This window comes from Kineococcus sp. NBC_00420 (assembly GCF_036021035.1).
Classification (GTDB): domain Bacteria; phylum Actinomycetota; class Actinomycetes; order Actinomycetales; family Kineococcaceae; genus Kineococcus.
This window is the reverse complement of the sequence record NZ_CP107930.1, coordinates 2,701,211-2,758,881: the sequence shown is the minus strand read 5'-3', so window position 1 is coordinate 2,758,881 and position 57,671 is coordinate 2,701,211. Positions and strand designations below refer to the sequence as shown.

Genomic DNA, 57,671 nt, shown 5'->3' with positions numbered 1-57,671 from the left:
GGTCGACGACCGTCGAGACCGGCGCGCCACCGAACGTGCGGTCGAGGAGGGGACGCAGGGGGACGCACGCGCAGGAGGCCGCGAAGGCCACTGCCATCACCACCACCGCGACCCGGGTCGCGGTGGCCCGCAGGGACGGACCGCGCACTCGACCACCTCCCGGACTCGGCGACCCGCGCCGGGCCCCTGTCTCACGTCGGCTGGTGCGGGCGGGGCCTTGACCGTCTCGCGGGGACGTCCGGCGTCGAACGGCCACGGTGTGCGTGCACCGCTTCGGAAGGGCCTCCTGGGTGCCGATGGTGGGGAGGGTCGTGCGACGGGTGCGACGGCGGGTGCAGCATCGACGGATCGGGGACGCGCGGGCCGTGCGGGGGAGATGGTGGTGAGACCGCGGGGCCCCGGGGCGGAACGCGGGCTCGACGACGCGGCGACGTCCCTGCGGGCCAGTCAGGTGTTCATCGCCCTGTGCGCGCCCGCCCTGCTGCTGCTGGCGGTCGCGGTCGTGACCCTCGTCCCCGAGATCCTGCGTCCGGGCACGGTGCCCGTGGTCCTGGGGGCGGGCGTCCTCGCCCAGCCGGTGGCCGCCCTGGCCGTCCTGCAGCACCGACGCACCCGGAGACCCCAGAGCTGGTGGTCGGTGTGGGCCACCCTGCTGATCGCCGTCCTCACCCTGTGCGTCCGCGATCCCGCGTTCCGGCAGGAGGCGGTGATGGCCCTGGTGGTCGGCCCGCTCTACGCCGCGATGTTCACGAGCATCCGCTCGATGCTCCTCCACCTGGCCCTGGCCGGCGGGACCGCCTCCAGCCTGGTCCTCGCGATCGCCGGGGACCCCCTGGTCCGGATGGCGCGGGTGCTGGCCGTCGACATGGTGCTCGTCATCACCGTCAGCGGGTTCTTCATCCTGCGCCGACGTCTCGACGCCGCGCTGCACCGGGCGGTCACCGCGCTCGAACGGGCCGACCACCTCGCCGCGCACGACCCGTTGACGGGCCTGCTGAACCGGCGGGGACTGAGCGCGGCCCTCGAGGTCGCGCCGTGCGGCGCACCGGGCCCCGACCCGGCGACGACGGGCGCGGTGCTGCTCGACATCGACCACTTCAAACGCATCAACGACACCCTGGGGCACCAGACCGGCGACGAGGTGCTCTGCCGGGTCGCCGCCGTGCTGACGAGGACGGTGCGACCGGGTGACCTGGTCGCGCGCGTCGGCGGCGAGGAGTTCTTCGTCGTCGTGCCCGGCGCCGACCTCGCCGACGTGGCGGCGCTGGCGGAACGGCTGCGCACCGCCGTCAGCGCGGACGTGGACGGCCCGGCGGTGACCGTCAGCGCGGGCGTCGCGGCCACGGCGGCGCACGCGTCCGGCTCGTTGGACGACCTGTACGGCCGCGCCGACCGCCTGCTCTACCGGGCCAAGGTCGAGGGTCGCGACCGGGTCTGCGTCGACGCCGCCTGACCCGCCGGCCCCCCGCGTCGATGCGCACGCGGTGCACCGTGCCACGGAGGTCGAGGGTCAGGGGGTGGACGACGAAGGCCGGCCACGCTCTCGCGCGACCAGCCTCGACGGGTTCCGGTGGAGGCAAGGGGACTCGAACCCCTAACCCCCTGCTTGCAAAGCAGGTGCGCTACCAATTGCGCCATGCCCCCGGAGGGTGGACCTCAGCGGACCGAGTCGGTCGCCTCGGCCCAGAGGTCGCGCTCGGCCTTCTCCGACGCCTTGCGGCGCCACACGACGGCGGCACCCGCGAGCACCGCCACCAACAGCAGCTTCTTCACCGGGGAACCTCCAGGACGTGGTCGAGACGACAGCAAAAAGCTAGCACGCGCGACCCCGGGTGATCGCCCGGGACTCAGGTCTGCGGGCCGGGTGCCGACCGGTGGGTGTCATGCCGACGCCCCCGAGGTCCCGCAGCCACCCGCGCACCGCGCTGGTGCACGAGTGGATCGCGGCGCGCGCCGGGGCGGAACAGGTCTTCGAGGTCCTCGCGGGACAGTTCCCCGACGCCGACCTGCACGCCCTCAGCGCCGAACCGGGCGTCGTCCTCGACCTCGGCGGGCGACGCGTGCGGACGACGGCCCTCGACGCCCTCCGGGGGCACCGCGCGCTGGCCCTGCCGCTGATGGCCCCGGCCTGGTGGGCGCACGCGCGCGACGTCCAGGGCGGCTACGACCTCGTCCTCACCTCCCACCACGCCTTCGCGACCTCGAACCGGCTCGTCGCCCCGGACGGGGTGCACCTCGCCTACGTCCACACCCCCGCCCGCTACGTGTGGAGCCCCGAACTCGACGGTCGCGGCACGTCACCGCTGCTGGCCCCGGCCCGTCGGGCGTTGTCCGTGCTGGACCGCCGGGCCGCCGCCGGGCTGACCGCGATCGCCGCGAACAGCGCCGAGGTCGCCGCCCGCGTCGAACGGTTCTGGCACCGCGAGGCCGTCGTCATCCACCCACCCGTCGACGTGGGTTCCTTCGCCGACGAGGCGCCGGACACCCTCGACCTGCCGGCGGGGTTCCTCCTCGCCCTCGGCCGGTTCGTGCCCTACAAGAACCACCTCGCGGCGATCGACGTCGGTGAACGCCTCGGGCGGGCCGTCGTCGTCGCCGGCCGGGGACCGCTGCTCGCGCAGCTGCGCGAGCGCGCGGCGACGAGCCGGGTCCCCGTGCTCGTGCTCGACTCCCCCACCCGGCCGCAGGTCCGCGAACTGCTCCGCCGGGCGAGCGTGCTGCTGTTCCCGACGGTGGAGGACTTCGGCATCGTGCCCGTCGAGGCGATGGCCTCGGGGACCCCCGTCGTCGCGCCCGCCCGCGGAGGTTCCGGCGAGACCGTGCTCGACGGGGTGAGCGGGGCGCTCGTGGAGGACCTGCACGTCGAGACGCTCGCGGCCGCCGTGGCGCGGGCCGAGCACTGCCTGCCCTCGGCCTGCCGCGACCGCGCGAAGGTCTTCGACGTCACCCGCTTCCGCGACGAGGTCACGGCCTTCGTCGAGCGGTACGCCGGGGGGCGCGGGTGATCCTGGAACTCGGGCTCGCGGCCGCCGGGGCCTTCACCGGTCTGCTGTTCTGCGTCACCGCCTCCGACCGGACCCGGTTGTCGGTGGCGGCGTTCCTCGCCGTGCCGCAGTTGTTCGTCGGGCCGCTGGGCAAGCTGTCGCTGCCGCTGAGCCAGTGCTGGGTCATCCTGATCGCCGTCTGCTGGCTGCTGGAGCGCAAGGAACTCCCCGTCCGCGACCCGGTGTTCCGCGTGGTGCTGCTGCTGGCGCTGGCCGAGGGCCTCGCCATCGCCTGGTCGCCCGTGCCCATGTACGGGATCCTCGAGGTCGCCCGGATCGTGTCGTTCCTCTTCCTGATCCTCTACGCGACGCGGGTCGAGCGGTCGAGACCCGGGGCGCTGACCGGGCCGTTCACGATCGTGCTGCTCTGGGCCCTGCTCAACGCCGTCCTGGTCTGGACGTTCCGGCTGCTGCCGGCGGTCGAGTCGACGTTCCTGCACTCCCCGCTCGCGACGCTCATCGTGGGTCCCGACGCGATCACCGCGTTCTTCAACGGCTCCGCCAACAACGTCACCGACCCCGACAAGGCCGGCGGATTCTTCATCAACGCCAACGTGTCGTCGATGTTCCTCGGCGTCGCGACGTTCTCCTTCCTGGCCCTCGGGGTCGGTCAGCGCGGGCTCCGCCGCCGGTTCTACGCCGCGGGGGCCCTCGTCTGCTGGTCGGCCACGTTCGCCACCGGTTCCAAGACCGCGGCCGCGCTGGCGCTCCTGCTGCCCGTCGCCGTCCGCGGCGTCCAGGTCCTCGGCCGGCCCAACGCGAAGTGGTTCCTCCCGCAGGCCGCCGGAGCGATCGGTCTCGGTGCGTGGGTCCTCCCGGGCATCCTCGAGAAGTTCGTGCCCGGCTACGCCGAGGCGTCCACGGAGAGCCTCGAGAGCCGGCAACCCATGTGGGACTTCGCGTTGCAGATGTTCCGCGAACACCTCGTCCTCGGCCTCGGCCACGGTGGCTGGGACCTGACGATCGCGCAGTTCGCGTCCCTGGGGATCACGACCCTGCCCCCGCACAACCTCTTCATCGCCGCCTGGTCCGCCGCCGGACTACCCGGCGTCGCCGCCCTGCTGGCGATGGCGGTCACGATCCTCGTCGTCCTCACCCGCACCGTCGTCACCACCGTGGGAACCCCCGTCGCCCGCACGGCGGCGTTCGCCCTCGGGGCGTGGTGGTGGGTGCTCATCCACGGCATGGGCGACAACACCGCGATCTACGGCGAGTCGAAGTCGATGATCCTGCTGGCCATGCTGCTGGCCCTCGTCGCCACCCGGGTCCAGGCCGCCCGGGCCGTCGAACCCCAGGAGGCGGCGTGCCCCGCGTAGCCGTCCTGCGGCACACGTTCGGGATCGCCTCCGAGACGTTCGTGCTGGAACAGGCCCGGGCGTTCACGCGCTGGGAACCCGTCCTGCTCTCCCGCGACGCCCTTCCCGCCGGGGTGTCCGGTGCTGTGCTCGGCCGCGGCGCCGCAGCGCACACCGCCGGCCTCGGGTCCGCCCCGATGACCCGGCTGCTGCGGGACCTGCGGGTCGACGCCGTCCTGGCCCACTTCGGGGTCGAGGGTTCCTGCGTCCTGCCCGCGACCCGCCGGGCCGGTGTCCCCCTCGCGACGGTCTTCCACGGTTTCGACGCGACGACCACCACGGCCGCACTGCTGCGCGCCCGGACGCCGTCCTGGGTGACGTACGCCCGCCGCCGGGCGCGGCTGGCCCGCCAGGGTGAGCTGTTCCTGCCCGTCTCAGAACACCTGCGCACCCGGTTGCTGGACCGGGGTTTCCCCGCGGACCGCACCGTGACCCACCACCTCGGACTCGACCTGCGGAAGCTCCCCGCCGCCAGGGAACCCGAACCCCGCACGATCGTCCACGTCGGGCGACTCGTCCCGAAGAAGGGCCACGTCCACCTGCTGCGGGCGCTCGCGGAACTCCCCGGCGTCCGGTTGACGTGCGTGGGCGACGGACCGCTGCTCGGGGAACTCAAGCACCTGGTCGGCGAACTGGGTCTGGGTGACCGGGTGCGGTTCGTGGGTCGCCTCGACAACACCGCCACGCTGGAACTCGTCGCGCGTTCCGCGGTGCTGTGCCTGCCCTCGACGACCGCTCCGAGCGGTGACCAGGAAGGACTGGGCCAGGTGCTGCTGGAAGCGGGAGCGCTGGGTCGTCCCGTCGTGGCGAGCCGGCACGGCGGGATCCCGTCGGCCGTCGTCGACGGCGTCACGGGGTTGCTGGTCCCCGAGGCCGATCCGGTGGCGTTGGCCGCCGCGCTGCGCCGCGTCCTCGACGACCCGGAGCTCGCCGCCCGGCTGGGTTCGGCGGCACGCGAGCACGTCACCGGGGAGTTCGACGTGAACAGTCGGACCGCGCGGCTCGAGGAACTCCTCGACGGGCTGGTGCGGCGGTGAAGCGCGTCGTCGTCGTGACCCGCAGCCTGCCCGTGCACCACGTGGGCGGGATGGAGTCGGTGGCCTGGGACCTGTGCCGGGAACTCGCCCGGACCACGGCGGTCACGGTGCTGACCACCTCCGTTCCCGGCCGTCCCGACGACTCCGTGCTGGACGGGGTGCGGCTGCGGGCGTTGCCGAGAACCCCGAGCGGACGCTACTCCGCGGCGTGGTGGCGGGCCTCCCGCGCGGGGCTGGCGGAGGAACTCTCCGACGGTGACGTGGGCGGGGTCCTCTCGATCAGCGCAGGGGCGTTCTCCGGCGTGGACCTGGTCGCCGGTTCCGGCGCCCGCGCGGTCATGCAGGCGCACGGCACTTCCGTCATGGAACTCGCCTCGAAGCTCGGCAGCCACCGGTTGCGGCCCACGGTGTCCTCGGTCCGCAACGTCCGGGGACTCCTGCGCGACGTCGCGACGTACCGGAGGTTCGACGACGTCGTGGCCATCGGCCCCAGCGTCGAACGATCGCTCTCCCGGGCACCGCTGGGCAGCCTCGTCGGGATGCCACCGATCCACCTGCTGCCCAACGGGGTCGACGGTGCGGTGTTCCGTCCCGACCCCGTCGCGGCTGCGGCACTGCGGGCGGAGTTGTCGATCCCCGCCGGTCCTCCCCTGCTGCTGGTGGCCGGCCGGTTGCACCCGCAGAAGCGCGCCGACCGCTCGGTGCGGTTGCTCTCCGGGCTCGACGGTTTCCTCGTCCTCGCCGGTGACGGTCCCGACCGCGCCGCGCTGGAACACCTCGCCCGGGAACTCGGGGTCTCCGCACGGATCCGGTTCCTGGGTTCCGTGGCCCGGGAACGCGTCCCGGCCCTCTACGCGGCCGCCGACGTCTCGCTGCTCACCTCGCAGTGGCGGGAGGGCTTGCCGATGGCCGTCCTGGAGTCCCTGGCCTGCGGGACCCCGGCCGTGACGGCCCTGACCACGGCGGAGGTCACCGGCGCCGGCGATGCCGTGACCCGGGTCGACGCGAGCGACCCGACGGCGCTGCTGGAGGCGGTCCGCACCGTCCTCGCGCGGGGGCGGTCGAGCAGTTCGCTGTTGCCCGCGGGGTACGACCTCGCCGGGGTCGCCGCGCGCTACGCGGACCTGCTGGGCGTCGGCTGATGCGGGCCGCCGTCCAGCGTCTCGTGCTCGGCGGTCTGGCGGGGAAACTGCTGGGGATGCTGCGCGAGGTCCTGCTCGCCGCGGCCTACGGCACGGGGATCCCGGCGACGGCGACCCGCGTCGCGCAGACCGGAACCCTCATGCCGGTCGACTTCTTCACCGCCGACGTGCTGACCGCGGGGTTCCTGCCGCTGCACAAGGAACTCCTGAGCACCGATCCGGCCCGGGCGGCGACGCTGTTCCACGGACTGCGCACGGCCCTCTGGGTGCTGTCCGGGATCCTCACCGTCGGGTTGCTCGTGTTCGCCCGGCCGGCGGTGGACCTGCTCGCGCCGGGCCTCGACGCCGAGGCGGCGACGGCGTCCGCGGAGTTCCTGCGGGTGATGGCCGTCGGGATCCCCAGCTACCTGCAGTTCTCGCTGCTGAGCTACCTGGAGATCTCCCACGACGGGTTCCGGCTGTCCAGCGCGCGGGCGACGGCGCAGAACCTCGGCATGCTCGCGTCGCTGGGACTGGCCTGGCTGCTGCACCGACCCGTCGTCCTGGCCGGGGGTTTCGCCGCGGCCTACCTCGTCCTGCACGCCTGGGGGTACGCGTCGGTACGCCGCCGCGGGTTCCTGCCCCCGGTCTCGGGGGTGGGCGGTCGGGAACTGCGCGGGCGGTTGTGGCGACGGTTGCGACCGTTGCTGCTGCTGCCCCTCGTGCTGCAGGGTTCCGTCGTCACCGAGCGGATCGTCGCCTCGCTGCTCGGGGACCAGGTCGTCGCCGCCGTCGACTACGCCCGGTTCGTGGCGAGCACGGGAGTGAACCTGCTGGCCGTCCCGCTGGGCCTGGCCGGGCTGGCGGCGTTGTCCGGTCTGGACACCGCCGTCGCCCGCGAGCGCCTGGCCGGGATCCTGCCGGGGTTGCTGCTCGTCGTCGCGCCGGTCTCGGTGGTGCTGGCGGTGGGGAGTTCGCAGGTGGTGGAGGTCCTCTACGCCCGCGGTGCGTTCGACGTGGGCGCGGTGGCGACGTCGGCGTCGGTGCTGACGGGTTTCGGTCTGGGTTTCTGGGCGCAGTCGTGCGCGTACGTGTTGGTGAAGGCGCTGAACGCGGCGAACGAGAACACGGTGGCGGCGGGGTCGCTGCTGGCGGGACTGGTCGTGACGTTGGCGGTGAACGTGTCGCTGCACGCGCTGCTGGGCCCGGTGACCCTGGGGCTGGCCGCGTCGGCCGGGGCCGTGGTGACGGCCGCCGTCGCCGCGCACGTGCTCGGGGTCTCGCGGACGTTGTGGCGCTGGGTCGGGGCGTGCGTGCCGGTGGCGCTGGTGGCGTGGGGTGCGTGCGCGTGGGCCCCCGCCCGGGGGTGGCCGGGGCTCGTCGCCGTCGGCGGGTGCGTGCTGGCGGTGTTCGCGGTCGCGGTGCTGGTGCTGGCGCCGTGGCGCCGGGTCGTCCTCGCGCTGGTGCGCTGAGTCAGAGCGGCCAGCGCAGTGCGGCGGCGCGGTTGGGGTCCTGGGCCTCGGCGGGGTCGGGCGTCGGGGGGAACGGGTCGTGGGTCTCGACGGTGTCCTCGAGTCGCACGGGGTCGGGCAGGGTCCGGAACCGGGCCCGCGGGTCCTTCGCGTCGGTCATGGGACCAGCATGCGCCTCGGCGCGCTCCTGGGGCCAGGATCGCCGCGAGTCCGGGGTGGTCGCCCACCTGGACCTGCGGTGCGGCACGCCTCAGCGCTGGTCCGCGAGCTCCGTCTCGCGCCACGGGCCGGGCAGGCCCGCGCGGTGCCGCACGACCTGCACGACCTGGTTCTCCTGTCCGCTCTCGAGTCGCAGGTGCAGCGCGCTCCCGTCGGCGAAGGTCAGTGCGAGGACGACCCGCCGGCTCTCCGAACCGTCCTGCCCCTTCGACGTGTCCAGCAACTCCGCCCCGGCGATCTCGCCGTGGGCCACCCGCCAGTCGGGTTCGCAGAGCGCCGGGACGGGCCGGGACGCGAGGACGTCGGTGGAGCGCCACCGGTAGCGACCCCGGGAACGGCGCTGGACGAAGAGTTCGACGTGCTCCTCCCCGGCCCTGAGCACGAGGCGCTCGCGCGGGAGGATCCCGCTCTTGTCGCTGCGCTTCACGTCGATGGTCTGCGGGAGCCCCGTCAGCACCCCGCCCTCGACGAACCGCAGCGCCGGAGCGTGCACCCACTCCACCTCACGACGTTCGGTCCAGCGCCCCCACGACTCCGGCTGGACGAACTCGTCCTGGCCGGAGCCCCCCGAGGACCACCCGGTGGCCGCCCCGGCGGCGTCGCCGACCACCATCAACGCCACCAGCCCGAGGAGTCCGACCCCGGCGACGACCACGCCACCGATCTCGAGCGCGGTGGTCAGGGCACTCGACCGGTCCTGCTCGGGAGGATCCAGCGGTGCGTCGTCCGCGGGGACGCGAGCCCAGCCCAGCACCCGGGGGTCGAGCCGGTCACCGGCGGCGTCGACGAGCCACGCAGGACGGAGCGAGGCGTCGAGGGTGACGCTCGCCACCGGCCGGGCGGTCGACAGCCACTGCTCGAACGAGGGGAGATCACGGGCCACGACTCCAGGGTGGAACAGCTCACCGCCGTCCCGGGGCCCGACCGGGCACGCGGCGCCCGAGCGGGCGAAGGCCCTGGTGTCACGGGGCGGGTGCGAATCGTGAGCGGTCCCCGACGGGTGGGTGAGGTCCGTTGCGCCATCGGGCGGACCACGAGGGGATCGAGCCCCACGATCCGCAGCCCACGGGTGACCGTGGTGGCCCAGCCCCCCGTCCCGAGAGGTTCCCGTATCCGACCTGCGCCTGACCGACGCCGCCGTGACGTCCCTGCGAGGTGACCTGCGCTGCGTCGCCGACGACCTCAGCACCGCCCGCCGCCGCCTCGGCGGCCACGACACCGCTGCGCTCGGGGCCCCGAAGCTGATCCGGCGCCTGGAGGACTTCTCCGATGACTGGAACCACGGCCTCGGCAGGCTCGCCGACCAGGTCGGGACGGCGAGCGCCGACCTCGACGTCATCGAGAGAACGTTCGCCGACGTCGACACCAGGCTCTCGGAGTCGTGCCGGTGACCGTGCGCAGCTTCCCCCACCTCGGCGCCGACCCCACCCCGGGCGACGTGCACGGCACCGGCTCCCTCGCCGGCTCCCTGCGCGACCTGGCGGGCGGCCTCGGTGACACAGCCGGCCGGTTGCGCCGCATCGAGGCCGGCGAGTGGCGCGGCCAGGCGGCCCAGGCCTTCGTCGACCAGACCCACCAGGACCTGCTGCCGCTGGTCGAGCGGGCCCGCGACGCCTTCGACACCGGGCGTGACGCCCTGCTGCGGTGGCAGACCCAGCTCGCCGCGTTCCAGGCCGAGGCCGAGCGGCTCGAACGCGAGGCGGCCACCGCGGCGGCCGGGGTCAGCGCCGCGCAGGCCGCCCGGAACCAGCCCCGCGTCACCGCTCCCGAGGACACCGCGCGGGTCGTCGGGGAGCTCGCCGACGCCGTCGACTCCGCCCAGGCGGGGCTCACGGCCGTCCGCAAGCGCTCGCTGGACCTGCACCAGCGCTACCTCGACGCCGCCGACGAGGTCGGCGCCGCGCTCGAGAAGGCCGCCGACCAGGCGCTCCAGCACCACCTCTGGCAGCAGATCGGCGACACCGTCGCCGACGGATGGGAGAAGACCTGGGACTGGGTCCAGGAGCACGCCGACGACTTCGCTGCCGTCGGGGACGCGCTCTCGACGCTGTCGTCGGTGTTCGCGACCCTCGCGATCCTGACGTCCTGGCTCGAACCGGCCGGGGCGGTCTTCGCCGCCGGCGCACTGCTCACCAGTGCGGGTGCACTCGCCGCCCACGGGATCGCCAAGGCCGCCGGGGCGGACGTGGGGGTCGTGACGCTCGCCGGGGACGCCCTCGGGCTGATCCCGTTGGGCGCTGCGTTCACCGGGGTCAAGGCGGCCGGCGAGGGCGCCGAGGCGATCGCGAAGGGTGCCGCGTCGACCTACAGGCTCACCGGTGAGGCGGTCCAGGGCACCGCGGCCAAGGTGCCGTGGGCGGCCAAGGCCTTCGACATCACCAAGGCCTCGAAACTGCCGGGCAAGGCGGGGACGTTCCTGACCGGAGTCGAGAAGTCCGTGAAGACGCAGGTCCCCACGTGGACGGTGAAGCCCGGTTCGCTCGCCGAGCGTGCGAGGACGGCCGTCGCCGGCGCGGAGATCAAGTTCGGGTCCGGTCAGCTGGTGGGCACGAAGGCCGTCAACGCCGCAGCGGGGGTCATCGGCACGAAGGTCCCCGCCGCGGCGAAGCTCGTCATCGCGGACACCTCGAGCGTCGCGGCCAGGGTCGTCGACGCCCACGTCAAGATGGCGACCACGGTCGCCGGAAAGGCCTGGGCCGCAGCGAACCCGCGCGAGCCCCACCCCAGCGACCCGTTCGTCGCCGCCGTCCAGGGAGCCTCCCGGTGAACCCCGTCGAAGACCTCGGCCTGGAACTGGTCGTCCCGGCGGGTTTCCACGCCCTCCCCCTCGACCTCGACGCCGAGGGGATGCCCGACCCCGACGCGTTCGAGGACCTCGTGACCGGGCTGCTGCCGCACGGCGGCGACGAGCACCGCCTCGTCGTCGCGACCCGGATCCTGGTGCTGCTGCGCGCCCAGGCCGCGGCCGCGATCGAGGTCGGGTTCGCCGCCCTGGGGCTGCTCGGCGACGAGCAGGGCGGGATCGCCCCGGTGACGCTGTCGGTGTCGCGCTCGCCGTCGGCGCACGACGACCCCGAGGTCGCCGCCCGCGGCATCCTGGAACTGCTGCAGCGCAGGCACTCTCCGGCGGACGGCCCCGCGGACGTCCGCTGGCTGGACCTGCCCTGCGGGCCGGCCGTCGTCGACACCCGGTTCGAGCGGCGCAGTTTCGCGGCGGACCCCGCGCCCGCCGAGGACGGACCGTTCCTCGACCACGGGCGCTTCGACGTCCACATCCCGCACCCCGCAGGGAGCTCCGTCGTCGTCGTGACGATCGACTCCCCCGCCCTGCACGTCTGGGGCTCGGTGAGCAACCTCGCGGCCGCCGTCGTCAGCTCCGTCCGCTTCCTCGTCGCCGAGGTCGCGGCGGCCTGAGCTCTCAGCCGGCGGCCTCGGCGGGTCGCGGCTCGCTCCAGGGCCCCGGCAGACCCGCCCGCCGGCGGACGAGCTGCCTCGCGGAGTCTCCGCGTCCGGTCTCGAGGTCCAGGTGCAGCGAACTCCCGTCGGCGAAGGTCAGCGCGAAGACGTAGCGCTCGACCTCGCTCCAGTGCTCACCCTTCGCCGACCGGAGGAGTTCCGCTCCGACGACCTCCGTGTGCGGCACCCGCCAGCTCGGTGCACAGCCGTCGGGGACGGGCCGGGAGACGGGGACGTCGGTGGACTCCCAGCGGAAGCGGCCCCGCGAGCGGCGCACCGTGAACAACTCCAGGTGGTCACGCCCGACCCGCAGCTTCAGCTCGTGACCTCGACGGGACCGGGCTGCGTCGATGATCTGCGGCAGACCGGTCAGCACCCCGCCCTCGACGAAGCGCAGCGCCGGCGCCTCGGTCCACGTCACCGACCGGGGCGCGGTCCAGCGTCCCCAGGACTCCGGCTGGCGGAACTCCTGCCGGCCCGAGCCCCCCGACCGCGCCAACCAGCCGAGGTCCCCGGCTCCGCCGCTCACCACCTGGAACGCCGCCATCCCGAGGAACCCGATCCCGAGCACCACCCCGACACCGATCGTCGCCGCGGTCTCCAGCACGCCGGAGTCGTCCTGCGGCGCGTCGACGACCGGCAGTCCGTCCTCGACGATCCGCGCCCAGCCCAGGACGGCGGGGTCGAGGCGCTCCCCGGCGGCGTCGACCAGCCACGCCGGACGCCGGGCGTGGTCCAGGCCGACGGACAGCACGGGCTGGGCCGTCGCCGACCACTCCTCGAACGTGGGAATCCTGCGGGCCATCTCTCCAGGATGGATCAGGGCCCGACCGCTCCGGGCGAGAACGGGAGGTCGCCACCCGACCGGCTCACGCCGCGAGCAGCGCCCCGGCGAGCGCCCGCAGTTCCCGTCCCCGCGAGGTCCAGTCCTGTCCCTGCGCCACCGCGGCGACGCGTTCGGGTCGCGACGGGTCGTCGACGGCGAGCACGTGCAGGACCTGGCGCACGAACGCCTCGCGGTCGGCGACGAACACCGCGCCCGGAACCGCGGTGACGGCCGGCAACGGTGTGCTCACGACGGGCAGTCCTGCGGCGAGGTACTCGAAGGTCTTCAGCGGACTGATGCCCACCGTGAGGGGCGAGACGAGGTAGGGCACGATCCCGACCGTGGCGGCGGCGAGTTCGTCGGCGAGCGCCGCCGCGGGGAGGGCGCCGACGATCTCGGCGCCGGCGGCGATCAGCCGCGACCACGCGGGATCCGTTGCGGCGGAATCGGTCACGGGTCCGATCAACCGCAGTCGCGCGGTCCCGAGGGAGGCGGCGAGGTCGGCCAGCAGCGCCAGGTCGACCTTGTGCGGGGCCAGCGTCCCGGCGAAGACGACCGTGGTTCCACGTGGAACACCGCGTCCGCGGGCCGCGGCGAAGAGGTCGACGTCGCACACGTTGGGCAGGCACGTCGTCCGGGTGAACCCCTGCGCGTCGAGGTGGGCCTGGACGAGGGGACTCGTCGCGACGGCCAGGTCGCTCCTGCGGGCGAGGAGACGCTCGGCCGCCAGGAGGCGTCCCCGGTGCACGCCGGGGTTCTCGTGCAGCAGGTCGACGAGGTGGTAGACGGCGGCGTCGGCGTGACGTTCCAGGCCGTAGGTGAACGGGGTGTAGGTCCAGAGCAGCCGCGGCCCGTCGTGCTCGATCCAGCGCCGGACCTGGCGGCGCAGCAGCCGGGCGTTGACCGCGCGGGTCGAGGGGGCGTGGTGCGGGACGAGCCGGGTGCTCACGACCTCGAGCCCCGCCGGGAGCACACGTCCTGCGACGGGGACGGAGGGACGCAGCCGGCGCAGGACGCGACGGGCGTCGGAGGGCCGCAGTCGTCGGGTGCCGGCTCCCTCGGTGAACAGGACCGGCCAGCGCTGCGCGAGGGCCGCACTGACGTGGTGCTGGTTCGTCGCGATGACGGCGTCCCAGTCGGCGGTGCCCAGCACCAGGACGAGGGGCTTCACCGACCGGCTGCCGTGACGACCTGGACGACGGTGCGCAGCAGGATCTTGACGTCGAGCCACAACGACCAGTTCTCGACGTAGTAGTTGTCGAAGCGGGCGCGCTCGGAGATCGAGGTGTCGCCGCGCAGGCCGTGGACCTGGGCCCACCCGGTGACGCCCACGGGCACGCGGTGGCGCCAGAGGTAGTCGTCGTAGTCGACGGTGAACTTCTCGACGAAGTGCGGACGTTCCGGACGCGGTCCGACGAGCGACATGTCGCCGCGCAGGACGTTCCACAGCTGGGGCAGTTCGTCGAAGGAGAGGCGACGCAGCCACCGGCCGAAGGGCCCCACCCGACTGTCCTCGCCGACGCTCCAGCGGGTGTCGGACTCGGCGTCGTCCACCCGCAGGGTGCGCAGCTTCAGCAGCGGGAAGTGCCGGCCGTCCATGCCCACGCGCTCCTGGCGGAACAGGACACCGGGGCCGACCTCGAGGCGCACGGCGAGCGCGCACGCGGCGATGACCGGGCTGAGGACGAGCAGCCCGATCGCGGAGGCGGTCACGTCCATGACCCGCTTCAGCCGCCAGCTCGAGGCGCGGAACGCGGGGCGGCGCAGCCGGACGAGCGGGACGCCGCGCACGGACTGCACGGAACGTTGGGTGTTGGTGACCTGCCAGAACCGGGGGACGGTGAAGATCTCAACGTCGAGTCCCTGGCACCCGCGGAGCACGTCGACGACGACCATCTCGGGGGCGTTGGAGTAGGCGATGACGACGATGGCGACCTCGTGCTCCGCGACGAGCCGTTCGAGGTCGGCGATACCGCCCAGGACGGGCAGCGGTCGCGCCGCGGCGGGCAGTCGGGGGTCGTCGTCGATGAAGCCGACGGGCAGCAGTCCGTGCTCGCCGGAGCCGAGGATCTCGACGAGCTGGGCACCGAGGCCACCGCACCCGACGACGAGGGTGCGCAACGCGACGCGGCGGGACAGGCGGTGGCGGAGGCGGACGGAGTACACGACGGTGCGGACGACGGTGAACAGCGCGGTCTGGACGAGGACGGCCCGCAGCGCGGTCCCGTCGATCTGCCCGATCCCCAGCGCCCCCTGGGCGATGGAGGCGAGACCGATCGCGGCGATGGCCGCGCCGAGCAGGAGGGGCAGGTCGTCGAGGATGCTGAGGTCGAGACGAGGCTGGTGGAGACCCGCGAAGGCGTGGACGACCAGCACGGCGGGGGAGAAGACCAGGACGGCGGGCTCGTCGTGGCCGAGCAGCAGGACGACGGCCAGGACGCAGACGGCGTCGGTGGCCAGCAGCAGCAGCCCCAGCTGGGACCTGGGTCCGTGGGTGCGTCCGATCCCGGACGAGACCCAGCGATCGGCCGGGCGCACACCCGTGCTCGGATCACTGGCCATGGTCACGCGGTCCTCCACCTCGGACGCCCGATAGCACGAAGCCCGGGCCTGACCCCGTGAACGTCGTCCGCCCGGCGTGTCGACTTGAGGCCCGAAGCCGCCTCCGTCGCGCCCGGGCGTCCGGGTCCCGGCCCCGGGGGCCGGGGTCAGGTGCGGACGGGGACGGCCGATGGACGTCCGTGGAACTCGTCGACTACCTGCGCGCGCTGCGCAAGCACTGGATCCTGGTGATCCTCTCCGTGCTGCTCGGCGCCGGGGCGGGCGTCGGGGCCTTCAGCGCGAGCGCACCCGTCTACCGCGCGGACAGCCTGCTGTTCGTGTCGATGTACGACACCGGGAACGCGACGGCGCTCATGCAGGGCAGCATGTTCACCCAGCAGCGGGTGCAGTCCTACACGGGCGTGCTGACCAGCCCGAAGGTGCTGCAGCCCGTCATCGACGAGCTCGGTCTGAAGACGACGGCCCGTGCGCTGGCGAGCCACGTGAACTCCAGCGCGCCGCTGGGGACGGTCCTCATCGAGGTCACCGTCGACGAGTCCTCGCCGAGGTTGGCGGTGGACGTCGCGAACGCGATCTCCAAGCACTTCGGGACCGCCGTCAGCGAACTCGAGCAGGCCACCCCCGACACGATGAGCCCGGTCCGGGTCAGCGTGCTGCGGCCCGCGGTCGTCCGCGAGGACCCGATCGCGCCGAACCTGCCCCGGACGCTGGCCCTCGGCCTGCTCGCCGGTGTCGTCCTCGGAACCGGTCTCGCCGTGCTGCGCGAGGTGCTCGACACGACCGTGAAGTCGCTGACGACGATCACCGACCACGGCGCCCCCGCCCTCGGGTCCGTCCCCGACGGCCCGGGCGGTCCGCGCCCCGAACTCGTGCTGGAGGGGTCGCGCTCCCCGCAGTCGGAGGCGCTGCGCCAGATCCGGACGAACCTGCAGTTCGCCGACGTCGACCACCCGCCCCAGGTGCTCGTCGTGACCTCCGCGCTGCCCGGTGAGGGCAAGAGCACCACCGCGGTGAACCTCGCCCTGACGGCTGCGACGGCGGGGATGCGGGTCATCCTCGTCGAGGGTGACCTGCGGTTGCCGAAGGTCGCGGACTACCTCGGGGTCGAGGACAGCGCCGGCCTCACGACGGTGCTCGCCGGCCGCGCGGACCTCGACGACGTGCTGCAGCCCTACGGCGACACCGGGTTGTCCGTCCTGGCCAGCGGTCCCATCCCGCTCAACCCCGCGGCCCTGCTGGGGTCGCGGCACATGTCGGACCTGCTGACGCGGCTGCGCGAGCGCGCGGACCTCGTCATCATCGACTCCCCACCGCTGCTGCCCGTCGCGGACGCCGCCGTGCTGGCCCGCCAGACCGACGGGGCGATCATGGTCGTCAAGCACGGCAAGACGACCCGCGACCACCTGACCCGCGGCCTGGAACGGCTGCGTGCCGTCGACGCGCGGGTGCTGGGCGGGGTGCTGACGATGGTCCCGGCGAAGGCGTCGGAGTTCTCCTACGCCTACGAGTACGGCTACGGCTACAAACCGACCGTCCCCGAGGACGCCGAGGCCGTCGTGCTGGAACGCTGAGACGCGGCTAGCGTCGCGGCTCGTGCACTCCTACCGACCCCGCGAAGGCCACCGCCTCGCCCACGACCCCCTGAACTCGATCGTGGCGCCGCGCCCCATCGGCTGGGTCTCGACGCAGGCGAGCGACGGGACGCTGAACCTCGCGCCCTACAGCTTCTTCAACCTCTTCGCCTACCGCCCGCCGATCGTCGGGTTCTCCAGCATCGGGCGCAAGGACAGCGTCGCCAACGCCGAGGCGAGCGGCGAGTTCGTCTGGAACCTGGCCTCCGCCCACCTGGCCGAGCGGATGAACGCCACCTCCGCCGCGGTCGGTCCCGAGGTCGACGAGTTCGCCCTCGCCGGGCTGACGCCGGAGGCGTCGCTGGAGGTGGGGCCGCCGCGGGTCGCGGAGAGCCTGGTGTCCTTCGAGTGCCGGGTCAGCGGGGTGCAGGAACTCACCGACGCCGCAGGGGCGGGAGTGGACGCGTGGCTGGTGCTCGGTGAGGTCGTCGTCGTGCACGTCGACGAGAGCGTGCTCGTCGACGGGGTCTTCGACACCCTCGCCGCGGACCCGCTGCTGCGCGGCGGCGGCCCGAGCGACTACTTCACGATCAGCGCCGAACGGCGACTGCGGATGGACCGGCCCGCCTGAGTCGTGACGCCGTCAGTGCCACTGTCCCCGCCCGGACCCGACTGCCGGCTCACTCCCCTGGCCCGGGTCGACCGCTCACCCATCGAGGGGGTCGGTCTGTTCGCGACCGGCCCCCTGCGCGCCGGCACGGTCGTCAGCCGGTTCGGCGGACGCCTCGTCTCCGACGCCGAGCAGCACCGGCTCTTCGCCGACGCGGCCAGGTCCGGGACCTACGTGGACACGCTCTCCGTCGGGGCGGACCTCAACCTGGTCCTACCCCCGGACGCGCCCCAGCGCGCGGGCAACCACAGCTGCGACCCGAACACCTGGTGGGTCGACCCGTACACCGTCGTCGCGCGGCGGGACGTCACCGCCGGCGAGGAACTGACCCTCGACTACGCGACGATCACGGACGACCCCGACTTCGCGATGTCGTGCTCGTGCCGGGCGCTGTCCTGCCGCGGTCGGGTCACCGGCCGGGACTGGCGCCTGCCCACGCTGCAGGTGGGGTACGGGCCGCACTGGGTGCCGATCCTGCGCGAGCGCATCGCCGGTTCCCGGCGTCCGCGGCTGGACGGGGCCGCAGGTCCGGGGTGAGCGTGCCCCCGTGGAGGTCGAGGTCGGCGACTGGGAGCACGAGTGCTGTGGCGCGGCCACCGCCCGCGACGACGTCGTGGACCTACCTCGTCGAGACCCACCACGACCTCGGCGGTCGACCGCACGAACGGGTCCGCGGGCGGGTGGTCGCCCTGCACCTCGTGGAGGACGCCGTCGTCCTGCGGCCCTGCTCCCGGCCGTTCCTGCGCCTGGACGGCGGGGAGCACCCCCCTGGCCCACGGGGACGGGCCGCCTGCAGGTCGAGGCCGCGCCGGGGGCCGACCTCGACGTCCCTGACGTCACCGCGCGGGGACGACCTGCCGCGGCAGGTCGTCGCCGGCTGGGTACCCCCACGGAGGAACTCCTCGCCGATCAGCAGCGCTGCGACACTCCCCGCCACCGGCCAGGGCCGGTCCGAGGAGCACCACGGCGGACACTCCGCAGACCACCGCAGACCACCGCAGACCACCGCAGACCACCGCGCACCAGCGCGCGGGGCGTTCAGCGGCCCGGGTGGTGAGCCACACGACGAGCCCGACGATCACGAAGACGGGGAGCACCCCGGCGGCAGCAGCGAGCCCGTCCACGTCCTCACCCCAGAGTGGTCGACGACCTGCGCGGCTGCCGCGGCGGAGCGCGGGACCACGAACATCCGGGTACCGATTCCGTCTCGCCTCTCACGGACGATCGGCGGTGTTAGCGTGAACCAGTGCCCGAACCGCTGATCGCGTCCACCCCGCCGCTGCCGCCGGCGCCGGGGACCGCGGCCCACGTGGGGTTGGAGCTCGCGAACAGCACGCTGCGCGTCGCCGGTCGGGGTGGCGCCGGTCACGAGGTGGTCGAACTGCTGCCCACCCCCGCCGCGGCCACCGCCTGGCTCATCGCCCACGACCTGGCCCCCAGCGACGCGCAGTTGCAGCGTCACTGCGCCGACCGGCTCACCGCTCTGCGCGACGCGGTCCGGGACCTGCTGTCGGCGGCCGTCGCCGACGAGGCACCGTCCGCCGGTGCGGTGGAGGCGCTGAACGACGCCCTGACCCGCACGCCGGCGGTCCGGTTGCTGCGGTGGGGCTCTCCGGCCGGGTTCACCAGCGAGCTGACCCACCCGGCGACCCAGGTCGTGGAGCACGCCATGGCCGCGATCGCCGCCGACGTCGTGGACGTGCTCACCGGTGCCGACGCCACCCTGCTGGCGACCTGTGCGGCCGCACCCTGTGACCGCTTCATGCTGCGCACCCACGGCCGGCGGCAGTGGTGTTCCACGCGCTGCGGCGATCGCGTCCGGGCGGCCCGTTCCTACGCCCGCCGGACCGGCCAACCCGCCTGAGCAGGTACTGAATCTCACGGAGAAAGGCCATCTTTGACGTGATGTGCAGGTAGCGTGGGGACGTCCCCACCCGGGGAGCCCGGACCGATCACCACCCCGCCCCGCGACCACCTCACCAGGAGCGACCATGACCTCCCCCCGCCGCGCCCTCGTCGTCGTCGACGTCCAGCAGGAGTACTTCAGCGGTCCCCTGACGATCCAGCACCCCGCACCCGCGGACGCGCTGGCCAACGTCGTCCGCGCGGTCGAGACCGCCCGGGCGCACGACGTCCCGATCGTGCTCGTGCAGCACGCCATGCCCGCCGGAGCACCGATCTTCGCGGCCGGGTCCCCCGGCTTCGACCTGCACCCCGACCTCCTCACGGTCACGGACCCCCGGGACGAGCGGATCAGCAAGTCCTTCGGCAGCGTCTTCGCCGGCACCGGTCTCGCGGACCGGCTGCGCGAACGCGACGTCGACACCGTGACGATCGTCGGGTTCATGACCAACAACTGCGACCTGGCCAGCGCCGTGGAAGCGGAGGGCCTGGGGTTCTCCGCCGAGGTCCTCTCCGACGCCAGCGGGGCGATCGACCTGGACAACGCCGTCGGCCACGTCCCCGCGTCGGTGCTGCACGAGACCCTCATGGTCCTGCTGCACTCCAACTTCGCCGCGGTCGCCACCACGCAGCAGTGGGTCGAGGCGGTCGCCGGGGCGCAGCCCCTGCCCCTGGACAACCTCGTCGACTCCGCGGTCCGCGGCCGCGCGCGCGTCGGCGGGTGATCGCGGGCCGTCCGGAAAGCGCTCCAGGACGTGCGCAGCGTACTGGGGGTGCAGGCAGTCATCGCCGCCGACGGGTTCAGGCTCGTCGGCACGGCGAGCGGCGGACCAGGCCGCGCCGACGGCCGGTGGATCAGGCCGGAGGCGCGGGCAACGCGGCCACGAGCGCCGCGAACGCCTCGTCGAGGCGGCGCCCGGCCTTGAGCTGCTCCTCGAGCTTCTGCCCGTGCACGTCGGCGACGTCGTCGGAGGCCTGGTCCCGGGGGGCGGTCGGCCCGCGCCACGCGGGGGCCGCGGTCACCAGGGAGCGCAGACCGGCGGCAGGGGCGGCGCTCGCGGGCAGTCGGTGGTCCTCACCGAGGCGGCGGGAGATCCGGGCCAGTTCCAGCACCGTGAACACACGCCGCTGCACGGGCGGGACGGTCGTGATCACGTGCGCGCGCTGGTCCCGGGTCATGGTCAGGACGAGGTCGGCCGCGCCGACGAGCTGCGGGTCGACCTGGCGGGCCGGGGTCGGCTCGGGGACGGGACGCCGCAGCGCACGCAGCACCTCCGCCACGGCGCGGTCGGTCGGTTCGCCGACCAGCGCGATCGTCCCGGCGGAGGTCACCCGGATCGTCGCGGCGGCCTCGCCGAAGCGCGCACCGAGGTGGTGGCGCAACAGGGCAGCGGCCATCGGTGAACGGCTGATGTTGGCCGTGCAGACGACGAGGACCTCGAACCGGGTCCTCACGAGGGGCTCACGGAGCCATCTTGAGCATCTGTCGTCGTTCGCGCAGCGCCGCCAGCAGCGCGCCCGTCTCGACCTGCGGCGCGCCGTCGAGGATGCACTGCTTGGCGGCCAGCGCCGCCGCGGCCGCCACCTGCTCGTGGCTCAGTCCGCTGGCGGTCGAGGCGACCCGGGGCCACTCCACGGTGCTCAGGTCGAACCCGCGCAGCCGGCGCAGCACGATCTCCTGGACGACACCGGTGCTCGGCAGCGGGTAGTCGATGACGGTGTCGAAGCGGCGCAGCACCGGCCGGTCGAGCAGTTGCGGACGGTTCGTCGTGACGACGAGCACGCTGGCCGAGGCGTCGAGTTCCAGCATCCCGGTGAACGCGCGCAGCACGTCGCGCAGCCGGGAGCGGCTGCGCTCACCGCCGTCGGGGTCGATGAGGGCGTCGACGTCGTCGAAGAGGCAGACGCCGCGGCTCTGGGCCAGCAGGTCGAAGACCAGGGACAGCTTCGCGATGGCGTCCTCGGCGGCGAGGTCGGCGAAGACGTCGAGGCGGACCGCGAACACGGGCAGCGCGAGCTCCGCGGCCAGGACCTCGGCCGTCATGGACTTGCCCGTCCCGGACTGCCCGGTCAGGAGCAGCTTGCGCAGCGGGTCGAACCCTTTGGCCCGCAGCGTGTCCGCGTGTCGCTGTTCGGTGAGGACCCGGTGCAGGCGGGCCATGACGTCACTGCCGAGGGCGAGGTCGGCCAACCCGACGGTGGGCAGCGAGACGGTGAGGACCTGGGCGAGCTCACCGCGGGGCTGCGCGACCGAGGACGGCGCGGCCGGCTGCGGGGGCGCCTGCGGGCGGACGCTGGCCCGGCGGGTCTCGAGCAACCCGCGCAGCTCCTCGACCTCCTTGGAGCGCCCGGCCTTCTCGAGGACCTCGGCGACGGCAGCACGGAACCGCACGTCGTCGCCCGCGCTGTGACTCTCCACGAGTGCCCTGACGTGCGCCGCGGTCGCCAGCAGCCGTGCCTCCACCCCAGCAACTTACCGTGAGTCACCCCACGTCACACCAGTGTCGCGAGCACCGAGCCCCTCACCCCACGAACAGGCAGAACGGGTGACCCGCCGGATCGGCGAGCACGTACAGCGGTTCCTCGGGATCGTTGGTGCGGTCCACCAGCACCTGCGCGCCCAACGCCAGCGACCGGGCGTGGTGGTGCTCCAGGGCGGCCCGGTCGGGGACGGTGAAGTCGACGTGCACCTGCATCGGGACGTCACCCGCCGGCCACGTGCTGCGGGCGAGCTGCTCGACCTGCTGGAAGGCCAGGACCCGCGCGCCGTCACCGTCGAGGAGGACGAGCCACTGCGCCGGCCCGGTCCCCTCGTCGCCCGGGCGGTAGCGCAGCCCCAGCAGTTCCCGGTAGAACTCCGCGAGGCCGCGGGCGTCGGTCGTGTCCAGGACGGTGTGCAGCAGCCGGGGGAACGACGTCGTCATCGTCCCAGGGTGCACCGCACGCTCACCGCAGGCACGAGAGAACCCCCGGAGAACGATCTCCGGGGGTTCCAGGGTGGGCCTAGGAGGACTTGAACCTCCGACCTCTTCCTTATCAGGGAAGCGCTCTAACCAACTGAGCTATAGGCCCTCATGCCACCCGCTCTGCGCGCGCGGCATCGTCAACCTTACCCGACTCGGGGCCGTGCTCCGAACCGGAATTCAGTCGTCGGACAGGGTGACGTGCAACCCGCCGACCAGCGCGGACGAGACGTTGTAGAGGAAGGCGATGATCGTCGACAGCGCCGTGAGCAGCACGACGTCGACGACGGCGATGACCGTGGCGAGCGAGATGACCTTGCCGAACCCGACGTAGTCGAGCAGGTTGAACTTCACCTCGTTGCCGACGACGTCCTTGAGCAGGCCGTTGAGGTCGGTGAAGACACCCATCCCGTTCAGCACGCTCCAGATGACGGCGGTCGCCACCACCAGGGCGATCCCGACGGCCACCGACAGCAGGAACGACAGCTTCGTCACCGACCACGGGTCGACCCGCGCCAGCGTCAACCGCACACGACGGGGCACTGAGTCCACGCCGCTGCGGGGGCGGGCCTGAGCCTGCCCCGCGGTGGTCGCCTGTGCTGCTGAGGGCTGTCCTGCCGAGGACGTCGCGGACCTAGCGGCCTGACTGGCCGACTGGGCCGACGACGCGGTCGCGCGTTCGGCGGGGGTCACTCGTCACCTCCGGGTTCGTCCTCGCTGTCCGAGGCCTCCGGCGACGGTACGCCATCGACTGCCCCACCCACAGGGTCGTTCGCCGGTTCCTGCACAGGTGCTCCACCGTTCGGCAGCTCATCCACCCCTTCGGCGGCCGCGAGGTCGTCCCCGGAGCCCGCGATGTCCGGGTCCGGCTCGGTCGTGACGGGGTCGGTGCCGTCGTCCGCGCCGTCGGTGTCGTCGGTTCCCAGCTCCACGTCGATCACCCGCTCGACGTTGCGGGCGACGGCGAGGATCTTGTCGCCCTTCTCCGGCTTGGCGAACGTGACGCCCATGGTGTCGCGGCCCTTGGCCGGCACCTCGTCGACGCGGGAGCGGACGACGCGGCCGGCCTGCATGACGACGAGCACCTCGTCGTCCTCGGCGACGGTGAGCGCCCCGACCAGGTCACCGCGTTCGTCGGTCAGCTTGGCGACCTTGATGCCGAGGCCACCGCGTCCCTGCTTGCGGTACTCCGCGATCGCGGTGCGCTTCGCGTACCCGTGCTCGGTGACGACGAAGACGTAGAGGTCGTCGCGGGCGACGGCCATCGCGAGCAGCTCGTCGTCGCCGCGGAACTTCATCCCCGTGACCCCGGAGGTGGCCCGGCCCATGGGGCGCAGGTTCTCGTCGGTGGCCTCGAACCGGACGCTCATCCCCTTGCGCGACACGAGGAACAGGTCCTCGTTCTCGCTGACGAGGGTCGCACCGAACAGTTCGTCGTCGACCTCCTCCTCGCCCTCGGCCCCGGCGTGGGAGCGGAGGTTGATGGCGATGAGACCACCCGAGCGGTTGGAGTCGTACTCGGAGAGCTTCGTCTTCTTGACGATGCCGCCCCGGGTCGCGAGCACCAGGTACGGCGCCTGCTCGTAGTCCTCGATGTCGAGGACGGCGACGATCTTCTCGCCCGGCTGGAAGGCCAGCAGGTTCGCGACGTGCTGCCCGCGACCGTCCCGGCCACCCTCGGGCAGTTCGTAGCCCTTGGCCCGGTAGACCCGGCCCAGGTTGGTGAAGAAGAGCAACCAGTGGTGGGTCGTCGTCGTGAAGAAGTGCTCCACGACGTCGTCCTCGCGCAGGCTCGCACCGCGCACCCCGCGCCCACCCCGCCGCTGCGCGCGGTAGAGGTCGGTCTTGGTGCGCTTGGCGTACCCGCCGCGGGTGACGGTGACGACCACGTCCTCGACGGGGATGAGGTCCTCGGCCGTCATGTCGCCCTCGAAGGGCAGGATCTGCGTCTTGCGCTCGTCCCCGTAGCGCTCGACCAGTTCGACCAGTTCGTCGCGGACGATCTGTCGCTGCCGCTCCGGACGGGCGAGGATGTCGTTGTAGTCCGTGATCAGCCGCATGAGTTCGTCGTACTCGTCGGTGATGCGCTGACGTTCCAGCGCGGCGAGACGACGCAGCTGCATCTCGAGGATCGCGCGGGACTGGATCTCGTCGATGTCGAGGAGTTCCATCAGGCCGTCACGGGCGATCTCGACGGTGGCGCTGGCGCGGATGAGGGCGATGACCTCGTCCATGGCGTCGAGCGCCTTGAGCAGCGCACGCAGGATGTGCGCGCGCTCCTCGGCCTTGCGCAGCCGGAACCGCGTGCGGCGCTGGATGACTTCCAGCTGGTGGGTGATCCAGTGCTTGAGGAACGCAGTGATCGGCAGGGTGCGCGGCACGCCGTCGACCAGCGCCAGCATGTTCGCACCGAAGTTCGTCTGCAGCTGGGTGTGCTTGTAGAGGTTGTTCAGCACGACCTTCGCGACGGCGTCACGGCGCAGGATGATGACGAGGCGCTGTCCGGTCTTCCCGGAGGTGTGGTCCTGCACGTCGGCGATGCCGGTGAGCCGGCCGTCGCGGACGAGGTTCGCGATGTTCTCGGCGAGGTTGTCCGGGTTCACCTGGTACGGCAGTTCACTGACGACGAGGCAGGTCCGGCCCTGGATCTCCTCGACCTCCACGACGGCGCGCATCGTGATGGAGCCGCGCCCGGTGCGGTAGGCGTCCTGGATCCCCCGCTGGCCGAGGATCAACGCACCGGTGGGGAAGTCCGGGCCCTTGATGCGCTGCAGCAGCGCGGCGGTCTGCTCGTCCTCGGCGGCGTCCGGGTTGTCCAGCAGCCACTTCGCACCCTCGGCGACCTCGCGCAGGTTGTGCGGCGGGATGTTCGTCGCCATGCCGACGGCGATGCCGGCGGAACCGTTGACCAGCAGGTTCGGGAACCGGCTGGGCAGGACGTCGGGTTCCTGGGAACGACCGTCGTAGTTGGGGGAGAAGTCGACGGTCTCCTCGTCGATGTCGCGAACCATCTCCATGGCCAGCGGCGCCATCCGGCACTCGGTGTAGCGGTAGGCCGCGGCCGGGTCGTTGCCGGGCGAACCGAAGTTCCCCTGCCCGTCGACGAGCGGGTAGCGCAACGACCAGTCCTGGGCGAGGCGCACGAGGGCGTCGTAGATGGAACTGTCACCGTGCGGGTGGTAGTTCGACATGACGTCGCCGACGACGCGGGCGCACTTGTAGTACCCACGGTCGGGGCGGTAACCCCCGTCGTACATCGCGTACAGCACCCGGCGGTGGACGGGTTTCAGACCGTCCCGCACGTCGGGCAGGGCACGCGAGACGATGACGCTCATCGCGTAGTCGAGGTAGGACCGCTGCATCTGCGCCTGCAGGTCGACCTGCTGGACGCGGTCGTCGGTGGGGGGTTCGGTGGTGCTCTCGCTCACGGCGGGGGTTTGCCTCTCAGGTCACGGTCTCGGCGTCGGACGTTCCACGTGGAACATCGATCAGACGTCGAGGAACCTCACGTCGCGGGCGTTGCGCTGGATGAAGCTCCGGCGCGATTCGACGTCCTCACCCATGAGGACGGAGAACACGGCATCGGCGGCGGCCGCGTCCTCGAGGGTCACCTGGAGGAGCGTCCGGTGCGCCCGGTCCATCGTCGTCTCGGACAGCTCGTCCCAGTTCATCTCACCCAGACCCTTGTAGCGCTGGATGGCGCTCTCCTTGGGAAGCTTCTTCCCGGCGGCGCGACCGGCCTCGATCATCGCGTCGCGCTCCCGGTCGGAGTAGACGAACTCGTGGGCCGCACCACCCATCCACTTGAGCCGGTACAGCGGCGGCTGCGCCAGGTACACGTGACCGTTCTCGACGAGCGGGCTCATGTAGCGGAACAGCAGTGTCAGCAGCAGCGTCTGGATGTGCTGACCGTCGACGTCGGCATCCGCCATCAGGATGATCTTGTGGTAGCGGAGCTTCTCGAGGTTGAAGTCCTCGCCGATGCCCGTGCCGAACGCGGTGATGAGGGCCTGCACCTCCTGGTTGCCCAGGGCGCGGTCCAACCGGGCCTTCTCGACGTTCAGGATCTTCCCGCGGATTGGCAGGATGGCCTGGGTGCGCGGGTCGCGACCACGGGTGGCAGAACCACCGGCGGAGTCCCCCTCGACGATGAAGACCTCGCACTCGACGGGGTTGTTGGACTGGCAGTCCTTCAACTTCCCCGGCAACGAGTTGCGCTCCAGCAGCGACTTCCGGCTTGCCTCACGGGCCTTGCGCGCCGCCGACCGCGCAACCGAGGCCGCCTGCGCCTTCTTCGCGATCGTCCAGGCTTCCTTGGGGTTGGCCTGGAACCAGTGCCCGAGGTGCTCGCGGACCTGGGCCTGGACGAAGGTGCGGGCCAGGGTGTTGCCCAGCTTGGTCTTCGTCTGACCCTCGAACTGCGGTTCGGTCAGCTTGACCGAGACGATCGCGGTCAGACCCTCACGGATGTCCGACCCCTCGAGGTTGTCCTTGTCCTCGAGGATCTTCGGCTTGGCCGCGCGGGCGTACTCGATGACGAGGTTCGTCAGCGCGGTGCGGAAACCCGCCTCGTGCGTCCCACCCTCGGAGGTGTTGATGTTGTTGGCGTAGGTGAAGACGGCCTCGGAGTACGACGTCGTCCACTGCATCGCGATCTCGACCGCGATGCCCTTCTCCGTGTCCTCCGCCTCGAGGGAGATCACGGTGTCGTGCAGCGGTTCGTTCTTCTTCAGGGCGTTGATGTGCTTGACGTAGTCGATGAGACCGTCGTCGTAGCGGTAGCTCGCCGAGCGGACCGGCTTGTCGTCCGTGGCGCCGTCGTCGGCCTCGTCCTCGGGGTAGGCGCGCTCGTCGGTGAGGTTCAGCGTGAGGCCCTTGTTGAGGAAGGCCCGCTGCTGGAAGCTCGTGCGCAGGGTCTCGTAGGAGTAGTCGGTGGTCTCGAAGATCTCGTCGTTGGCCCAGAACGTGATCGTCGTCCCGGTCCGATCGGTCGCCTCGCCCTTGACCAGCGGCGCCAGCGGCACACCGTTCGCGTACGACTGGCGCCAGGCGAAGCCCTGCCGGAAGACCTCGACGTCGAGGCGGGTGGAGAGGGCATTGACGACGGAACTGCCGACGCCGTGCAGACCACCGGACACCGCGTAGCCACCGCCACCGAACTTGCCGCCCGCGTGCAGGACAGTCAGCACGACCTCGACGGCCGGCCGGCCCTCGCCCGGCATGACGTCGACGGGGATCCCCCGGCCGTTGTCGACGACCCGGACGCCGCCGTCGGCGAGCAGGGTCACGTCGATCGTGTCGCAGTACCCCCCGAGGGCCTCGTCGACGGAGTTGTCGACGATCTCGGAGACGAGGTGGTGCAGACCGCGTTCACCGGTGGAGCCGATGTACATGCCCGGACGCTTGCGGACCGCTTCGAGACCCTCCAGGACCTGGATGGCGTCGGCGCCGTACTCCGGGTTCGGCTGACCGTCCGGGGTGACGGCGTCCGCGAGCGACGCGGCGTCCTCCGGAGCGGGCTGTGCTTCCTGGCTGTCCTCGGGACGTTCCTCGTCTGGCACGAGCGGGTGCTCTCCCTCCGCGTCGAGGCGGTCGGCGCGGCCCGCGGACGGCGCGCACCCACAGGGCCGGACGTACGTGGCCGAGCAGTACGAGGACGTGCGTCCTCTGACCGCCTGGTTCACCGCACAGTCTACCCCGAAGTGACCGGGGCCTCTCACTCAGCGCGCCTCAGCGCGCCCCCTGAGCGGTTCGACCCCCGTTGTCGTGGGGGACCACACGAGAGGGGTGCCGGACGTTTCAGCGCCGGATCTGGGCCAGGACTCCTCAGCCGTAGGTGTCGCGAGGTCCGCGACCGCCCGGGGCGGTACGACCACCCTTGCGCCACGACGGGGCCTGCGGCCCGCGGACGACGACCTTGGTCACGACCCCGTGACCGAGCTCCTCGTCCAGGCGCCGCACGAGGTGGCTGGTGAGGAGGCGGACCTGGGTGGCCCAGGCGGTCGACTCGGCGCGGACGACGAGCGTGCCGTCCTTCAGCGTCTCGGGGGTGCAGTGCCCGGCGAGCTCGGGCCCGACGACGACGTCCCAGCGACCGAACGCACCGCCGACGGCGACGGGCTGCTCCCACCCGCGCTCCCCGACGAGACGCCCCAGCGTGGAGTCCAGGGACTGCGGGTCGCGGGCGTCGGGGTGGGCCCCGGACCGCCCGGCCGTGTTGCGCCGGGCCTCCTTCCACTCCTCGCGCGTCTTCGGACCGCCCAGCGGGACGCGTCCCGGGCGCAGCCCCTTGGCCGCCGCGGCGGCGCGGGCCCGACCCAGCGCGGTCCGGGCGAGGTCGGCGCCGAGGGTGTCGTCGAGCTCCTCCTCGGGACCCGGCTCCGCGTCCCCGCTCTCCGCGTCCTCGTTCTCGGCGCCGGGCTGGTCAGTCACCGCGGACCGCCACCCCGGTCGTGACGTGGACCCGGTCGGCGTGCTCCCCCTGCAGCGCAGCGGGCACGTCCTCGGGGACGGCGGCCGTGACGAGGACCTGCTCGGCGTCGGCGACGATCGCGGACAGCCGTTCGCGGCGGCCGGCGTCGAGCTCGGCGAAGACGTCGTCGAGGATCAGGACCGGTCCCCCGGGATCGTCCATCTCGTCGTCGGCGAGCAGCAGCCGGTAGCTCGCCAGCCGCAGGCCGAGCGCCACCGACCAGCTCTCGCCGTGACTGGCGTAGCCCTTGGCCGGCATCCCGCCGAGGGTCAGCACCAGGTCGTCGCGCTGCGGGCCGACGAGGCAGACCCCGCGGTCGAGCTCGGCCTTGCGGTTCTCGACCATCGAGGCCAGCAGGCCCTCGCGCAGCTCCTCGCGCGTCGGCACCTCCCCGCCCGGGGTCGTGGCGACCCCCTCCGCCAGCAGCGGCAGCGCCGAGCGGTACCCCAGCTCCAGGTCGCCCTGTCCCCCGCTCACCGAGCGGTAGGCGGAGTCGGCGGGTGCACGCAGGTCGGCCAGCAGCGCCAGGCGGGCCGACAGCAGCTCCGCCCCCGTCGTCGCCAGGTGCTCGTCCCAGACGTCGAGGGTGTGGGTGTCCGCCCGACCCGAGCGCATGGCCGCGCCGGCGGACTTCAGCAACGCCGTCCGCTGCCGCAGGATGCGGTCGTAGTCGGCCCGCACCCCGGCGACCCGCGGCCAGCGGGTGACCAGCAGCTCGTCGAGGTAGCGACGCCGCTCGCCGGGGTCGCCCTTCACGAGGGCGAGGTCCTCGGGGGCGAAGAGGACGGTGCGCAGCACGCCGAGCACGTCGCGGGTCCGGCGGACCGGGTTGCCGTTGAGGCGGGCCCGGTTCGCCTTGCCCGGCGTGATCTCCAGCTCGACCAGCGCCCGCCGACCGCCGCGCTCCAGCTGAGCGCGGACGACGGCACGCTCCGCTCCCTGCCGGACGAGGGGCGCGTCACCGGAGACCCGGTGGCTGTCCAACGTCGCGACGTACCCGATGGCCTCGACCAGGTTGGTCTTGCCCTGCCCGTTCAGCCCGACGAAGGTCGTCGTGCCGGGGCGCAGGTCCAGTTCGAGGCTCGGGTAGGAGCGGTAGTCGACGAGCGAGAGGTGCGCGACGTGCACGCGAGGGTCAGTCGTTCACGGAGCCCGTGCCCGAGGAGGGCCCGGCCTGCGTCACTGCGTGCCCGCCGAACTGGTTGCGCAGGGCGGCGACGGCCTTGATCGAGGGCGAGTCCTCCTGGCGCGAGGAGAAGCGCGCGAAGAGCGCGGCCGCGAGGACCGGCATCGGGACGGCGTTCTCGATCGCCTGTTCCAGGGTCCAGCGGCCCTCACCGGAGTCCTGGGCGTAGCCGCGGATGTTGTCCAGCTTGGGGTCCTCCTCCAGGGCGCGGACCATGAGGTCCAGCAGCCAGGAGCGGACGACGGTGCCCCGGGTCCACGCCTTGAAGACGGCCGGGACGTCGTGGATGATCCCCTTCGCCTCGAGGAGCTCGTAACCCTCGGCGTAGGCGTGCATCAGGCCGTACTCGATGCCGTTGTGAACCATCTTCGAGTAGTGGCCCGCCCCGACGCCGCCGGCGTGGACGAAGCCCTCCTCGCGCGGACCCTCGGGACGCAGCGCGTCGAAGATCGGCATCGCGAGGTCGACGTGGCCCTTGGCGCCACCGGCCATGAGGCCGTAGCCGTTGTCCTTGCCCCACACGCCGCCGGAGACGCCGCAGTCGAGGTAGCCGGTACCGCGCTCGGCGAGGAGCTTGGCGTTGATCTCGTCGTCGGTCCACTTCGAGTTGCCGCCGTCGATGACCAGGTCACCGTCCTTGAGCAGCGGAGCCAGGTTGGCGACGGTGTCGCGGGTGATCTTGCCCGAGGGGACCATCACCCAGATGACGCGCGGCGAGGGCAGCGCCTCGACCAGGGCCGCGAGGCTCGCGACGTCGGTGACGTCGGGGTTCGGGTCGTACCCGGTGACCTCGATGCCCTTGTCGCGCAGACGGGAACGCATGTTCCCGCCCATCTTGCCGAGACCGACGAGACCGATGTGCATGCCAGACGTTCCCTTCTCGTGCCCGGCCTTCACACCGGGCTCATGTGGACTGACCGGGCTCAGCCGGCGAGCCGGACCGGCATGAGCAGGTACCGGTAGGTGTCGTCGTCGTCCCCTTCGAGGTCCGCCTGGCCGGTGAGGACCGCCGGGCGGGTCGACTGGGTGAACGACAGTCGGGCGAACGGGGCACCGAGTGCCCCGAGGCCGTCGAGCAGGAACTGCGGGTTGAAGGCGATGGCGATCGATTCACCGACGAGCGCGGCCTCGAGGGCCTCCGTCGCCTGTGCGTCCTCGCCCTGGCCCGCTTCCAAGGAGAGCACGCCGTCCTCGAAGCGCAACCGTACGGGCGTGTTGCGCTCCGCGACGAGGGCCACGCGCTTGACGGCCTCCGTCAGGGCGGCGGTGGAGACGACCGCGTGGGTGGACGATTCGGCCGGGAACAGCGCCCGGACCTTCGGGTACTCACCGTCGACGAGCAGCGAGGTCGAGTAGCGACCGCCGGCCTGGAAGCCGATGAGGTCACTCTTGCCGTCGGCCATGGCCATCGTCAGCGAACTCGTGGAGCCCAGCGAACGGGCGACGTCGGACAGCGTTCGGGCCCGGACCAGGGCCACGGCGGACATGTCGGGGCTGCTCGGGTTCCAGCGCAGTTCGCGCACCGCGAGGCGGTAGCGGTCGGTGGCCAGCAGCGTGAGCCGGTCGCCCTCGATCTCCATCCGGACCCCGGTGAGGATCGGCAGGGTCTCGTCCCGGCTGGCCGCCACGGTCACCTGCGCCACGGCCTCGACGAACTCGGCTCCCGGCACTTCACCGGAGGAACCCGGCAGCGACGGCAGGGCGGGGTACTCGTCGACCGTCATGGTCAGCAGGGTGAAGCGGCTCGCCCCGCAGGTCACGACGACCTTGGAGCCCTCGGTGGTGAGGGTGACCGGACGGTTCGGGAGGCTGCGCGAGATGTCGGCCAGCAGTCGTCCGGAGACCAGGACGCGCCCGGCTGTGCGGACGTCGGCCGGCAGCTCGACCCGGGCGGACACCTCGTAGTCGAAGGTCGACAGCTTCAGGGAGCCCTCGTCCGTGGCCTCGAGGAGGACACCGGCCAGGACGGGCACAGGAGGCCGGGAGGGCAAGGCCCTGGCTGCCCACGCGACGGCGTCGGCCAGCACGTCGCGCTCGACCTGCAACTCCACCGGGCACCGCCTTCTCTCGAACCTCTGTCGCGTCCCCCGTCCGGCAGGGAGCAGGACGAGCGGCTTCCGACAGTAGTGGAGACCGCCGACGCCGGTGCACGCGCCTCCACAGGGTCGGGGAGATCCGTCATCCCAGACTTCTAGAAGACCCTCACCTCGAGGTCACGCTGCGTGATCAACGTGCCGAGGGGTACCCCACACCTTGTTCGAACAGGGTCAGGCCTCCGGGCCCTTCAGTCTTCCTCCAGGCCGCCTTTCCCCACAACCTGTCCACACTGGACGTGGGCTGACGGGATTCACCATGGATAGATCAGTCGTAGTCGTAACCCTTGTGGACCCTGTGGACAACTCGGCGTCGTCGCAGGTCAGAGTCCTTTTGACCCCCTCTCGGGGGGTGTGGACGGCATGGGGACGAGCGAACCGGGTCATCCACAGGTACGCGTTCCCGAGGCGGTCTGTCCACCGCTGTCCCCAGGTTGTCCCTGCTGGATCCACCTCTCGTCCACCGGGTTGTCCACGGGTGTGGGCTTCTCTGTCCACAACCCTGTCCCCAGCATGTGGACAACTGTGGAGAACTTTTCCGACGAGGTCTGACGGCGCCCGGACCGACTCTTCGTCAGGGGTGAGGGACGTCGGCGACCTCGAGCGGTCGCCCGCCCAGGACGGCTCGACGGCCGGCGCCGGGCACGCGTCAGCACACGGCGGGACGGCTCGGGCGCCGACGGCCTGAACGGCGGCGTCAGGAGGCCGCGGGAGACGTCATGGGCTTCGCCGCGGGGGCTGAGTCGGAGGCGCCCCCGCGGGCGTCAGGAGGAGTGGCAGTGCGACCACCACGACGTGTGCCCGGTCGTACCGGATCCCACGCTGGATCCGGCACGACCGGGGCGGTCACGTCTCTGCGTTGCCGACCCCGGACCTGTTGTCGTCGGGGCTCAGCGTCGGGTCAGGCGCCCGCTTGCTTCTTGATGCGGTTGGTGAGCTCGGTGACCTGGTTGTAGGTGCTGCGCCGCTCGGCCATCTGCTGCTTGATCTTGCGTTCGGCGTGCATGACCGTCGTGTGGTCGCGGCCGCCGAAGTGCTGACCGATCTTCGGCAGCGACAGCTCGGTCAGCTCGCGGCAGAGGTACATCGCGATCTGGCGGGCGGTGACGAGGGTCCGCGAACGGGACGTCCCGCAGAGGTCCTCCAACGTGATGCTGAAGTACGACGCCGTCTGGCCCATGATCGCGGCGGCCGTGATCTCGGGGCTCTCGTCGTTGGGGATGAGGTCGCGCAGCACGATCTCGGCCAACTGCATGTCGACGGGCTGCCGGTTCAGGCTGGCGAACGCCGTCACGCGGATGAGCGCGCCCTCGAGCTCACGGATGTTCGAGGAGATCTTCGACGCGATGTACTCGTTCACGTCGTCGGGCACCTCGAGGCGTTCCCCAATGGCCTTCTTGCGGAGGATGGCGATGCGCGTTTCCAGGTCCGGGGGCTGGACGTCGGTGATGAGGCCCCACTCGAAACGGCTCCGCATGCGTTCCTCGAAGCCGGACAACTGCTTCGGCGGCAGGTCGGAGGTGATGACGACCTGTTTGCTCGCGTTGTGCAGCGTGTTGAACGTGTGGAAGAACTCTTCCTGCGTCTGGACCTTGTTCGACAGGAACTGGATGTCGTCGATGAGGAGGACGTCGACGTCGCGGTGCCGGCGCTGGAACGCCTGGGCCTTGTCGTCGCGGATCGAGTTGATGAAGTCGTTGGTGAATTCCTCGGAGTTCACGTACCGGACCTGCACACCGGGGTAGAGGTTCTGGGCGTAGTGCCCGATGGCGTGCAGCAGGTGCGTCTTTCCCAGCCCGGACTCCCCGTAGATGAACAACGGGTTGTAAGCCTTCGCCGGGGCTTCGGCGACGGCCACCGCGGCCGCGTGCGCGAAACGGTTGCTGGCGCCGATGACGAAGGTCTCGAAGATGTACTTTGGATTCAGCCGGGCGTTCTCGATCTTCGTCGTGGAACGGTTCCGCGGGGCCTGGCGGCCCGTTCCGGCGCCCCGGTCGACCTTGTAGCCGGTGAACAGCAGGTCGGGGTCGGAATCGTCGAGCGGGGAATCCTCCTCGACGGCGCTCAGGTGACGCTCGTCGGTGCGGGAGTACCGACCGGGATCACCTTCACCATCGATGCCGCGCAGGGCCGAGACCCGTTCGCGCTCCACGCTGGGAACCCCGTCGAGACCGTCGACGAGCTCGCCGGTGCGTTCCGGGGTGAGCATCTGCCCGATCGAGGGGTCCACCGTGACCGCGAGACGGATCGCCGAGCCGTAGACCTCCGAGAGGGCGCGGGTCAGCGGTTCGCGGACCTTCTGCTCGATGACGTCCTTGGTGAGGTCGTTCGGCACGGCGAGCAGAGCTGTCCCGTCGAGCAGGCCGAGGGGTCGGGTCAGGCGCACGAACGCCCGCTGGTGCTGAGTGACGCCGTCGTCCAGTTGGGCGATGGCACGTTCCCAGACGCTGGGGAAGTCCCCGCTGTCGGTCTCCACTCGAGCCCTCTCCCGTCGTACCGGATCCGTCGGACGGGTCTCGTCCACAACCCTGTCCACAGCTGTGGAAGACGGTCGGGGCACACGAGATGTCCGTCGCAGCACCTCGAGCGGTGCGGGCGTCGGTACGTCGAGCGGGACCGTAACAACGCGACGGCCACTGTTCAAGTGGCGTCCTCCCCGACGACGTCCGGCCGCCACTGCCACGCCCGTCCCCGTCGAGCGGGGCCTGGAGCGGCGCCTGTCGAGGACCGCGGTCTCGGCGGGTCGTCTCCCGCCGGACCTGACGGGAACGGTACCTTCCCGGCGTCCCCCGGAGGGCCCGCTCGCGCGTCCTGTGGACGGCGGTCGCGCCGTCGTCGCCGGGCAGACCCTGCGCGCTTTGACCGCAGTCGGTTCGGGACCGTACCCTGCTGGAGATTGCGCTCCGCATCGCCGCCCGTCCCCGGGTTCGTCCCGGGTCCACGGTCCGGCAGTACGGCGGGGCCCGCCCGCACGAGTCCCGCCCGAGTCTTGGAGTACTGACGTGAGCAAGCGCACCTTCCAGCCGAACAACCGTCGTCGCGCCAAGGTGCACGGTTTCCGTCTTCGCATGCGGACCCGTGCCGGCCGCGCCATCCTCTCGGCGCGTCGCACCAAGGGCCGCGCGCAGATCTCCGCCTGACGCCGTTCCCCCAGCCCGCGTGCTGTCAGCGGAGCACCGCCTTCGCCTCAAGGACGACTTCACCGTCGCCCTGAAGCACGGCACGCGTGCCGGAACCCGTCGTCTGGTCCTGCACTGGACGGCGACCGACCGAGCCCACCCCACGCGGGTGGGCTTCGTCGTGTCCAAGGCCGTGGGCAACTCCGTCGTCCGGCACCGCACGCAACGCCGGCTGCGGCACCTGGCGTCCGCCCGACTGGTCGTCCTGCCCCCCGAGGGCGGTCTGCTGGTCGTGCGGGCGCTCCCCGCGGCCGGCGACGCCACCTCGGCCGAGCTCGCCGCCGACGTGGACAAGGGCCTGCGCCGGCTGGGTCTCCTCCCGGTCGAGGCGACGGCTCGTGCCTGACCGACACTGGTGGCACCCGTTGCGCTGGCCGGCATCGCTGCTGGTCGGGCTGGTGCGCATCTACCAGCTGCTCGTCTCGCCCGTCCTGGGCCCCACGTGCCGCTTCTACCCCTCGTGTTCCGCCTACGCCGTCGAGGCGTTGCGCACCCGAGGTGCTCTCGTCGGGACTTGGCTCGCCGTCCGACGACTCCTCCGCTGCCACCCGTGGAACCCTGGTGGGGTGGACCCCGTTCCGCCGAAGGGCCACTCGCGGGTGAAGGCCCCGTGAGCCCGACCCCTGTGAGAGGACAAGCCGCACGATGATCGATTTCTTCTACCAGCTGCTCCATCCCATCCAATGGGTGGTGGCGTGGATCATGGTGCGCTTCCACGACCTGTTCACGGCCATCGGGTTCAACCCCGCCGGCGGTGCGGCGTGGTCGCTGTCGATCGTGGGCCTCGTGGTCGTCATCCGCATCCTGCTGATCCCGCTCTTCGTGAAGCAGATCAAGGCCATGCGGGGGATGCAGGTCATCCAGCCCGAGATGCGCAAGATCCAGGCCAAGTACAAGGGCAAGAACGATCCTGCGTCCCGCCAGGCCATGCAGCAGGAGATGATGGCGCTCTACCGCGAGTCGGGGACGAACCCGATGGCGAGCTGCCTGCCGATCCTGCTGCAGTCCCCGATCTTCCTGGCGCTGTTCCACACGCTCAACGGCATCGGCCAGGGCAAGTCGATCGGCCCCTTGAACGCCACTCTGGTGGAGCAGGCCGACAACGCGACGATCTTCGGCTCTCAGCTCTCCGACATCTTCATGAAGTCGTGGGCGACGCACGAGTGGAACACGATCGTCCTCACCGCAGTGATGATCATCCTCATGTCGGCGTCGCAGTTCATCACCCAGCGCCAGCTGATGGCGAAGAACACGTCGTCGGCATCGATGGAGGGCAACCCCTTCGCGCAGCAGCAGAAGCTGATGCTCTACGTGTTGCCGATCATCTTCGCCGTCTCCGGCGTCAACTTCCCGATCGGTGTCCTCCTGTACTGGCTCACCACGAACATCTGGTCCATGGGGCAGCAGTTCTTCGTGATCCGGCGCATGCCCAACCCGGGCTCGCTGGCCGAGAAGGAGCTCGAGGAGCGCAAGGCTCGTCGTGCCGCTCGCCGCGGTCAGGTCCTCACGACCGACACGTCGGGCCCGTCCGGCACCGGTGTGACCGCCGAGCACACCACCAACGCCCCGGCCCGCCGGCAGCGTCAGCAGCCCAAGCGCGGTGACAGCCGTGAGCAGCGCCGTCCCGGCGGTCCGCGCTCCAGCCAGGGCCCGAACCGCTGAACACCTCAGAACCAGCTGCACAGCGAGACCCAGGAGGACCTGTGAACGGCACGACGGACGCGGTCGAGGAGACCTCGGTGGCAGAGACCGAGGCCGCCGCCGCGACGGAAGAGACTCCGAAGCGCGGATCGGCCAAGTCGCGACTCGAGGAGGAAGGCGACATCGCCGCCGACTACCTCGAAGAGCTCCTGGACATCACCGACCTCGACGGTGACATCGACATCGACATCGAGAACGGCCGTGCGTCGGTCGCGATCGTCGCGGACGAGGCCGGTACACCCGCCCTCGAAAAGCTGGTCGGTGCGAGCGGCGACGTCCTCGAGGCGCTGCAGGAGCTCACCCGCCTGGCCGTCCAGGCTCAGACCGGAGACCGCACACGGCTCATGCTCGACGTCGCCGGGCACCGCCTCACCAAGCGCGGCGCTCTGGTGCGCCTCGCCGGTGAGGTCGTCGCCCGGGTCCGCGCCAGCGGCTCGGCCGAACGCCTCGAACCCATGCCCGCGTTCGAGCGCAAGGTCGTGCACGACGCCGTGGCCGCGGCCGGTCTGCTCAGCGAGTCCGAAGGTGAAGAGCCCCGTCGTCGCGTCGTGGTGCTCCCCACCGTCATCGAGAGTGGTCCACAGGGCGACGACGACTGAACAGGCAGGCTCCCGTCAGCCGATAGGGTGACGGGGTGTCTGATGAGGTGCCTGAGGGCGGTGGTGTTTCACGTGAAACGCCACCGCCCTCCGTCGTTTCCGAGAGTTCCTCCGAGGTCCCGACCGAGGCGGTGTCACGCGTCTTCGGGGACCGCGCCGATCGCGCCGCCGCCTACCGCGAGCTCCTTGCGACGGCCGGTGTCGAGCGGGGGTTGATCGGCCCGCGTGAAGTCCCGCGGCTCTGGGACCGGCACATCCTCAATTGTGCTTACCTCAGTGAAGTCATCGACGAGGGGTCGTCGGTCATCGACATCGGCTCCGGTGCAGGTCTGCCAGGCATCCCGCTCGCTCTCGCCCGGCCGGACCTCCACATCCGCCTCGTCGAGCCGCTGGAACGGCGCTACACCTTCCTCCGCGAGGCGATCGCCGAACTGGACCTGCGAGACCAGGTCGCGGTCGCGCGGGGTCGCGCTGAGGACGTGCGGGGTGAGTTCTCCGCTGCGGTCGTCACGGCTCGAGCCGTCGCTCCGCTCAAGACCCTCTACGGCTGGGCGCTGCCGCTCGTCGTGACCGGTGGGCACCTCATCGCCATCAAGGGCCGGAGCGCCTCCGAGGAGATCGCCGCCGCAGCTGCGACCCTGCAGCAGATGGGCATCACGACGGCTCCCGAGGTACTGAGCGTCGGACCCGACGACGGCACGGGGACGACCGTGGTGCGGGTGGCCCGGGGGCACGGTCGGCTGCGCGCTGCACCGGCACCGGGCGCACCGGCCGTGGCGAAGCGCCGCCCCGGCAAGGGCAACCGTCGATGAGTGAGGGAGAGGGACGAGGAGTGGCACAGCTCGGCTGGTTCAGCAGCTCGCGGCCGGCGTCGAACGGCTCGGGGCACCTGGGGTGGTTCTCGGTCTCCGCCCTGATGCTCGATGAGCCTCAGGCTGTCGACGTTTCACGTGAAACCGAGGTGCACGTCGACACCGTCGATGTCGATGTTCCGCGTGAAACCCTGCTCGTCGCCGTTGAGCCGGTAGTGCCCGTTTCACGTGAAACCGAGCCGCACTCAGAGTTGGTGGACGTTTCACGTGAAACGCCCATTGCTCCGCCCATCCTGACGTCGGTGGAGACCTTTCCGTCGCCCGATGAGGTCGACGAGCTCGAGGCCGCCGAAGAGGAGCTCCCCCCGGTTCCACGTGAAACACGGCGCGCGACGGTGTCGGAGCGCTTCCCGCTGCCGACGGAAACCCGTGTCATGACGATCGCGAACCAGAAGGGCGGCGTCGGCAAGACGACGACCGCGGTCAACATCGCTTCGGCGCTGGCGGCGGCGGGGCTGAAGGTCCTCGTCCTCGACCTCGACCCGCAGGGAAACGCCTCGACGGCCTTGGGGATCGACCACCACCAGGACGTGCCCGGCGTGTACGAGGTCCTGGTCGAGGGCAAACCCCTGGCCGACGTCGTTCAGCGCTGCGACGAGGCTCCCGACCTCTGGTGCGCGCCAGCGACGGTCGACCTCGCCGGTGCTGAGATCGAGCTGGTCTCCATGGTCGCTCGTGAGATGCGTCTGCAGCGTGCGCTCGCCAAGTACCTGAAAGCCTTGGAGAAGGCCGGGGAGCGGCGCATCGACTACGTCCTCATCGACTGTCCGCCGAGCCTGGGCCTGCTGACCATCAACGCCTTCGTCGCGGCCCCGGAGGTCCTCATTCCCATCCAGTGCGAGTACTACGCACTCGAAGGGCTGAGCCAGCTCCTGGCGAACATCGAGCTGATCCAGGAGCACCTGAACCCGGACCTCGAGGTCACCACGATCCTGCTGACCATGTACGACGGTCGCACGCGGCTGGCCGCCCAGGTCGTGGACGAGGTTCGTCAGCACTTCGGGCAGCAGGTCCTGAGGTCTCTCGTCCCCCGCTCGGTGCGGATCTCGGAGGCACCGAGCCACGGTCAGACGGTGATGGCGTACGACCCGTCATCCTCCGGTGCCCTGGCCTACCTCGAGGCGGCGCGTGAGATCGCCCAGCGTGGCGTCCACGAAACGGTCGCGCCTGCAGGGGATGCTGCCGTGGGAGCGCCGCCCGCTGTGGCGGACCCGTGGGCGCGGTGGAGTGATGGAACGGGGACGCGACGTGGGTTCGCGTCGAAGGAAGGTGGAGCGTGAGCGACAAGCGACGTGGACTCGGCCGGGGACTCGGTGCCCTGATCCCCAGCGGTGGACCGACGACCTCGAGCCGGGTCGGCATGGGAACCGCCACGCTGCCCCCGGCGATGCGCACCGGGGGACGTCCGGTCGACCTCTTCTTCGACCAACGCTCCGACGAGACCGACGCGACGGTCGACGAGACGCCTGACGCGCCGGAGAGCCACGAGGAACGCATCGGCGACCTCGCAGTCGTCACGACCGAGGAGGCGCCCGCAGAGGCCCCCCTGGAGCCGGAGATCACCCCGGAGGTCGAGGTCGAGCCCACCACGACCGACGCCGCGACCGACGATGGCCTGGTCGACGTGCCCGGGGCGCGCTTCGCCGAGGTCCCCGTCACCGCGATCGTGCCGAACTCCCGTCAGCCCCGCACGGTGTTCGACGAGGACGAACTCGCCGAACTCGTGCACTCCATCCGCGAGATCGGGGTGCTGCAGCCCATCGTCGTCCGGTCCTCGGACCCGGCGGAGGACGGCACCCCGCGCTTCGAGCTGGTCATGGGTGAGCGTCGGTGGCGAGCCGCGACCGAGGCCGGCCTGGAGACCATCCCGGCGATCATCCGCGACACCGCCGACGACGATCTGCTCCGTGACGCGCTGCTGGAGAACCTGCACCGCAGCCAGCTGAACCCGCTCGAAGAGGCGGCGGCGTACCAGCAGCTGCTCGAGGACTTCGGCTGCACGCACGAGGAACTCGCCTCGCGCATCGGCCGCTCACGTCCGCAGATCAGCAACACGCTGCGTCTCATGAAGTTGCCGCCGCTGGTGCAGCGCCGGGTGGCGGCGAACGTCATCTCCGCCGGCCACGCTCGTGCGCTGCTGTCGCTCGAGGACGGCGCGGCGATGGAACGTCTCGCCCAGCGGGTCGTCGCCGAAGGTCTCTCGGTGCGCGCCGTGGAGGAGATCATCTCCCTCGGGGACGCGGACCACGAGCCGCGACGCCGCAACCCCGCGCAGGCGCAGCCGGAGCTGGACGACCGTGCCTCCACGTTGGCGGACCGGCTCGACACCCGGGTGAAGATCAGCATGGGACGCACCCGAGGGCGCATGACGGTGGACTTCGCCGGCCTGGAGGACCTCGATCGGATCCTCCGCCTGCTCGACGCCACACCCACCCCCTGAGCACGGGCGGCGCGCCGGTGACCCCCCACCCGACGCGCCGCCCGTAGCACGTCCGCAGGTCAGCTCCGGAGCGCGCTCTCCACGATGGAGCGGTAGACGGAGTCGAGTTCCAGCCCCGCGGCCTCCACGGCCTGCGGCAGCAACGACGTCTCGGTCATCCCCGGTGCGGCGTTCGCCTCGAGGAACACCGGATCACCGGAGTCGGTGACGATGAAGTCGATGCGGGACAGGTGGCGCAGTCCCAGCGCCTCGTGCGCGCCACGAGCCGTCCCGGCCAGCCGTTCGGCGTCGTCGGCGGACAACCGGGCCGGTGCGAAGAACTCGGTGGCCCCGGCGGTGTAGCGGGCCGCGTAGTCGTAGGAGCCGCCGTCGGCGACGATCTCGACGGCGGGCAGGACCTGGACCTCCCCGTCGATCTCGACGACGGAGACGGCCACCTCCACCCCCGGGACGTGCTGCTGGACCAGGGCGGTGTCGCCGTAGGCGAACGAGTCCACGACGGCGCGGGCGAGGTCCCGCGGTTCCCCGACGACGGCGACCCCCAGCGCCGAGCCTCCCCGGCTCGGCTTCACCACGAGCGGGAAGCCCGCCCAATCGGCGGCTGCGGCCAGGACGGGCTGGGCTCCGAGGTCGCGGAAGGTGGCGTGCGGCAGCGCGATCGAGGGGGGGACCCTGATCCCCGCCGCCGCGACGATGCTCTGGGCGATGGGTTTGTCCCAGGCCAGTCGACAGGCCCCCGGGCGGGCGCCGACGTAGGTGAGCCCGAGGAGTTCCAGGACGTCGCGCAGCGCGCCGTCCTCCCCGATCGCCCCGTGCAGCACGGGCCACACGACGTCGGGTCGTTGGGCGGCCAACGTCGGCAGCAGGTGCGCGTCCGCGTCGAGGATCGTCACCTCGCAGCCGGAGGAGCGCAACGCGTCCGCGACCCGGCGACCGGAGCGCAGGGAGACGTCCCGTTCGTGGGAGAGACCGCCCGCGAGGACGGCGACGTGCAGGTCGCGGGTCATGCCAGCTCCGGTCCGGGGTTGTCGTGGCCGGCTCGACCGGCGCGCGGGGTGACGGGGCCGAAGGTCTCGGCCACGTCCAGTTCGTCCTGCACGACGGCGGCGAGGCGGCGGACACCCTCACGGATCCGTTCGGCCGGCGGGAAGCAGTACGACAACCGCACCGACCGGCTACCGCTCCCGTCGGCGTAGAAGGCGCCGCCGGGGACGTAGGCGACGCGGCCGGTGACGGCGCGCGGCAGCATCGCCTTCGCGTCGAGACCGTCGGGCAACGTCATCCACACGTAGAACCCGCCGACGGGGTGCGTCCACGTCGCTCGGGGGAGGTGCGTGGCGAGGGCGTCCAGCATGGCGTCGCGCCGCTCGCGGTAGAGCTCGCGGAAGACCTTGACCTGGCCCATCCAGTCGTAGCTCGACAGGTACTCGGCGATCGCGAACTGGCCGAAGGAGGTCGGGCAGAGGATCGCCGACTCCGAGGCCAGCACGAGCTTCTCCCGCACGGCGTGCGGCGCGACGGCCCACCCCACGCGGTAGCCCGGCGCGAACGTCTTGGAGAAGGACCCCAGGTGCACGACGTGCTCGGGGTCCATCGAGCGGAGCGCGGGCAGCGGGTCGCCGTCGAAGCCCAGCAGCGCGTACGGGTCGTCCTCGAGGATCAGCAGCTCGTGGCGTCGGGCGATGGCCAGGACCTCCCGCCGCCGTTCCAACGAGAGCGTCACGCCCGCCGGGTTGTGGTGGTTCGGCACCGTGTAGAGGAACTTCACCCGCTTCCCCTCGGCCCGGAGGCGCACGAGCGCCTCCTCCAGCGCCGCGGGCTGCAGCCCGTCGTGGTCGAGGGGCACGTGCACGACCTGCGCCTGGTAGCTGCGGAACACCCCGAGGGCACCGACGTAGCTGGGCGCCTCCGCGAGGACCACGTCACCCGGGTCGAGGAAGATCCGGGACACGAGGTCGAGGGCCTGCTGGGACCCGGTCGTCACGACGATGTCGTCGGGGTGGGCGTCGATGCCCTGGGGGCGCATGACCTCGACGATCTGCTCGCGCAGCACCTCCTCACCCTGACCGGAGCCGTACTGCAGGGCCACGGCTCCCTTCTGGGAGATCAACCGCGCGGAGATCTCGGCGATGGCGTCGAGGGGGAGCGCGGGCAGGTAGGGCATGCCGCCGGCGAGCGAGACGACCTCGGGCCGGTTCGCCACGGCGAACAGCGCCCGGATCTCCGACGCCGTCATCGACGCGGTCCGTTCGGCGTAGGCGGACCGCCAACGGTCCAACCTCCGGCCAGCCCCAGTTCCGGCCCCGGCCGCCGCCGACGCGGGGGACGCGTCACCGGGACTCGAGGGCGGGCGGTGCTGGCTCATGACGGCCTCCTGGGACACGGGTGCTGAGTGGACGAGTGCTCGTCGCACTCTCCGAGACTGCCACCTAGGATGCGTTCGACGCGTGGACGCAACGCGGACGCGTCGTCGAGACGCCGAGCGGGACTGGGGAGGCTGACGCCGGTGGGTCGTCGGATGGCGCCGTTGACGCTCGACACGCTGGCCGACCTGCCCAAGCAGTCGCGGCAGTGCGTCTTCTGGGAACTCGACGCCGGAGCCGCCCAGCGGGCCGCCGCGGCGGGGTACCCGGACTTCGAGAAGGAGGCCTGGATCTCCAGCGTCCTGCTGCAGTGGGGTCCGTGCGGCCGGCTCGTCTACGTCGACGACCAGGCGGCCGGGTTCGTCATGTACGCCCCGCCGGTCTACTCACCCCGCTCGACGGGTTTCCCCACCTCGCCGGTCAGCGGTGACAGCGTCCTGCTGACGACGGGCTGGATCGAACCGGCCTTCCGGGGCGAAGGGCTGGCCCGGATGCTGCTGCAGGGCGCGGCCAAGGACCTCACCCAACGCGGGGTGAAGGCCGTCGAGGCGTTCGGCGGGGCGGCGGCGGCCGTCGGCGGTGACGGCAGCGAGGAGTCCCCGCACGACCACGGCGACCCCTGCGTGCTCCCCGCGCACCTGCTGGAGTCGGTCGGGTTCACCGTGGTGCGTCCCCACCACCGCTACCCGCGGTTGCGGCTGGAGCTGAAGACGGCGCTGAGCTGGCGCGAGGACGTCGAGGCGGCGCTCGAGCGGCTGCTCGGCAGCATCCGGGTCCAGACCCTCACCGGGGTAGCCCACCCCTGACAGCAGAGCGCCGGCCCCCACGAGGGGACCGGCGCTCTCCGCGAACGGGATCAGCCGACGAAGTCGTCGAGCTCCTTCAGCAGCACGGGCTTGGGCCGCGCGCCGATGATCGTCTTGACGACCTCACCACCGGAGTAGACGTTCAGCGTCGGGATCGACGTGACGCCGTACTTCGCGGCGATCTTCGGGTTCTCGTCGGTGTTGACCTTCACCACGGTGATCTTGTCCGCGTTCTCGGCGGCGATCTCCTCGAGGATCGGGGCGACCTGACGGCACGGGCCGCACCAGGGCGCCCAGAAGTCGACGAGGACGGGCTTGTCGGACTGCAGGACCTCGGCGTCGAACGTGTCGTCCGTGACGTGGGTGGTGCTCATGGTCGTTCTCCTGATGTGGGTGGGGGTCAGACCCGCGGCTGCGGGCGGTCGACGGTGTCGGAGTCCGCGACGTCGGGCGTCCGGGTCTCCTCGCGCGGGGGCTGCTCGTCCTGCGCGACGTCACCGCGGGCGGCGAGGAACTTCTCGGCGTCCAGGGCGGCGGAGCACCCCATGCCGGCGGCGGTGATGGCCTGCATGTACTCGTGGTCGACGACGTCACCGGCGGCGAAGACGCCGGGGAGGTTCGTGCGGGTGCTGCGACCCTCGACGAGGATGAACCCGTTCTCGTCCAGGTCGACCTGCCCCTTGACGAGGTCGGTGCGCGGTTCGTGGCCGATGGCGATGAAGAGCGCGGTCGCCGCGATCTCGCTCGTCTCACCGGTCACGGTGTCCTGCACCGTGAGGCCCTCGACCTTGTTCTCGCCCAGGATGCCGGTGACGGCGGAGTTCCAGACGAACTTGATCTTCGGGTTGTCCTCGGCGCGCTTCGCCATGATGCGCGAGGCGCGGAGCTCGTCCCGTCGGTGCACGATCGTCACGGTGCGGGCGAAACGGGTGAGGAACGTCGCCTCCTCGACCGCGGAGTCCCCGCCGCCGACGACGACGATGTCCTGCTCGCGGAAGAAGAAGCCGTCACAGGTGGCGCACCAGCTCACGCCACGACCGGACAGCCGCTTCTCGTCCGGGAGACCGAGCTGACGGTAGGCCGAACCGAGCGCGAGGATCACCGCGTGGGCGCGGTAGGTCTCACCGGAGCCGGTGACGACCTCCTTGACGTCACCCTCGAGGCGGACGTCGACGATGTCGTCGGTGATCAGCTCGGCGCCGAACCTCTCGGCCTGCTGGCGCATGTTGTCCATCAGGTCCGGGCCCATGATCCCTTCCGGGAAGCCCGGGAAGTTCTCGACCTCGGTGGTGTTCATCAGCGCACCGCCGGCCGTCACCGATCCTTCGAAGACCAGCGGCCGCAGTTCCGCACGGGCGGCGTAGAGCGCCGCGGTGTAGCCCGAGGGGCCCGAACCCACGACGATGACTTCGCGGATCTCGTTCGTGGTGGCGTCGCTCACCTGTGCGGACCTGCTTCCTCGATCGGTGCCGACCCCGCGGTCACGGGGCTCCGGCGTTGCTGCTTCTTCAACCGATCGTAGGGGTGCGCTGTTCCCGGCGCCGAACCCTCACACCACGTTCAGGAGCCGTTCGGGAGGGGCACGTCGACCCGGCTGTAGGCGGGGTCTCCGGGGACGCAGTCGAGGGCCACGACGACGACCTCGGCCCCGTCGGTGGTGGTGTGGACGACGAGAGCGGCCGGTGTGGTGCGCCAGGTCGCGATCTCGACGGCGAGGACGGAGTCCGGGTCGACCCCGAGGCTCTTCGTGCAGGCCAGAGCCTTCTCGGCAGCCGGGCGTTGCGCCGGGTCGCTCGTCGCGGACTCCGTGTCCTGCGGCGCCATCAGGGTGGTGCGGCCTTCGTCCTTCGTGCCCAGGCCCGGGGTCGCGTCGGGCGCGGAACCCCCGGTGGGGGCGCCCTCGTCGAGGGTGTCCTCGGCGAGGTCCTGGACGGCGGTGGCGTCGGTGTAGTCCTTGCCGCTGAGCAGGACCTTCGCCGACGGCGGCACGGACTCACCCATCGCCACCGAGCCACCACCGGCGGCCGTCGAGGAGGACGCCCCGGACAGCGAGTGGTCCTGCGAGAGCCAGAAGCCGCCGCCCCCGACGACCACGACCGCGGCCGCCGCGGCCAGCAGTCGTGGCAACCGCGACGGGCGCCGACGGGCGGCCAGCGAGGCGACGGGGGTCTCGGTGCGCGCGGCCGCGAGCGCCGCGTCGACGCGGGCCACGACGTCGTCGGGCATCGGACCGAGGTCGGCCGCTCCGCGCAACCGGTCACGGACCCGTTGCTCCTGGGGGCTCAGCACCTCGTCCTCGGTGCTCTCCTCGAACTCCTCGCTCACCGCGGACCTCCTCCCGTCTCCCGAACTCGACCAGGGGTGTGACGTCGTGCGACGTTCAACGGTTCCCCGCGCTCATACGCGATCGCCGAGGAGCTCGGCCAGGGTCACCCGTCCGCGCGAGCACCGCGACTTCACCGTGCCCACCGCGACGCCGAGGATCTCGGCGGCCTCGGCGACCGGGACGTCGTACATGTCGACGAGCACCAGGGCCGCCCGTTGGGCCTCGGGGAGGCGGGCGAGGGCGCGGGTGACGTCGAGCCCGGCCTCGACGTGCGGGGTCGCGTCCTGGACGACGGCCAGCGCCGCCCCGGTGCGGGCGCTCTCGTCCCCGCCGGGACCGACCTCCTCCTCGAGGGGACGGGTCGGGCGCACGGCCCTGCGCCGGGCCCGGTCGAGGCAGGCGTTGACGACGATCCGGTGCAGCCACGTCGTGACGGCGGAGTCCCCGCGGAACCGGTCGGCCGCGCGCAGGGCCGAGACGAGGGCGTCCTGGACGGCGTCGGCGGCCTCCTCGCGGTCGCCCGTCGTGCGCAGCGCCACGGCCCACAGCCGGTCACGGTGCCGGCGGACGACCTCGCCGAAGGCCTCCGGGTCGCCCGCGACGTGCGCGGCGAGGAGCTCCGCGTCGGTGCGCGGGTCCACCGGCGCACCGGTTCCCGCGGGGGTCACGGCGCCGGGGTGGGGATCGTCCCCGTGACGGCGATCTCGGCCACGCGGGCCCGGAAGACGCCGTCGGTCGTCGGGAGCTGGGTAAACCAGACGACGAGGTAGCGGCTGCGGACCGGCTGCGCGGGGGTCAGCGTCTGCGCCCCGCCGGCCGGGGCGCTCGCGACGGGGGTGGAGCCGTCGAGGGCCGGGCCGGGGGCCGTCAGCAACGAGACCGACCCGCCGTCACCGCCGTCGGTGAGCTGGACCTGGCTGACGTCGGCCTCGACGCCCAGGTCGAGCACGAGGCCCATGCCGTCCTTGAGACCGGCGAACGTCGCGGAGTTGTAGCGCTGGCTCTCCCACGCCGTCGCCGGGTCGCCGTCGATCGCCCGCGGAGCCGTCGCCGAGGACTCCCCGCCGCCCTGTGGGTCGAGGGCGGCGATGGAGGCCACGGGCAGCACGATCGGCGTCACCGGCGGCGGGGCGGCGGCACTGGGCGAGACCGCGGGGGCGCTCGTCGCGGCGGGCGCCGAGGTCGTCGCGGCGGGGGTGCTGGCGGCACTGGTCGGGATGTCGGGCACGGCGATCCGGCTCAACTGCCACAGCGCGAGCACCAGCCCGACGACGATCACCGCGCCGACGATGGCCAGCACCAGGCGGGAGTCGTCGCGCGGGGGCCGGGCGGTGGTGTGCGGGCGGGTGAACGGGACGGGCGGCTCCTCCTCGGGGACCACCTCGTCGCGGTTCTTCAGCCGACCCCGGAACTCCTTGGTCGCGGCCTCGCCGCGCATCCGGCGCAGGGTCTCCTCCCAGGGCGCCATCGTCCACGGTGCGAGCTGCAGGGCGAGCTCCGCGGGGTCGCGCGGACCGTCCTCGTGCGGGCCGAACGTGACGCTGCACAGGGTGTCCAGGTCGTTCGGGACGTCGGGGCGGATGTCCTTGGGCGGCAACGGTTCACCGTCGGCGGTCGGCGACTGCGGGAGGCCGGCGTGCGGGGCCAGCGCCTCCAGCGCGGGCCAGCGCGCGACGAGTCCGGCGTAGACGAGCGCGACGAGCGCGACGGCGTCGGCGCGGTTGGCCAGCACCGCCGCGCGGGCCGGGGAGAGCGCGGGCGGGTCGATCTCGAGGGCCGCCTCGATCCCCACCCCGCGGACCCGCACGACCCCGTCGGGGCCGAGGACGACGTCGTCGGGGGTGAGGCGGGTGTGGTGCAGTCCCCGGCGGGCGGCGACGTCGAGCGCGGACGCGACCTCGCCGACGAGGGCGCGGACGGCGGCGGGCTTCATCGGACCGGACCGCAGCAGGTCGCTCATGGAGCGCCCCTCGACGAACTCCTCGACGACGAAGACCGTGGCGGTGCCGTCGGCGGCGGTCAGGTCGGTGCCCGCGTCGAGGATGCGGGGGATGCGCGGATCGGTGATCATGGCGGCGCGGCGGGCGGCGTCGAGGAACTCCTCGGCCCGGGTGTCGCCGGCGGGCAGCGTGCGGACGCGGACGGGCCGGTCCAGCGTCAGGTCACGACCGCGGAACTCCCGCGTCCCCAGCTCGGTGGCGACCGACAGCTCCCGGTCCAGGGCGTAGCGGTCGGCCACGAGCTCGTCGCCCGCGTTGCGGCCTACCCCGTCCAGACGTACCCCCCGGTGACCCGTGCGTGATCGCGAGGCCGCGTGCGCGGTCCCGGGCACCATGCTAGGGCGCGATCGGTACGGGACGGTCCGGGCGCGCGGACCGGCGTCCCGGGACCGAGCATGTGACCGTGAACTCCAGCCGAACCTCCCGTGGCCTCCTCGGTGGACTCGCCGCCGGTGCCGTGGGCACCGCGGTCCTGAACGCCGTCACCTACGCCGACATGGCCTGGCGGGGACGTGAGGCCAGCACCATGCCGGCGGACACCGTCGAGGCGCTCGCCGAGCGGATCCACCTGCCCGTCGGGGGGTCCGCAGCCCAGCGCGGCAACCGGCTCACCGCACTCGGGGCGTTGTCCGGCACGGTCGCCGGGCTGGGCGTCGGGGCGCTCGTCGGGACCGTCCGCGCGGCGGGGCTGCGACTGCCCCGCGGGGTCGGCGCGGTGGTCACCGGGGCCGCCGCGATGGCCGCCACCGACCTGCCCGCCGCCGCCCTCGGGGTCACGGACCTGCGGGAGTGGACCCCGCAGGACTGGGTCTCCGACGCCGTACCGCACCTCGCGTTCGGGGTCGCCGCGCACTCCACGCTGCATCTGGTCGACCCGGGTGTCCGCCGGGGCTCGACGGTCGTCGTGGACCGGCCCGCGAAGGCCTCCGCCGGTCTCGTGGCGCGTTCGGCCCTGCTCGGGGTGGCCACCGGCGGACGTAGTTCGCTCGGGTTCGCCGGACCCGCGCTGACGGGGTCGTCGTCGCCCGCGAAGGTCCTCGCCCTCGCCGGGCTCGGGTTCGAGCTCTACCAGGACAAGCAGCCCGCCACCCCGAGCCGGCTGTCCGCCGCGGGGCTGCCCGCCCGGATCGCCTCCGGCGTCGGGGGCGCCGTGGCGCTGGCCCGTCGTGAGCACCGGCGGGTGGCGCTGCCCGTGCTCGCCGGGGCGTTCGGTGCCCTCACCGGGTCGATCGCGGGAGCGTCCTGGCGGTCCTGGGCCGGCGAGTTCGTCCCGGACTGGCAGGCCGCGGTCGTCGAGGACGTCGCGAGCGTGACCCTCGCCGTCCTCGCGTCCCGCTGAGTCAGGCGGCCGAGGGGCGGACGGCGCCGAAGAGGCCGGACATCGCGACGCCCGCCTCGCGGACGACGTCGCCGGTGTGCGGGGCGTGCAGGACCTTGCCGTCGCCGAGGTACAGCGCGACGTGGTGGATGCTCGACGGGTCGCTGCCGTTGGCGTAGAAGACCAGGTCACCGGGCTGCAACTGGTTCATCGGCACCTTAGGGAGGCCCGCGTACTGCTGACGCGACGTCCGGGGGATGGAGACCCCGGCCTGGGCGTAGGCCCACTGCGTGAGGCCCGAGCAGTCGAACGTCGTCGGACCGGTCGCCCCCCACACGTAGGACATGCCCTCGCGGGTCCAGGCCGCGGCGATCGCCGCCGAGGCCGTGCTCGAGGCGCCCGCGACGGCGTCCGCGACCGACGAAGTGTCCGCGACGGAGGAGGCGTCCCTGGCCTTCGCGTCCGCGACCCCCGCCGCGGCGGCCTGCTGGGCGGCCGCGGCGAGCGCGGCCTGGCGGGCCTGCTCCTCCTCGTCCGCGACGGCCTGCGCCACCGCGGTGTCGGCCGCCGCCAGCAGCGTCCGCTGTTGGGCGAGAGCGGTGGTGACCTGCTCCTCCGCCGTCTTCGCGGCCGCCTGGGCGGTGGTCTTCGCGACGCGGACCTGCTGCAGGTGTGCCTCGGCGGCGGCCGCGCCGGCGCGGGCCGTCGCGGCGGCGGTGACGGTGGTGGTGTCGTCGGCGACGACGCTGCGGGCGAGGAGCGCGCCCCGGGCGGTGGCGTCGACGTCGTCCAGGTCGCCGCTCGAGAGGACCCGGCTGATGCCGCCGGTCAGGGACGCGGAGCCGCCGCTCATGTAGAGGGAGCGGACCCGGCGCGTCGCGTCCTGCGTGGCGGTGGCGCTGTCTCCGGTGGCGGCGTCGAGCGCCGACTGCGCCCGGACCTCTTCCGAGATGGCGGTGGTGGTGTCCTCGACGGCGGTGTCGTAGGCCTCGGTGGCGATGGACTGCTGCAGCTGCAGGGCCTCGACCTGGGCGCGCAACGCGTCGGCCTGGGTCTTGAGGGTCTGGCTGCGCGGCGCGAGCGCCGGGTCCGCGTGCGCCAGGCCCGCGGAGCTGAGCGGTGCGAAGAGGGCGAGCGTCAGCACACCCGTCGACACGACCCGCCTGACGCTCATCACCTGTTCTGAGTCGTCACCGCGTGTGAAGACCTTGACGCGACGGGGGAGTGATGACCCGGTTGGCGCACCGATCCGCCACCATCGTCGGTGTGAGTGCACCGCAGGACCAGACGACGGCCACGCCGGACGAGCCCGCGGCGAGGGACTCCCTCGCCCGGTCGAGCGCGCTGATGGCGAGCGGGACGCTGGTGTCGCGGTTGCTCGGGTTCGGTCGCAGCGTCGTCCAGGGTGCCGCCATCGGCACCACGACGCAGATCGGCGCCCAGACGTTCGACGTCGCCAACAAGGCCCCGAACCTCTTCTACATGCTGCTGGCCGGGGGCGTCCTGAACGCGGTCCTCGTCCCGCAGATCGTCCGGGCGCTGAAGGCACCCGACGGCGGCAAGGAGTACGTCGACCGACTGGTGACGCTCGCCCTCGTGATCATGGCAGTGGCGACGGTGGCCGTGACCCTGGCCGCACCGCTGGTCGTGCACGCCTACGCCACGACCTTCCCGCCGGAGTGGCTCACGCTCACCGCGGCCATGGCCTTCTGGTGCCTCCCGCAGGTCTTCTTCTACGGCCTGTACACCGTGCTCGGGCAGGTGCTGAACGCCAAGGGCAGCTTCGGGCCGTTCATGTGGGCGCCGGTGCTGAACAACGTCGTCGCGATCGCCGGGCTCGTCGTCTTCATGGTCATGGTCCCGAACGCCGGTGAGCTGCGCGCCGACCAGTGGGAACCGTGGATGATCGCCCTGCTCGCGGGAACGGCGACGCTCGGCATCGTCGCCCAGGCCCTCGTGCTCTTCTGGCCGTTGCGTCGCGCCGGTTTCCACTACCGACCGCGTTGGGGCTTCCGTGGCTTCGGCCTGCGCAGCGCCGGCCGCGTCGCGGGCTGGACGTTCGCCGCCGTGGTGGTCGGCCAGCTCGTCTTCTTCTTCACCACCAACACGTCGAACAACGCCGGGCAGGAGCTGACGAAGGCCGGGATCGACGGGGCGACCGGTGCCTCGTACACCTACGCCTACCTGCTCTTCATGCTGCCGCACTCGCTCGTCGCGGTGTCGCTCGTCACCGCCCTGTTCACCCGGATCAGCACCGCGGCCGCCGTCGGGAACGTCGCCGCCGTGCGCCGGGACTTCTCCTCCGGTGCCCGCACGGTCACGGTGACGGGGGCCCTGGCCACGGCCGGGTTCGTCGCCCTCGGACCGGCCCTGGGATCGGCGATGTTCGCCGGGGGCCGGCCGATCGGGCAGGTGCTCGTCGCGATGTCGTTGGGCCTCGTCCCGTTCAGCGTGAACTACCTGGTCAGTCGCGTGTTCTACGCCTACGAGGACGCGAAGACGCCCTTCGTCGTCGCCACCGTCAACGCCGTCGTGACCGCTCTGGGCAACCTGGTCTGCTGGCTCGCGGTCCCCGCGCAGTGGACGGTCGTCGGCGTCGGCGTGACCATGAGCGTCGCCAATGTGATCGCGGGGGTCGTCGGACTGGTCCTGCTGCGGCGTCGGCTGAACCACCTCGACGGGCACGGGATCGACGGGTACCTGCTGCTCCGCACGGGGGTGCGCGTCCTCGTCATCACGGTCGTCGCGGGCGGGATCGGCTTCGCCGGCACCTGGTTCGTCGGGCCGGTGGACGGCCGGCTGCCCAACATCGCCGTCGTCCTCGTCGGTGGGGTCGTCGTCCTGGCCGTCTTCGTCGCCCTCAGCCGGGTGATGCGGGTCCGCGAGCTCGAGGACCTGGTCGCGCCGCTGCTGCGGCGGCTACCCCTGCCCGGTCGGCGCTGACTCGTCCTCGTCCTGGTGGGCGGGGGCGGGGGTCACGTCGGCGTGCTCGGCCTCGTCGACGCGCCGCCGGCCCTTCTTCACAGCGCGGACCACCCCGAGCACGAGCAGCGCGGCCGCGCCCCCGCCGACGACCCCGCTGATCCAGTTCTCCACGTCGGCGCGGACGTTGAGGTCCACCGCGACGGGCGCCCCGATCGCGCTGCCGGCGGGGGTCCGCAGCTGCGCCTCGACGACGACGCTGCCGTTGGCCAGCGCGCGCACCGGCACCCCGACGCGCTGCTGGCTGCGGGCGGGGACGGTCTGACGGGGCACCGCGTCGAGCTGGACCCGCGGGCTGCGGGGCGTCAGCACGAGGTCCACCTGCACCGGGACGTCCAGCTCGTTGACCAGCGTGATCGGCAGCTCGCTGCGTTCGGCGGCCAGGTTGCGGACGCTGCCGCCGGCGATGCTGATGCCCGTCGTGAGGGAGGCGACCGTCCGTTCCAGCGTCTCGCGCGCGGCGGGGAGCTCATCGGTGTGCCCCCGCCAGGACGCCCCCAGCAGCAGCAACGCGGCCCGTTGCTGGGTCAGCAGCCCCGCGTCGGGCCGGCCGTCCGTGGTCTGCAGGGCGCTGGAGAAGTCGTCGACCTCGGTGAGGGCCGACTCGACGTCGGCGACGTGGCGGGCGGGCAGCGCGGCGCGGGCGGTGGCCGTCGCGATCTCCGGGCCGGAGCGCGACCCCGGTCCGGGGTCGGTGGCGATGAGGTCGGTCAGCGACTGCCAGCTCGCCCACCCCGACGCCTCCACGTCGGCGACGAGCGCCTCGATCGCCCCGGCGACGGGGTTGAAGCTGCGCGGGGCCACCAGCAGCTGACCGCGCGCGTCGCTCGGGCGCTGCAACGTCGTCGTCGCGGCCTCGGCGATGAGCCGCTGCCGCACGAGCACCACCTGGTCGGCGTCCACGGAGTCCGCGAGCACCGACGACATCGTCCGGTCCGCCACCACCGCCTCGACGACGGAGTCGAGCACCGTCACGCTCGCCCGCCCCGCCGGGGTGTAGGTGAGGTCCACGTCGGGCGGGAGGCAGGCGTCGTCCAGGACGACGGTGGAGGCCCCGACCCCCAGCGCGAGCGCCAGCAGGTCGTCGTCGGCGGCCTCGTCGGCGGGCCAGGCGACGTCGCGGACCACGACCGCGCCGAGGTCGTCGAAGGCCCCGGCCCCGGCGGCGACGCAGCGTCCCAGCAGGTCGGGCCCGTCCTCGGAGCGGTCCAGGGCGGCGAGGTCCGGGTCGCCGTAGGGCAGGGCGACGACGACGCGGCCGGTCGCGGCGGCCCGCAGGTCGGCCAGCCAGACCGAGACGGTCCGGCTCTCGTCCACGGTGGGTTGCGGGGTGCTCGAGGCGGTCGGCTGACCGCTCGTCCCCGCCGTCGTGACGTTCGCGGCCGCGGCGAGCAGGGCCGGGTCGAGCGCCCACGCGACCCGGGGGTCGGCGCTGGCGCTGACCAGCGGCGCGAGGCGGCCCTCGACGGCGCTCGCGAGCCCGCTCGCCGAGCCGTCACGGCCGGCGACCAGCGGCAGCAGCAGCGTCAACGGCGTCGGCGTGACGCCCTGCGGGGCGGAGACCAGGAACGTGCGGGCACCGCCGACCTTGCCGCTCTTGTCGGAGACCTCGACGGCCGCGAGGTGCGCCCCCACCCCGTTGCCCAGCGCGGCCGCCGGCAGGGTCAGCTCGACCTCGGCGCTCTCGTCGACGGCGAGGTCACCGGTGCCGACGGTGACGTCCTCGGAGCTCGCCGAGGAGCGGGTGATGGACGTGCGCTCCGACGCGCGGGCCCAGCCGTCGAGGGCGGAACGGGCCACCGACGGCGAGCGCTGCGCGACGAGCCGGGCCGTCAGACCGGTCAGGGCGTCGCTCCCGGTGTTCTCCACCCGGGCCCGCACGAGGATCGTCGAGCGGGCGGGATCGGCCGCGGAGTAGGCCGACGGGGTGACCTCCAGCAGGACGACGCGCGCCGGCAGGGTGCTCGCGGTGGTCTCCGCCGTGTCCTCCGGGGTGGGTTTCGCGGTGCTGGCCCGCGCCGGGGCGGCGGCGGCGAGCAGGGCACCACCGCCCGCGAGACCGGCGAGCAGCTGCCGCCGGCTCGGGCCGTTCCCGCTCATGCGGTGGTCACGCCAGTTCGCCCAGCAGTGCGGTCGCGGCGAGGGCGGCCCGACGCTCGTTGGGGAAGGCGAGCCGTGCGTCGAGGTCGCTGAACGCGATCCACTCGACGTCGATGGCCTCGGCGTCCGGGTCGTTCTCCACGGTCAGGGTGCCGCCGGTCGCCTTGAGCAGGAACAGGTGCACGACCTTGTGGATGCGACGGCCGTCGGCTGAGAACCAGTAGTCGATGCTGCCGAGGTCCTCGACGATCTCGCCGCGGATCCCGGTCTCCTCCTCGATCTCGCGCACCGCGGCCTCTTCGAGGGTCTCCTCGCCTTCGAGGTGACCCTTGGGCAGGCACCACTCCTGGCGCCCCGCGCGGTTGAGCCGGCAGATCACCGCGGCCCGCGGGACCCCGGTCGAGAGGTCGACGACGAGCCCACCCGAGGACGTCTCCTGCACGGTGGGCAGCCGGCGACGCGGCTCCCGGGCAGGCTTGACCATCGGCTCACTCTAGCCAGCAGCGCGCACGGCTTCGGGCGTAGACGTGGCAGGCTTGCACCCCGTGCTGCCAGACCCGCTCGCTCGAAGCGCCCCGACGGATCCGAAGACCGCCCTCGAGCAGGCGATGGAGCAGGCCAGGACGCGCGCGATCACCGCGCTGGAACCGGTCATGCCGTTGCTGGTCGACCTCGGCCGCGTCTTCGAGCGGGCCGGGTTCGAGCTGTCCCTCGTCGGCGGGCCGGTCCGCGACGCCTTCCTGGGGCGCCGCTCCGCCGACCTCGACTTCACCACCGACGCCCGCCCCGACGACACCGTCCGGCTGCTGAAGGCCTGGGGTGACGCGCACTGGGAGATCGGCCGCGACTTCGGCACGATCGGCGCGCGCAAGAAGGACGTCGTGGTCGAGGTGACGACGTACCGCTCCGAGAGCTACGACGTCGACTCCCGCAAACCCGAGGTCGCCTACGGTGACGACCTCGTCGGGGACCTGTCGCGGCGCGACTTCACCGTCAACGCGATGGCGATGCGGCTGCCGTCGCTGGACTTCGCCGACCCGCACGACGGTCTCACCGACCTCGCCGCGGGCGTCCTGCGCACCCCCGGGACGGCCGAGCGGTCCTTCTCCGACGACCCGCTGCGGATGATGCGCGCGGCCCGGTTCGCGGCCCAGCTGAAGATGCGGGTCGCGCCCGACGTCGTGACCGCGATGACGGCGATGGCCGAGCGGATCACCATCGTCTCGGCCGAACGCGTGCGGGTGGAGCTGGAGAAGATGCTGCTCGCGGTCGACCCGGTGGCGGGTCTGCGGCTGCTGGTGGACACCGGCCTGGCCGAGCGGGTGCTGCCGGAACTGCCGGCGCTGCAGCTGGAGATCGACGAGCACCACCGGCACAAGGACGTCTACGAGCACTCCCTGACCGTGCTCGAGCAGGCGATCGCCCTGGAGGGCTCCGGCCCCGACGACGAGGTGCCGGGCCCGGACCTGCTGCTGCGGCTGTCCGCGCTGCTGCACGACATCGGCAAGCCCCGCACCCGCCGGTTCGAGGAGGGCGGCGGCGTGAGCTTCCACCACCACGAGGTCGTCGGCGCCAAGCTGGTGGCGAAGCGGTTGAAGGCCCTGCGCTTCGACAACGACACCATCAAGAGCGTCGCCCGCCTCACCGAGCTGCACCTGCGCTTCCACGGCTACGGCGACGGGGAGTGGACGGACTCCGCCGTCCGCCGCTACGTCACCGACGCTGGCCCGCTGCTGCCGCGCCTGCACCGGCTGACCCGCAGCGACTGCACGACCCGCAACGCCCGCAAGGCCAAGCGGCTCTCCGACGCCTACGACGACCTCGAGACCCGGATCGCCCGCCTGCGGGAGCAGGAGGAGCTCGACTCGATCCGTCCCGACCTCGACGGCACCCAGATCATGGCGCTGCTCGGGATCGGACCCTCCCGCGTCGTCGGCCGCGCCTACCAGCACCTGCTGGGGCTGCGGATGGACCGCGGCCCGCTGGGGCCCGAGGTCGCAGAGCAGGAGCTGCGCGCGTGGTGGGCCGAGCAGCCGGAGTCCGCCGGGTCCTGAACCCCGGTCAGCGCCCGGTCCGGTGTCGCCGGGCCAGGACGGCGAACCCGGCCGTCGCCAGGCCCAGGTAGACCAGGACGAGGAGCTCGGCCCCGGGAGCGACGGCGACGTCGACCCCGGTGCGGAAGGACGCGCTGGGGAACACGGTGCGGTTGACGGTCAGGAACGTCAGGTGCGCGGCGACGCAGGCCCACACCGATCCCGTCGCCAGCCGGGCCAGCACGAGCATCGACCCGAAGACGGCGAGCAGCACCGCGTAGGCCACCGGGTCCTGCCCGCCCGGCGCGAAGGTCGGGGGCGGCACCGGCAGGCCCAGGGCGGAGCCCACCGCCCACGTGAGGGAGATCGACGCGGCCGGCGCCAGCACGAAGAGGGCCGTGGTCGCGGCGGCGGCCGGCAGGGTCGGCACCCGGGACGCCAGTGCCCCGAACACCCCGCCCCGGAACGCCAGCTCCTCCGGCACCGCCTCCAGGGCCAGCGCGGCCAGTGTGTTGAGCACCAGGAAGGTCACCAGCACGGAGGCGTCGACCCCGCTGACGCGGGTGGCGCCGGCGGCCGCACCCACCCCGAAGACCGCGACGGCGGACGTGAGGACGACGCCTGCGCCGACCACCGCCTGACGGGGGTTCCGCAGGGCCAGCACCGTGCGCCGGCGACGGTGCACCACCAGCAGCAGGGGGACGGCGACCAGCAGCGTCGTGAGGGCCGGGGCCGCCCGCACGAACCACCCCTCGCCGGTCCCGACCTCGGCTGCGGCGGCGGCGACACCGGCGAGACCGAGGGCCAGGACGAACACGGCCCAGCTGACCGGCGCCGACCACGCGGGCACGGACCGACGACCACGGACGATACGACTGTATCGGAGCATGGAGCCATGGTGACGATACGGTCGTACCGGGCGCAAGGTGTCGGCCTGACGGATCGGACGGAGGGGGACGGGTGTCCGCACGAGAGGCCATCGCGCTCGCCGCGCTCGACCTGG

Annotated in this window: 57 protein-coding genes and 2 tRNA genes (2 of these 59 running past the window's edge); 27 read left to right on the top strand and 32 right to left on the bottom strand. The window is 72.4% G+C overall.

All coding sequences use genetic code 11. The features are described from left to right. Positions 1-148 carry the 5' portion of a putative bifunctional diguanylate cyclase/phosphodiesterase gene (locus OG218_RS13375; protein WP_328293716.1) on the bottom strand. Its footprint begins 2,189 nt before the window's first position, so 148 of the gene's 2,337 nt are visible here — the first part of the coding sequence; its start codon is at positions 146-148; its stop codon lies off the left edge, out of view. Between the two features lie 234 nt (positions 149-382). On the opposite strand from OG218_RS13375, the gene OG218_RS13370 reads away from it, so the two are divergent. Further along, positions 383-1,453, top strand: coding sequence for a GGDEF domain-containing protein (locus OG218_RS13370; protein WP_328293715.1), 1,071 nt, complete (start codon positions 383-385; stop codon positions 1,451-1,453). A gap of 118 nt (positions 1,454-1,571) precedes the next feature. On the opposite strand, the gene OG218_RS13365 is transcribed toward OG218_RS13370, so the two are convergent. Then, positions 1,572-1,644, bottom strand: a tRNA-Ala gene (locus OG218_RS13365). 12 nt (positions 1,645-1,656) lie between these two features. Further along, positions 1,657-1,773, bottom strand: a complete 117-nt coding sequence (locus tag OG218_RS13360; protein ID WP_328293714.1) for a DLW-39 family protein — start codon at positions 1,771-1,773, stop codon at positions 1,657-1,659. Between the two features lie 110 nt (positions 1,774-1,883). On the opposite strand from OG218_RS13360, the gene OG218_RS13355 reads away from it, so the two are divergent. Genes OG218_RS13355 through OG218_RS13335 form a run of 5 tightly spaced genes read left to right on the top strand, consistent with a single transcriptional unit; the run spans position 1,884 to position 8,029 of the window. Continuing rightward, positions 1,884-3,005, top strand: a complete 1,122-nt coding sequence (locus OG218_RS13355; RefSeq protein WP_328293713.1) for a glycosyltransferase — start codon at positions 1,884-1,886, stop codon at positions 3,003-3,005. Next, a complete protein-coding gene (locus OG218_RS13350) occupies positions 3,002-4,360 on the top strand; it encodes an O-antigen ligase family protein (protein ID WP_328293712.1) in 1,359 nt (452 codons plus the stop codon). Before OG218_RS13355 ends, OG218_RS13350 begins: the two co-directional genes overlap by 4 nt. Then, positions 4,348-5,436 carry a glycosyltransferase gene (locus OG218_RS13345; protein ID WP_328293711.1) on the top strand — a complete coding sequence of 363 codons (1,089 nt, stop codon included), beginning with the start codon at positions 4,348-4,350 and terminating at the stop codon, positions 5,434-5,436. The genes OG218_RS13350 and OG218_RS13345 overlap by 13 nt, the downstream gene beginning before the upstream one ends. Further along, positions 5,433-6,578, top strand: a complete 1,146-nt coding sequence (locus OG218_RS13340) for a glycosyltransferase family 4 protein (protein WP_328293710.1) — start codon at positions 5,433-5,435, stop codon at positions 6,576-6,578. The genes OG218_RS13345 and OG218_RS13340 overlap by 4 nt, the downstream gene beginning before the upstream one ends. Next, entirely contained in the window at positions 6,578-8,029 is a 1,452-nt protein-coding gene (locus tag OG218_RS13335; RefSeq protein WP_328293709.1) for a lipid II flippase MurJ, read from the top strand. Before OG218_RS13340 ends, OG218_RS13335 begins: the two co-directional genes overlap by 1 nt. A gap of 1 nt (position 8,030) precedes the next feature. Here the strand turns inward: OG218_RS13335 and OG218_RS13330 are convergent, their stop codons facing one another. Together OG218_RS13330 and OG218_RS13325 are read right to left on the bottom strand one after the other, a co-directional pair. Continuing rightward, complete coding sequence (locus OG218_RS13330; protein ID WP_328293708.1) at positions 8,031-8,189, bottom strand: hypothetical protein; 159 nt, start codon at positions 8,187-8,189, stop codon at positions 8,031-8,033. A 90-nt stretch (positions 8,190-8,279) separates the two neighbouring features. Continuing rightward, positions 8,280-9,131 carry a hypothetical protein gene (locus tag OG218_RS13325; RefSeq protein WP_328293707.1) on the bottom strand — a complete coding sequence of 284 codons (852 nt, stop codon included), beginning with the start codon at positions 9,129-9,131 and terminating at the stop codon, positions 8,280-8,282. 256 nt (positions 9,132-9,387) lie between these two features. Here OG218_RS13325 and OG218_RS13320 point away from each other — a divergent pair, with 256 nt between their 5' ends. From OG218_RS13320 to OG218_RS13310, 3 genes are read left to right on the top strand one after another with little or no spacing between them, the layout of a single operon-like run. Continuing rightward, a complete protein-coding gene (locus tag OG218_RS13320; RefSeq protein ID WP_328293706.1) occupies positions 9,388-9,639 on the top strand; it encodes a hypothetical protein in 252 nt (83 codons plus the stop codon). Continuing rightward, complete coding sequence (locus tag OG218_RS13315) at positions 9,630-11,015, top strand: hypothetical protein (RefSeq protein ID WP_328293705.1); 1,386 nt, start codon at positions 9,630-9,632, stop codon at positions 11,013-11,015. Before OG218_RS13320 ends, OG218_RS13315 begins: the two co-directional genes overlap by 10 nt. After that, positions 11,012-11,662 (top strand): hypothetical protein, encoded by a 651-nt coding sequence (locus OG218_RS13310; RefSeq protein ID WP_328293704.1) that lies wholly within the window; start codon positions 11,012-11,014, stop codon positions 11,660-11,662. Before OG218_RS13315 ends, OG218_RS13310 begins: the two co-directional genes overlap by 4 nt. A 4-nt stretch (positions 11,663-11,666) precedes the next feature. On the opposite strand, the gene OG218_RS13305 is transcribed toward OG218_RS13310, so the two are convergent. From OG218_RS13305 to OG218_RS13295, 3 genes are all read right to left on the bottom strand, one after another. Beyond that, positions 11,667-12,509, bottom strand: coding sequence for a hypothetical protein (locus tag OG218_RS13305; RefSeq protein WP_328293703.1), 843 nt, complete (start codon positions 12,507-12,509; stop codon positions 11,667-11,669). A gap of 64 nt (positions 12,510-12,573) precedes the next feature. Continuing rightward, a complete protein-coding gene (locus OG218_RS13300) occupies positions 12,574-13,701 on the bottom strand; it encodes a glycosyltransferase (RefSeq protein WP_328293702.1) in 1,128 nt (375 codons plus the stop codon). Next, entirely contained in the window at positions 13,698-15,092 is a 1,395-nt protein-coding gene (locus OG218_RS13295) for a sugar transferase (protein ID WP_328293701.1), read from the bottom strand. Before OG218_RS13295 ends, OG218_RS13300 begins: the two co-directional genes overlap by 4 nt. 179 nt (positions 15,093-15,271) lie before the next feature. Here OG218_RS13295 and OG218_RS13290 point away from each other — a divergent pair, with 179 nt between their 5' ends. The 3 genes from OG218_RS13290 to OG218_RS13280 are packed head-to-tail and all read left to right on the top strand — an operon-like array spanning position 15,272 to position 17,870. Further along, complete coding sequence (locus OG218_RS13290) at positions 15,272-16,663, top strand: polysaccharide biosynthesis tyrosine autokinase (protein ID WP_328293700.1); 1,392 nt, start codon at positions 15,272-15,274, stop codon at positions 16,661-16,663. Positions 16,664-16,685: 22 nt separating this feature from the next. After that, the gene (locus OG218_RS13285; protein WP_328293699.1) at positions 16,686-17,294 is read left to right on the top strand and encodes a flavin reductase family protein; all 609 of its coding nucleotides are present in this window, start codon (positions 16,686-16,688) and stop codon (positions 17,292-17,294) included. Positions 17,295-17,309: 15 nt separating this feature from the next. Continuing rightward, positions 17,310-17,870, top strand: a complete 561-nt coding sequence (locus tag OG218_RS13280) for an SET domain-containing protein (protein ID WP_328293698.1) — start codon at positions 17,310-17,312, stop codon at positions 17,868-17,870. A gap of 299 nt (positions 17,871-18,169) precedes the next feature. Here the strand turns inward: OG218_RS13280 and OG218_RS13275 are convergent, their stop codons facing one another. Further along, a complete protein-coding gene (locus OG218_RS13275) occupies positions 18,170-18,457 on the bottom strand; it encodes a hypothetical protein (protein WP_328293697.1) in 288 nt (95 codons plus the stop codon). A 122-nt stretch (positions 18,458-18,579) separates the two neighbouring features. Here OG218_RS13275 and OG218_RS13270 point away from each other — a divergent pair, with 122 nt between their 5' ends. Beyond that, the gene (locus OG218_RS13270) at positions 18,580-19,197 is read left to right on the top strand and encodes a CGNR zinc finger domain-containing protein (RefSeq protein ID WP_328293696.1); all 618 of its coding nucleotides are present in this window, start codon (positions 18,580-18,582) and stop codon (positions 19,195-19,197) included. A 127-nt stretch (positions 19,198-19,324) separates the two neighbouring features. After that, a complete protein-coding gene (locus tag OG218_RS13265) occupies positions 19,325-19,960 on the top strand; it encodes an isochorismatase family protein (protein WP_328293695.1) in 636 nt (211 codons plus the stop codon). A 130-nt stretch (positions 19,961-20,090) separates the two neighbouring features. On the opposite strand, the gene OG218_RS13260 is transcribed toward OG218_RS13265, so the two are convergent. The 12 genes from OG218_RS13260 to dnaA form a co-directional block, all read right to left on the bottom strand. Then, positions 20,091-20,690, bottom strand: a complete 600-nt coding sequence (locus OG218_RS13260; protein WP_328293694.1) for an arsenate reductase/protein-tyrosine-phosphatase family protein — start codon at positions 20,688-20,690, stop codon at positions 20,091-20,093. A gap of 7 nt (positions 20,691-20,697) precedes the next feature. Then, the gene (locus OG218_RS13255; protein WP_328293693.1) at positions 20,698-21,699 is read right to left on the bottom strand and encodes an ATP-binding protein; all 1,002 of its coding nucleotides are present in this window, start codon (positions 21,697-21,699) and stop codon (positions 20,698-20,700) included. A 58-nt stretch (positions 21,700-21,757) separates the two neighbouring features. Continuing rightward, positions 21,758-22,159 (bottom strand): VOC family protein, encoded by a 402-nt coding sequence (locus tag OG218_RS13250; protein ID WP_328293692.1) that lies wholly within the window; start codon positions 22,157-22,159, stop codon positions 21,758-21,760. Between the two features lie 74 nt (positions 22,160-22,233). Beyond that, a tRNA-Ile gene (locus tag OG218_RS13245) sits at positions 22,234-22,307 on the bottom strand. A gap of 71 nt (positions 22,308-22,378) precedes the next feature. After that, entirely contained in the window at positions 22,379-22,741 is a 363-nt protein-coding gene (locus OG218_RS13240) for a DUF3566 domain-containing protein (RefSeq protein WP_328293691.1), read from the bottom strand. Positions 22,742-22,887: 146 nt separating this feature from the next. Further along, complete coding sequence (gene gyrA, locus OG218_RS13235; protein ID WP_328293690.1) at positions 22,888-25,626, bottom strand: DNA gyrase subunit A; 2,739 nt, start codon at positions 25,624-25,626, stop codon at positions 22,888-22,890. A gap of 60 nt (positions 25,627-25,686) precedes the next feature. Continuing rightward, complete coding sequence (gene gyrB / locus OG218_RS13230) at positions 25,687-27,759, bottom strand: DNA topoisomerase (ATP-hydrolyzing) subunit B (protein WP_328293689.1); 2,073 nt, start codon at positions 27,757-27,759, stop codon at positions 25,687-25,689. A gap of 265 nt (positions 27,760-28,024) precedes the next feature. Next, complete coding sequence (locus tag OG218_RS13225; protein ID WP_328293688.1) at positions 28,025-28,630, bottom strand: DUF721 domain-containing protein; 606 nt, start codon at positions 28,628-28,630, stop codon at positions 28,025-28,027. Continuing rightward, on the bottom strand, positions 28,623-29,798 hold the full coding sequence (gene recF / locus OG218_RS13220) for a DNA replication/repair protein RecF (protein ID WP_328293687.1): 1,176 nt from the start codon (positions 29,796-29,798) through the stop codon (positions 28,623-28,625). Before recF ends, OG218_RS13225 begins: the two co-directional genes overlap by 8 nt. A 7-nt stretch (positions 29,799-29,805) precedes the next feature. Further along, positions 29,806-30,753 carry a phosphogluconate dehydrogenase (NAD(+)-dependent, decarboxylating) gene (gene gnd, locus OG218_RS13215; RefSeq protein WP_328293686.1) on the bottom strand — a complete coding sequence of 316 codons (948 nt, stop codon included), beginning with the start codon at positions 30,751-30,753 and terminating at the stop codon, positions 29,806-29,808. 26 nt (positions 30,754-30,779) lie between these two features. Beyond that, entirely contained in the window at positions 30,780-31,907 is a 1,128-nt protein-coding gene (gene dnaN / locus OG218_RS13210; protein WP_328293685.1) for a DNA polymerase III subunit beta, read from the bottom strand. Positions 31,908-32,850: 943 nt separating this feature from the next. Continuing rightward, positions 32,851-34,425 (bottom strand): chromosomal replication initiator protein DnaA, encoded by a 1,575-nt coding sequence (gene dnaA / locus OG218_RS13205; protein WP_328293684.1) that lies wholly within the window; start codon positions 34,423-34,425, stop codon positions 32,851-32,853. A 526-nt stretch (positions 34,426-34,951) separates the two neighbouring features. Between dnaA and rpmH the strand changes: the two genes are divergently transcribed. The 8 genes from rpmH (at position 34,952) to OG218_RS13165 (ending at position 40,740) form a co-directional block, all read left to right on the top strand. Then, positions 34,952-35,089, top strand: coding sequence for a 50S ribosomal protein L34 (gene rpmH, locus OG218_RS13200; protein ID WP_012085693.1), 138 nt, complete (start codon positions 34,952-34,954; stop codon positions 35,087-35,089). Positions 35,090-35,108: 19 nt separating this feature from the next. Beyond that, complete coding sequence (gene rnpA, locus OG218_RS13195; protein ID WP_328293683.1) at positions 35,109-35,474, top strand: ribonuclease P protein component; 366 nt, start codon at positions 35,109-35,111, stop codon at positions 35,472-35,474. Beyond that, the gene (gene yidD / locus OG218_RS13190) at positions 35,467-35,742 is read left to right on the top strand and encodes a membrane protein insertion efficiency factor YidD (protein WP_328293682.1); all 276 of its coding nucleotides are present in this window, start codon (positions 35,467-35,469) and stop codon (positions 35,740-35,742) included. The genes rnpA and yidD overlap by 8 nt, the downstream gene beginning before the upstream one ends. Before the next feature lie 31 nt (positions 35,743-35,773). Next, positions 35,774-36,790, top strand: a complete 1,017-nt coding sequence (yidC, locus tag OG218_RS13185; RefSeq protein WP_328293681.1) for a membrane protein insertase YidC — start codon at positions 35,774-35,776, stop codon at positions 36,788-36,790. A gap of 77 nt (positions 36,791-36,867) precedes the next feature. Next, positions 36,868-37,428, top strand: coding sequence for a Jag family protein (locus OG218_RS13180; protein WP_380162313.1), 561 nt, complete (start codon positions 36,868-36,870; stop codon positions 37,426-37,428). A 47-nt stretch (positions 37,429-37,475) separates the two neighbouring features. Beyond that, positions 37,476-38,240 carry a 16S rRNA (guanine(527)-N(7))-methyltransferase RsmG gene (gene rsmG / locus OG218_RS13175; RefSeq protein WP_442906499.1) on the top strand — a complete coding sequence of 255 codons (765 nt, stop codon included), beginning with the start codon at positions 37,476-37,478 and terminating at the stop codon, positions 38,238-38,240. 20 nt (positions 38,241-38,260) lie between these two features. Further along, complete coding sequence (locus tag OG218_RS13170; RefSeq protein ID WP_328293678.1) at positions 38,261-39,580, top strand: ParA family protein; 1,320 nt, start codon at positions 38,261-38,263, stop codon at positions 39,578-39,580. Then, positions 39,577-40,740, top strand: coding sequence for a ParB/RepB/Spo0J family partition protein (locus OG218_RS13165; protein WP_328293677.1), 1,164 nt, complete (start codon positions 39,577-39,579; stop codon positions 40,738-40,740). The genes OG218_RS13170 and OG218_RS13165 overlap by 4 nt, the downstream gene beginning before the upstream one ends. Positions 40,741-40,799: 59 nt before the next feature. On the opposite strand, the gene OG218_RS13160 is transcribed toward OG218_RS13165, so the two are convergent. Further along, a complete protein-coding gene (locus OG218_RS13160) occupies positions 40,800-41,747 on the bottom strand; it encodes a D-alanine--D-alanine ligase family protein (protein WP_328293676.1) in 948 nt (315 codons plus the stop codon). Continuing rightward, the gene (locus OG218_RS13155; protein WP_328293675.1) at positions 41,744-43,105 is read right to left on the bottom strand and encodes an aminotransferase-like domain-containing protein; all 1,362 of its coding nucleotides are present in this window, start codon (positions 43,103-43,105) and stop codon (positions 41,744-41,746) included. The genes OG218_RS13160 and OG218_RS13155 overlap by 4 nt, the downstream gene beginning before the upstream one ends. A gap of 141 nt (positions 43,106-43,246) precedes the next feature. On the opposite strand from OG218_RS13155, the gene OG218_RS13150 reads away from it, so the two are divergent. Then, on the top strand, positions 43,247-43,909 hold the full coding sequence (locus OG218_RS13150) for a GNAT family N-acetyltransferase (protein ID WP_380159858.1): 663 nt from the start codon (positions 43,247-43,249) through the stop codon (positions 43,907-43,909). A gap of 50 nt (positions 43,910-43,959) precedes the next feature. Here the strand turns inward: OG218_RS13150 and trxA are convergent, their stop codons facing one another. The 5 genes from trxA to OG218_RS13125 all read right to left on the bottom strand — a co-directional run bounded on the left by trxA (position 43,960) and on the right by OG218_RS13125 (position 48,474). Continuing rightward, positions 43,960-44,283 carry a thioredoxin gene (gene trxA, locus OG218_RS13145; RefSeq protein ID WP_328293673.1) on the bottom strand — a complete coding sequence of 108 codons (324 nt, stop codon included), beginning with the start codon at positions 44,281-44,283 and terminating at the stop codon, positions 43,960-43,962. A 26-nt stretch (positions 44,284-44,309) separates the two neighbouring features. Continuing rightward, on the bottom strand, positions 44,310-45,350 hold the full coding sequence (gene trxB / locus OG218_RS13140) for a thioredoxin-disulfide reductase (protein WP_328293672.1): 1,041 nt from the start codon (positions 45,348-45,350) through the stop codon (positions 44,310-44,312). A 119-nt stretch (positions 45,351-45,469) separates the two neighbouring features. Further along, positions 45,470-46,234, bottom strand: a complete 765-nt coding sequence (locus OG218_RS13135; protein WP_328293671.1) for a hypothetical protein — start codon at positions 46,232-46,234, stop codon at positions 45,470-45,472. A gap of 72 nt (positions 46,235-46,306) precedes the next feature. Beyond that, on the bottom strand, positions 46,307-46,903 hold the full coding sequence (gene sigM / locus OG218_RS13130; RefSeq protein ID WP_328293670.1) for an RNA polymerase sigma factor SigM: 597 nt from the start codon (positions 46,901-46,903) through the stop codon (positions 46,307-46,309). After that, entirely contained in the window at positions 46,900-48,474 is a 1,575-nt protein-coding gene (locus OG218_RS13125) for a protein kinase family protein (protein ID WP_328293669.1), read from the bottom strand. Before OG218_RS13125 ends, sigM begins: the two co-directional genes overlap by 4 nt. Before the next feature lie 164 nt (positions 48,475-48,638). Between OG218_RS13125 and OG218_RS13120 the strand changes: the two genes are divergently transcribed. Next, a complete protein-coding gene (locus OG218_RS13120; protein ID WP_328293668.1) occupies positions 48,639-49,574 on the top strand; it encodes a hypothetical protein in 936 nt (311 codons plus the stop codon). Between the two features lies 1 nt (position 49,575). On the opposite strand, the gene OG218_RS13115 is transcribed toward OG218_RS13120, so the two are convergent. Then, positions 49,576-50,727 (bottom strand): C40 family peptidase, encoded by a 1,152-nt coding sequence (locus OG218_RS13115; RefSeq protein ID WP_328293667.1) that lies wholly within the window; start codon positions 50,725-50,727, stop codon positions 49,576-49,578. A 92-nt stretch (positions 50,728-50,819) separates the two neighbouring features. Between OG218_RS13115 and murJ the strand changes: the two genes are divergently transcribed. Next, positions 50,820-52,496 carry a murein biosynthesis integral membrane protein MurJ gene (gene murJ / locus OG218_RS13110; protein WP_328293666.1) on the top strand — a complete coding sequence of 559 codons (1,677 nt, stop codon included), beginning with the start codon at positions 50,820-50,822 and terminating at the stop codon, positions 52,494-52,496. Here murJ and OG218_RS13105 read toward each other — a convergent pair. Both OG218_RS13105 and OG218_RS13100 read right to left on the bottom strand, forming a co-directional pair. Beyond that, entirely contained in the window at positions 52,473-54,635 is a 2,163-nt protein-coding gene (locus OG218_RS13105) for a DUF6049 family protein (protein ID WP_328293665.1), read from the bottom strand. The two genes, murJ and OG218_RS13105, sit on opposite strands and share 24 nt — an antisense overlap. A gap of 7 nt (positions 54,636-54,642) precedes the next feature. After that, entirely contained in the window at positions 54,643-55,119 is a 477-nt protein-coding gene (locus tag OG218_RS13100) for an NUDIX hydrolase (protein ID WP_328293664.1), read from the bottom strand. A 124-nt stretch (positions 55,120-55,243) separates the two neighbouring features. On the opposite strand from OG218_RS13100, the gene OG218_RS13095 reads away from it, so the two are divergent. Beyond that, positions 55,244-56,689, top strand: a complete 1,446-nt coding sequence (locus OG218_RS13095) for a CCA tRNA nucleotidyltransferase (protein WP_380162317.1) — start codon at positions 55,244-55,246, stop codon at positions 56,687-56,689. A gap of 7 nt (positions 56,690-56,696) precedes the next feature. Here OG218_RS13095 and OG218_RS13090 read toward each other — a convergent pair whose 3' ends face one another. Next, complete coding sequence (locus OG218_RS13090) at positions 56,697-57,518, bottom strand: CPBP family glutamic-type intramembrane protease (protein ID WP_328293662.1); 822 nt, start codon at positions 57,516-57,518, stop codon at positions 56,697-56,699. 110 nt (positions 57,519-57,628) lie between these two features. Here OG218_RS13090 and OG218_RS13085 point away from each other — a divergent pair, with 110 nt between their 5' ends. Beyond that, positions 57,629-57,671, top strand: the 5' end (the start) of a protein-coding gene (locus tag OG218_RS13085) for a TetR/AcrR family transcriptional regulator (RefSeq protein WP_328293661.1). 527 nt of this gene lie beyond the right edge of the window; only the first 43 of its 570 coding nucleotides appear in the window; its start codon is at positions 57,629-57,631; its stop codon lies beyond the right edge, outside the window.

Excerpts from the sequence above, each read along its gene's own strand:
- OG218_RS13335 (WP_328293709.1), top strand. The coding sequence starts at position 6,578 with ATGCGGGCCGCCGTCCAGCGTCTCGTGCTCGGCGGTCTGGCGGGGAAA.
- OG218_RS13305 (WP_328293703.1), bottom strand. The coding sequence starts at position 12,509 with ATGGCCCGCAGGATTCCCACGTTCGAGGAGTGGTCGGCGACGGCCCAG.
- trxA (WP_328293673.1), bottom strand. The coding sequence starts at position 44,283 with ATGAGCACCACCCACGTCACGGACGACACGTTCGACGCCGAGGTCCTG.
- OG218_RS13250 (WP_328293692.1), bottom strand. The coding sequence starts at position 22,159 with ATGACGACGTCGTTCCCCCGGCTGCTGCACACCGTCCTGGACACGACC.
- OG218_RS13095 (WP_380162317.1), top strand. The coding sequence starts at position 55,244 with ATGGAGCAGGCCAGGACGCGCGCGATCACCGCGCTGGAACCGGTCATG.
- OG218_RS13160 (WP_328293676.1), bottom strand. The coding sequence starts at position 41,747 with ATGACCCGCGACCTGCACGTCGCCGTCCTCGCGGGCGGTCTCTCCCAC.
- OG218_RS13105 (WP_328293665.1), bottom strand. The coding sequence starts at position 54,635 with ATGAGCGGGAACGGCCCGAGCCGGCGGCAGCTGCTCGCCGGTCTCGCG.
- OG218_RS13265 (WP_328293695.1), top strand. The coding sequence starts at position 19,325 with ATGACCTCCCCCCGCCGCGCCCTCGTCGTCGTCGACGTCCAGCAGGAG.
- OG218_RS13115 (WP_328293667.1), bottom strand. The coding sequence starts at position 50,727 with ATGAGCGTCAGGCGGGTCGTGTCGACGGGTGTGCTGACGCTCGCCCTC.
- OG218_RS13355 (WP_328293713.1), top strand. The coding sequence starts at position 1,884 with ATGCCGACGCCCCCGAGGTCCCGCAGCCACCCGCGCACCGCGCTGGTG.
- OG218_RS13330 (WP_328293708.1), bottom strand. The coding sequence starts at position 8,189 with ATGACCGACGCGAAGGACCCGCGGGCCCGGTTCCGGACCCTGCCCGAC.
- OG218_RS13155 (WP_328293675.1), bottom strand. The coding sequence starts at position 43,105 with ATGAGCCAGCACCGCCCGCCCTCGAGTCCCGGTGACGCGTCCCCCGCG.
- yidC (WP_328293681.1), top strand. The coding sequence starts at position 35,774 with ATGATCGATTTCTTCTACCAGCTGCTCCATCCCATCCAATGGGTGGTG.
- OG218_RS13100 (WP_328293664.1), bottom strand. The coding sequence starts at position 55,119 with ATGGTCAAGCCTGCCCGGGAGCCGCGTCGCCGGCTGCCCACCGTGCAG.
- OG218_RS13295 (WP_328293701.1), bottom strand. The coding sequence starts at position 15,092 with ATGGCCAGTGATCCGAGCACGGGTGTGCGCCCGGCCGATCGCTGGGTC.